Below are 55,703 nucleotides of genomic sequence, written 5' to 3'. Positions count from 1 at the left end.
GTGACGATACATGCCCGCAAAGCCTGGCTGCAGGGCCTGTCGCCCAAGGAGAACCGCGATATTCCACCGCTCGACTATGATCTGGTTCACCGGATGAAGGCTGAGTTCCCGGACCTGCATATCTCGATCAATGGCGGAATTGCCTCGCTTGAAGCCGCAAAGGAACACCTCGACGGCGGGCTGGATGGCGTGATGATCGGGCGTGCGGCCTATCATCAGCCGACCGATATTCTGGCAGAAGCGGATCCGGTGATCTTTGGTGCTGGCGCGGCGCGCGATGCCGTTGAGGTCGTCCATCAGATGCTGCCCTATATCGAACGGCACCTGTCGGAGGGCGCGCGTCTGCACCAGATCACGCGGCACATGCTGGGGCTGTTCGCGGGGCGGCCCGGTGCGCGGGCCTGGCGTCGCATCCTGTCGGAAGGGGCAAATCGCGCGGGTGCTGGAACAGATCTGGTGCTCGAGGCGCTGGAGCCGGTGACGGGCAGCGTAGCAGCCTGACGCGGGCGCCTTTAGCTACGCTGCACCCGCGCGGCGCGGCCACCGCGACGTTTCTTGAGAGAGGCTTCGCGCCCCGGCAGTTCGTCCATCACCATGGCGCGTTCGTCGTTGGACATCTTGGACCAGCGGGTGATCTCGTCGATGGACCGGTAGCAGCCGGTGCAGATGCGTGCTTCGGGGTGGACCACACAAATCTTGATGCAGGGGGACTGGATTTCGTCCCGCTTCCAGATCTTGTCTGTGTTCTTGTCAGCCATTTTTCAGATGCCTCATCCGGTCCAGTGCCCCCTGAAGGATATAGGACGCCGCCACGTGATCGATCACCTCGGAGCGGCGTTTGCGGGACGTATCCGCCTCCAGCAGTGCTTTTTCGGCGGCAACCGTGCTGAGCCGTTCATCCCAGAACCCGATTGGCAGATCTGTCAGCCGCGCAAGGTTGCGGGCAAAGGCGCGGGTGGACTGGCAGCGCGGGCCTTCGGTGCCGTCCATGTTGCGCGGCAGGCCCAGCAGGATGCCGCCCACGTCGCGCTCTTTTATGATCTCGAGCAGTCGGGCGCTGTCGAGGGTAAATTTCTTGCGCCGCACGGTTTCCAGCGGTGTCGCCACGGCGCCGATCCGGTCCGAGACCGCAACGCCGATGGTCTTGTCGCCAAGATCCAACCCTATCAAGGCCGTAAAGCCGGGCAGGGCGGCTGCGAAGTCTTCGAAGGTTTCGCAGATCATTCCGCCACCCCGGCCTGGGTCGCTGCGGCGGTGATCTGAGCGAGAGCCGCATCATCCCCGGCAAAGGTCTGCATGGCTTCGCTGTAGATGGCGTGGGCCTGCTCGGTATCTCCAAGAACGCCGAGAGCCCCGATCAGACGCGCCCATTCCTGAACCGTGCCGCCTTCGGTGGCGAGGCGGTCGGAGAGGCGGGCAACCATGCCCCGGACCATCTCGTTGCGCTCTTCCTCGCTCATCTCGGCCGCGTTCTCTACGTCTGCGGCATCGGGGCCGGGCAGGGCGCCCGCAAAGGGGGGCGTGCCGCGAGGCGTGATCGGCTGATATTCGACGCCGGCGCGGAAGGCCATCTCTTCGATCTGGCTTTGGATTCCTTCGACCCAGGGATCGCCCGGAGCACTGTCGCGCAGGGTTTCGGCCCAGATCTGATAGGCGCGGTCGGGACGTCCGACCTGGGACATCATCAGGCCGTAGTAATAGCGTGCCGCCCCGTTTTCGGGGTCGCGGCGCAGGGCCATGGTCAGTACTCTTTGCGCCTCAGGCGACACATAGCCGCCGGTCGCCATGATCATCAGCTCGGCCATCTCGCCAAAATCGCTCGCCTCCACATCGCCGGACATGATTTCGATATAGCGTTCTTTCGCCTTGTAGGCGGCGGTGAAGTTGCCAAGGTTCGCTTCGTGTTGCGCCAGGAGCGCCTGACCCTGTGCATCGTTCGGGCGTTTGGCTGCGGTCTGGCGGAGTTGCTCGACCAGCTGACGATAGCTGTTTTCGACATCCGGCGCCGGGAAAGGCGGAATCTGTTCTTCGGCTTCGGCCTGCGTCGGGCGGTTCTGGGCGCGTTCTTCGGCCAGGGCGATGCGGGTTTTCAGCGCCAGATCACCGTACCCTGGGGCGCCCAGGGCAGAGTAGATCCCGAGGGTGCCGCCACATATGGCCAGAACGAGGACAAGGGCTGCGCCCTTGGACAGGCCGCTGGGCTGGTTTGCGCCGCCGCCGTCCTGTTGCAACTGGGCATCGGCGGCCAGAATGCGGCGCGAGACTTCGGTGCGGATGCGCCCGGCATCCGCCTCGTTGATGACGCCGCGCGCCAGATCCTTGTCCACGTCGCGCAATTGCTGGCGGTAGACGCGCAGATCATAGGCAGCCGGAGGCTCCCCCATGTCACGGCTGCGCAGCAGCACCAATGCCATCAATCCGGCAACGGCCAGGGCCATAAAGGCGGTCAGGATCCAGAAAACCATGCTCACTCCGATGTTTGATCCCCATCTATATCTCCGCAGGCGCGGAAAAAAGACCTATCTGCTGCGTCACCCTGTCTGGGGGTGGATGTTCTCTGCGGCAAAGCGGGGGATTGCCCAAATCCGGCGATGTCGCATCTATACAGAAATGCGACGATAAACGGCACGGGCAGGCGCCGTCTCTCGGGCATACCCGAGAATAGACACGAACCATTGGATTCGCTCATGAAACGCTATTCAGCCTTTGCTGTCGCGCGGGAGGCCCTGCGCTATCACACCGGATGGGAACGCGCCTGGCGCAACCCGGCGCCGAAACGCCAGTATGACGTGATCATCGTCGGTGCGGGCGGCCACGGCCTTGCGACGGCCTATTACCTTGGCAAGAATTTCGGTATCACCAATGTGGCGGTGCTGGAAAAGGGCTGGCTGGGCGGCGGCAACACCGGGCGCAACACCACCATTATCCGGTCGAACTACCTGCAGGATCCGTCGGCGGCGATCTATGAAAAGGCGCGGTCCCTCTATGAGGACATGAGCCAGGATCTGAACTACAACGTGATGTTCTCCCCGCGCGGTGTCATCATGCTGGCGCAGACCGAACACGAGGTGCGCGGCTACAAGCGCACCGCCCATGCCAATGCCCTGCAAGGGGTGTCGACCGAATGGATCGAACCCGCCCGCGTCAAGGAGCTGGTGCCGATCATCAACCTGGCCGGTCCCCGCTATCCGGTCTTGGGCGGTCTCTGGCAGGAGCGTGGCGGCACCGCCCGTCACGATGCTGTGGCTTGGGGCTATGCGCGGGCCTGTTCGGCGATGGGGATGGACATCATCCAGCAATGCGAGGTCACCGGCGTGCGCAGCGAAGGCGGCCGCGTCATCGGCGTCGACACCACGAAGGGCGCGATTGATTGCGACAAGCTGGGCATGGTGGTTGCGGGCAACTGTTCGCACCTGTCGCAAATGGCCGGTTTCCGCCTGCCGGTGGAAAGCGTCGCCCTGCAGGCGCTGGTTTCCGAGCCGATCAAACCCTGCATGGATGTGGTCGTCATGGCCAACACCGTGCACGGCTACATGAGCCAGTCCGACAAGGGCGAGATGGTCATCGGTGGCGGCACGGATGGCTATAACAACTACACCCAGCGCGGATCTTTCCACCATATCGAGGAAACCGTCCGCGCCCTGATCGAAACCTTCCCGATGGTCTCGCGCCTCAAGATGCTGCGCCAGTGGGGCGGGATCGTGGATGTGACCGGGGATCGCTCTCCCATCATCTCAAAAACCCCGGTGCAGAACTGTTTCGTAAACGCAGGCTGGGGCACCGGCGGTTTCAAGGCCATTCCGGGATCCGGCTGGGCCATGGCAGAGCTGATGGCCACAGGCCATTCGCCGCTGGCCGAAGAGTTCTCCATGATGCGTTTCAAGGAAGGCAAGTTCATCGACGAGAGCGTCGCTGCGGGGGTGGCGCATTGATGCAGACATCGCTGCCTCTGTCTGAAGTTTTTTCGTCGGCTGCACATGCGGCAGGGAACTTCTGCGCGCGTTCGGGCGTTATACCCCTGAACGCAACTTTTCGCAGGAGGCAAACATGTCTGACCAAACGCACACTTCGTCCAAGGCCGGCAATGGCGCACTGGCCTTTATCCTTGGCGGTGTCGTTGTGGCGCTCGCTGTTCTGGGGTGGTTCGTCATGGGCGGTGAAAACCCGGTCGACGAGCCAGACATCAGCATCCAGCTGCCGGGCGGTGGAAAAATCGAAGGCGAGATCGAAGGCAAATGATCCACTGGGGCGCGCCGCCCTTCGGGGTGGCGTGTCCCGTCCTTGCGTCACGCCCTTGCCCCGGAGCGTGAATGACGCGGCAGCGCCCGGTTTCTATGGCGCTGATAAAAGGGGCTTTTCCCTTGATGCTCTATCTTCTCGGTCCAGAACTACTACGCGCGACGGCGCTTCGTGTAGGCTGCGTTCAGCACTTGTGTCGGGTTCGGGCGCAGAAAAACTGGGTGCATTGCATTTGAGGCCTGTTGCAAAGCTCGGCTTGTTAACGTCCCCCCACAGCTGCATCCGCCAAAAGGCAGGCAGCATGCTTTGCGTATCTGACAAAGGCGGGGCCTTTGAACCGGCGCTGGGGATTGTCCCGCTCATCGCGGCGCCAGTGGAGAAAGGCAAAAAACAAAAAGACTGCGGCAAAGGCCAAAATGATCCAGCGAAACATGGATTTGATATGGGTGCCCGCGTTGACAATACAAGCTGGAGGCTCTGCCGATGCTAATCCTTGAATGCCCCTATTGCGGTGTCAAAGCCGAGGAAACCGAACTTCACGCCGGTGGCGAGGCGCATCTGAAACGCTTTGGTCCTGGCTCCAATGACGATGAGTTCCACGACTATCTCTTCATGCGGGAAAACCCCAAGGGCGTGCATTTCGAACGCTGGCGGCATGTGAACGGCTGCGGCAAGTGGTTCCATGCGGCCCGCTGCACCACGACGCTTGAGGTATTCGGCACCTACACGGCGCAGACCTCGACGCCGCCGCAGGAGATCCGCGATGCGATCACCGCCAAACGCCCCGGCTGGAGCTGGAGGGAGTTCGAATGATCGCCCGCCGCCCAACCCCATCTGTCGCCGTCTTTTGCAAAAGGTCCGCAGCATGAGCACCCGTCTTGCCAATCAGGGGCGCCTGATCGACCGCTCCAAACCCATCGAGTTCACCTTCAACGGCACGCGCATGACGGGCTATGCCGGGGATACGCTGGCCTCGGCCCTTTTGGCCAATGATCAGCTTCTGGTGGGGCGCTCGTTCAAGTATCACCGCCCGCGCGGGCTGGTGGCCTCGGGCGCGGAAGAGCCGAACGCCCTCGTCGGTCTTGGCACCGGCGACCGGTTTGAACCCAACCAACGCGCCACCACGACCGAGCTGTTCGCGGGCCTCAGCGCCCAGTCGCAGAACCACTGGCCCAGCCTCGAGTTCGACGTGGGCGTGGTGAACAACAAACTGGCACGTTTCCTGCCGGCTGGTTTCTACTACAAGATGTTCATCCATCCGCGCCCCTTCTGGAAACACGTCTACGAGCCGATCATCCGCAAATCGGCCGGCCTTGGTCAGGCGCCGGACCGCGAGTTGAAGGATGCCGACACTTACGAGCATTTCTATTTCTTCTGCGATGTTCTGGTGGTCGGCGGCGGTGTGGCCGGTCTTCAGGCGGCGCTGACGGCGGCGAAATCCGGTGCCAAGGTGCTGGTGCTGGAGCAGAACGCCCATTGGGGCGGACGTGCGCCGGTTGATGGTGGCAAGATCGACGGCGACTACCCGGAGGCCTGGGTCGAGCAGACCTTGGCGGAGCTGTCGGCGATGGAGAACGTGACCCTGCGCAACCGCTGCATGGGTGCGGGCGTCTACGATCACGGCTATGCGCTGGGTTATGAGCGGCTGACGGACCATGTTCCGGGTCAGGGCGGCCCGCGCCACCGCCTGTGGCGGATCCGCGCCAAACAGATCGTGACCGCCACCGGCGCGATTGAACGGCCCCTGTCCTTTGCCGGGAACGATGTTCCAGGCGTCATGCTGGCCTCGGCCATGCGTGACTATGTGGTGAACTGGGGTGCGACACCGGGCAAACGCGTGGTTGTCGCAACCAACAACGATGATGCTTACCGCACCGCGCTGGCGCTGCACGGCGCAGGAATTGAAGTTGTGCGGGTGCTGGATACGCGTGAGACCGGCGGCGGCGCCCTGATGGATGAGGTGCGCAGCCTTGGTATCCGTGTCGAATGTGGCCGTGGCATCGCCAAGGTCAAGGACGGCAAATGCGTCACCAAGGTTGCAATCTGCGCCCAGAACGGTCAGGGCGGCGCCCAGGAAGAGGTGGAGGCCGATGCGGTCGCCATGTCCGGCGGCTGGTCGCCGGTGGTGCACCTGTGGTCCCATTGCGGCGGCAAGCTGATCTGGGATGACGCCCAGGCCCATTTCCGCCCCGATCCCGCGCGCCCGCCGCTGGGCGCCGATGGGGCAGGATTTGTCGTGGCGGCAGGGGCAGCCGATGGTCCGCTGGAGTTGGGGCATGTGCTGGCAAATGCGGCAGAGGCCGGCGCCAAGGCCGCCGAGGCGGCCGGGTTCAAGGCCGACGCCAAGCCTGCAAACGGAAGCGCTCAGGACGAAGCCCCGATGCAGCCGGTCTGGCTGATGCCCGCCCGCGCCGAGATCGACCTGCGCATGAAGGCCTGGCTTGATTTCCAGAATGACGTAAAGGTCTCGGACGTGCAGCTTGCCGCCCGTGAAGGCTTTGAAAGTGTCGAGCATACCAAACGCTATACCACGCTGGGCATGGCAACCGATCAGGGGAAACTCAGCAATATCAACGGTCTTGCGGTGCTTGCCGACAGCCTCGGTTCGGAAATTCCGCAGGTGGGCACCACCACCTTCCGCCCGCCGTATCATCCCATCTCCATGGGCGCGATTGGCGGTGAGGCGCGGGGCGAGATCTTCCAGCCGCTGCGCAAGACGCCGATGCATGACTGGCACGATGCCAATGGCGCCGACTGGGAGCCGGTGGGCCACTGGCGTCGCCCCTATGCCTTTGTCCGTGCAGGCGAAAGCGTGAAGGAGGCGGTGAGCCGCGAGATCCTGAACACTCGTCAGAATGTGGGGCTCTTGGATGCCTCCACTCTGGGCAAGCTAATCGTCAAAGGGCCGGATGCAGGGCGCTTCCTCGACATGATGTACACCAACATGATGTCGACGCTGAAAGTGGGCAAATGCCGCTATGGTTTGATGTGCTCGGAAAATGGCTTTTTGTCCGACGATGGCGTGGTTGCCCGCATCGACGAGGACACCTGGCTGTGCCACACCACCACCGGCGGCGCGGATCGTATCCACGCCCATATGGAGGAGTGGCTGCAGACCGAATGGTGGGACTGGAAGGTCTATGTCGCCAACGTGACCGAGCAACTGGCGCAGGTCGCCGTGGTTGGCCCCAAGGCCCGCATGCTGCTGGAAAAGCTGAACGCTGAGGCGGGCGGCGGCATGGATGTCTCGAAAGAGGCGCTGCCCTTCATGGAGTGGCGTGATGGAGAGATTGGCGGCTTCAAATGCCGCGCCTACCGGATCTCCTTCTCGGGCGAGCTGTCCTATGAGATCGCGGTTCCGGCCTCGCAGGGTCAGGCCTTTTGGGATGCGCTGATGGCGGCGGGTGAGGAGTTCGGCGTCATGCCCTATGGCACGGAATGCCTCCATGTGATGCGCGCCGAAAAGGGTTTCATCATGATCGGGGATGAGACCGACGGCACCGTCATCCCGCAGGATCTGGGGCTGAACTGGGCGATCTCCAAGAAGAAGGAAGACTTCATCGGCAAACGCGCCCAACAGCGCAGCCATATGGTCGACCCGGACCGCTGGCAGCTGGTGGGCCTCGAAACACTGGATGGATCGGTCTTGCCTGATGGGGCCTATGCGGTTGGCAGTGGCGTCAACGCCAATGGGCAGAAGAACACGATTGGCCGGGTGACCTCGACCTATCATTCGCCGACCCTGGGCAAGGGGATCGCCATGGGCCTCGTGAAACACGGCCCCAAACGCATGGGAGAGGTGATCGAGTTCCCCGGCACCGATGGCACCATTTTCAAGGCCAAGATCGTCGATCCGGTCTTCTACGACAAGGAAGGGGAGAAGCAGAATGTCTGATCTGGTCAGTGCCCTCGCAGGCGCCCGCTATGCGGGGCTTGCCACCATCGAGGAAGCCGGGCTGAAGGGCATGATCACCCTGCGCGGCGATCTTTCGTCCAAGAGTTTGCAAAAGGCCGTGAAGGCTGCGACTGGTGCTGCGGTGCCAGAGACGCGTCGCATCGCCGTTTCGGATACCGGCGCTGTGGCCTGGATGTCGCCGGATGAGTTGTTGCTGCTGGTGCCTTATGCCGAGGTCGCGGAAAAGACGGCCACTCTGGAAGAGGCCCTGTCGGGCGAACACGCGCTGGCGGTCAACGTCTCGGATGCGCGGGCGCTGTTCATCCTGTCGGGCGCAGGCGCGCGCGAGGTTCTGGGCAAGGTCTGTCCGGTGGATTTTGATCCGGCCGCCTTTACACCCGGTGATTTCCGCCGCACCCGCATGGCCCAGGTCGCCGCAGCCTTCTGGCTGGACGAGGAAGAGACATTCCACATCGTCTGCTTCCGCTCGGTCGCGCAATATGTGTTCAACCTGTTGAAGACATCAGCGCACCCTCAATCAAAGGTTGGCGTCTACTGATTTCAGACCTCAGGGGTTGTAGTGCTGCCTGTTGCGAGATAACGTGCCCCGATCCGGGGCGCGTTCTTTTTTCATTTGTTCAAGTGGTTTAACCTTGGCTCTGGGATGAGTACTGGAATTGGAAGGCACGATTTTCGAATGACCAAAGTAGTTCTGGCCGCTGCTCTGGCGCTGACTGCGCTTCCCATGGCCGCAGCAAGTGAACCTGTGGCCTATGAATGCGATTTCAAAACTTACACGACCTATGGAGGCATTCCGCCGAAGTCCATATTTGTCGTGGATGCCCCTGCGGGCACGGCCATGGTGTATGATGGAATAATCCATAAAGTCGCCAAAGCCCCGATCCCTGCGGAATTGGAAGAGTTGCGCGCTCAGAAATACAGGTTGAAATGGACGTTGAAAGGGCTTCCCTTGCGTGGAAACACGACGGACAGCGCGACGTATTCCGTGCGCCTGGATACTGCCAGGAGCAATGCAAATATGCAGATGAACCTTCACAGCGACGATGAGGACAGGCGCGGAACGGGTACCTGCAATCGGATCAAATGATCGTTGCAGTCAGGAAATTGAACTGACGCGCGCCACAGGCGCAGGAACGCTCGCGATCAAAGCCGGTTCCTGAGCCACTATGACAAGAGAGAAAACATGCACATGAAATCAGTCTTGCCTTTGAAAAAACGGGGCTTTTCGTCGGTTGGCCTAACGGTTGCGATACTGGCAACATCGCTCACTTCGCTGCCAATGCCCGCGAAGGCCGAGACAAAGGCCAGCTATGACTACGACTGCCAGATCACGGCACGCCGGACCGGAGGTTGGACTCCGAGGGAAGTTCGCTTTTCCCTGAACGAAAGCGATATGACGGTCGTGGTAAGTGATTCTCATTCTGAACTGGAGGGCGACGGGCCGTATCATCTGAAGATGAAGCGAAAGAAGGATGGCACGCTGCGTTTCAAATGGCGGGTGGAACGGCCAACTACGGAGTCGTTTTATGTGTACATTGGCTATTCTGTCACATTCGATGTCGACGAGAAGACCGGTACCTTTCGGGCTGCGGTTCCCTCTGGCGGGCATCGCGATGGACCGGGGACTCTGATCTGCAAGTGATCCGGGAATTCTGTTTGGCCCCTTCGTTCGGGATCTGGGGCAAGCCGCCGTTATGAAAGCTGGTCAGGCGGGCGACCAGTCCAGCCTGCTACCAGACATCAAGGCCGCCAGGGAGTCGGGAGGAAGCATGCCCAGTTGTTCGAAGAGTAATAGATACTCGAACTGGGTATAGTTTTCTGCGATCCGCTCCCCCTCGATCCGGGTCATCATCATGCCGGACACCTTGACGGGGGTCGCGCCATCCGGCCCATCAGATGTCATTTGAAACCGTATCGTGATCCAGTCGTTGTTTTCCACGTGGTCGAGAAAGGTGATGGTAGGGGGACCGGTCAAACGCCGGAAGCCTGCCACCAGATCGGGAAAGTCTTTTCTTGGAAAGACGATATCTTCTCCCATGGCCTCCATTTTGAATTCGTCGAGAAGACGCTTTTCAGCGAAAGTAAAGTTGCCTTTCTCCCAGACTTCGTCAAAAAACTCTCTCATAAACGCAAGTTTCTGCATCTTCACCCTTTAACCAAGATCACCCCAACAAACGGTTCTGAGGCCGCATCATGCTGCGTGCTCCTCGCCGTTTCAACATGTTTCGAGGTGAGCCAGTTTCCCCGGCGTAAACGGGTGTCACGCAGTGTCACTGCTAGGCCATATCAAGCTGTGAACAGGAAGGTCGGGAACTGCGTCAGGGCGCGGGGGCTGGTGAGGGTTTCAAAGCCTGCAGTCTCCCCGTTGTCGGGGCGGCATTGCTCATAAAAGGACAACAGCTTCGCCAGCTTTGCCATTCGGGCCTTGCGGGTCTCCTCGGGCAGAAACGGCGCGTGGGTGGAAAGGTACAGCGCCGGGCGCTGTTCCTTTAGCCAGGGGATCATCTGGGGCAGCACGTCGAATTCTGCGCCTTCGATGTCGAGCTTGACCAGTGACACCCGTGACAGATCGGCCTGGGCTGCAAAATCCTGCCAGCCGATGGTCATCACGTCCGAGCCATGCGCCCCGTCATGGAGGAGGCTCGACATGCTGTCGCCTGCCTCTCCACCGAAAGAGGCCATGCGCGCCAGGCCGAAGCTATCGCTGATCGCCACCGAAAAGGCAGAGACATTGTCGATGCGGTTCAGCTCAAGGTTCCAGGCGAGATGGCGAAAGGCGGTCGGGTCGGGTTCGAAACACATCACCCGTCGCGCCTTGTGGGCGCCGTATAGAACCGTGGGGCCGATCCAGGCGCCGATGTCGAGGTAATCGTGATCTTTATCCAGATGCGCATCCAGAACGGCAAAGGTTTCCGGCTCCCATGTCCCGGCGGCGGCCTTGCGCCAGAACTTGGAATGATAGGGATCAAGCCGGAAGGGCACGCCGTTCAATTCGCCCGGATAATAGCCACGTACCCGATAGTAGGCTTTGCGTGCACGGATCCAGGCCTCTGCGATCATCGCGGTCTCTCCCATTTGCGCACATAGGCCTTGCAGGCATTTGGCGCGGATTTCTTGTCTTGGCCCTTGACCTGCCGGGGGCTGCGCCGCATGTATCTGCACAGGAACGCAACAAAAATTGACAGGGGTCCGATATGGCTTTTGAACTTCCCGATCTTCCTTATGCACATGACGCGCTGGCTTCCAAGGGCATGTCCGCGGAAACCCTGGAATACCACCACGACCTGCACCACAAAGCCTATGTCGACAACGGCAACAAGCTGATCGCCGGCACCGAGTGGGAGGGCAAGACCCTCGAAGAGATCATCGTCGGCACCTACGACAAATCCGCCGTCGCCCAGAACGGTATCTTCAACAACATCTCGCAGCTGTGGAACCACAACCAGTTCTGGGAGATGATGGGGCCGGGCGACAGCGCAATGCCGGGTGAGCTGGAAAAAGCACTGGTCGAAAGCTTTGGCTCGGTCGACAAGTTCAAGGAAGAGTTCTCGGCTGCGGGTGCAGGTCAGTTCGGCTCTGGCTGGGCCTGGCTGGTGAAAGACACCGATGGCGGCCTCAAGGTCACCAAGACCGAAAACGGTGTGAACCCCCTGTGCTTTGGCCAGACCGCGCTTCTGGGCTGCGACGTGTGGGAGCACTCCTACTACATCGACTTCCGCAACAAGCGCCCGGCCTACCTGACCAACTTCCTCGACAACCTGGTCAACTGGGAAAACGTCGCTTCGCGCATGTAAGCCCACGCGGTCCGTTTGATCGCGACAGTAACCTGAAGACCCGTACCATCTCGGTGCGGGTCTTTTTTGGTGTCTATTTGACACGTGTCAAAGCCGACAGGCATTCTTCTCCTGTTAACTGATGAGGATAGGGAAAGGAGAGCCAATGCTCAGATTGCCAAAAGGACTATGGATCATTGTGGCCGATGGCCGCAAAGCGCTGTTTCTGGAGAACGTGAGCGACACCGTTGATGCCGCACTGAACGTGATCCGTGCCGACCAGATGGTGAACCCTGCAAACAGTGAGCAGGGCACTGGTGCGCCAGGGCGTTTCAGCGGTGCGTCCGGCGCGGCCCGTGGGGCTGTCGAGCCGACCGACTGGCACCAGGCGAACGAGGACACATTTGCCGGAAGCGTTGCGGCGCTCGTCAACAAATGGGTGCAGGCCGGGGCCTGTCCTGCGCTTGTTCTGATCGCACCTCCCAGCAGCCTTGGAGCGCTACGCGGCGAATTGAGCCCTGCCGCCGCAAAGCTGGTGATGGCTGAGCTGCCAAAGGATCTGACCAATCACACGGTCACGCAGATTGCGGACGCGGTACAGACGGCCCTGGAAACCGCCTGACAGGTCCCGGCGGGGCCGCGGGGCTGGCGCAGACGCCCCAAAGCATCAGGAGGCGGTGAGGTGGCTCAGGACCTCGTCGCTGCTGGTGACCCAGGTCAGATAGGTCTGTATCTCGGCGTCTGCGAATTCCTGGGCGACTACGTGATCCAGAAGATCGCGCAGCTTGTCCCAATAGCCGTCAATGTTGACGATGATGATCGGCTTGTCGTGCAGGCCCAACTGGCGCCAGGTCAAAACTTCGAACAATTCGTCCAGCGATCCCGGTCCGCCGGGCAGAACGACCACCGCATCGGCATTGTAGAGCATGACCTTTTTGCGCTCGTGCATGGTCTCGGTGACCACATAGGTGGTCAGGTCGGACTTGCCGACCTCGCGCCGTTCCAGGTGAATCGGTATCACACCGAATGTTTCACCTCCGGCTGCCTGTGCGGCGCGGGCCACGGTTCCCATCAGCCCAACGTCCCCTGCGCCGTAAACAAGGCGAAAACTGTGTTCTGCCAGTCCCTTTCCAAGCGCCTCTGCGGCTGCGGCATAGCTGGGCATTGCTCCAAATCGGGATCCGCAATAAACACAGACGGATTTTATACTCATGAGATGGCCTTTCGAGAGGGGATCATGGGGACAGGGGGATGCTGTTTTGACCCCAGATACCCCCATTGGCAGGCTGGCTCAACCAAGCGAGAGGAAACATCTCGCACTAGGGAAGGACCCAAATGGCGCAGACATCTGGAAGTGGAGGTATCGGCTCTCTGGCAATGGGGGGCATAGCCGCCGTTGCGGTAATCCTGGGCGGTGTTGTCCTGATGCAGTTTGCAGGCGGGGATCAGAAGGATCCGTCTGCAGATCGTGCATTGCGCGAAGGGACCAATACCGATGCGGTCATCTCTCCTTCGGCCGAAAACCCGGTGATCGTGTCAAGCACCCAGGTCGGGCAGGAGGCAGCCCCTGGCGCCGTTGCCGAAAGCGACGCGGTGGAGAACGCCACGCCAGACACCGGGTCGGCGCCGCAGGGTGCCGAGGCTGATCTTGGCCCCGGACAACCGGATGCCGCTGTCGTCGAAAACGCCGTAGAAACCGGAGAAGACGCAGAACCTGCGCCGCCCGAGGCTCAGGCGGACCCCGCGGCGGCGCCAGAGCGTTCTGTGGGTCATCAGGACACGGCTGTGGCCGGTGTCCCGGCCGCACCTGCGCCGGTTGCCTCCGGAGCGGAAGGCAACGCCGAAAGCGCGCTGAGCGGGGAAGGAACCGCTGCCCTTGCCGCCCCGCAACTGGACCTCGTACGTGTCGATCCGGAAGGCGCGGTCGTGATTGCCGGGCGCGCTCAGGACGGAGCGCTGGTACAGGTTCTGATCGACGGCGTCGTTCTGGAGCAAACCGTAGTTCAGGGCGGAGGGGAGTTCGCGGTCTTTTCCAGCATCATCCCCAGTGACAGCCCAAGGGTAATCTCATTGCTGGCGCGTGCAGACGGACATGAAGCGGCCTCGGTCGACCAGTTCATCATCGCGCCTGCTGCTCCGATGCCCGCGCCGCAGGTTGCAGATGCCGGCGTGCCGCAGCCCGAAGCCCCGGCGGCCCAGCAACTGGCACAGACATCCACGGAAGAAACATCCGAGGTCGTTGCGAAAGAGGTGAAGACCGTCAAAGAGACGGCTTTGCCGGAGGCTGATGCGCCCGAATCCAACGCGGATACCGCCGAGGCCCAGACCCCGGCGCCGCCGGTGACGGCGCAGGTTGGCGCGCCGGATCAACCGGATGAAGGGGGCTCCAAAGAGCTTCCGGTCCTGACCGCTGAAGCGGATGCGTCGACCCCCGGACCGCAGGAGACCACTGTGCCTCAAAGCCAGCCGGTCGCAAGCGAAACCCCTGCCAGCGCCGAAACCGCACCCGCTCCGCGGCCCGAAACCACGGCTGTTGCGGTTCTGCGCGCCGGGGCGGATGGTGTGGAACTGGTTCAACCTGCCGCGCCGGTCCTGAATGGCAAGGTCGCGCTCGACACGATCAGCTATTCCGACAGTGGCGCTGTGCTGCTGGCCGGGCGCGGTCGCCCTGAGGCCGTGGTGCGCGCCTATGTGAACAATCAGATCAAGGCCGAACTGCCCGTGGCAGAGGATGGCCGCTGGGGCGGCGCGCTGGGCGAGGTGGAGCCGGGGATCTATACCCTGCGCCTGGATGAGGTGGATCCCGCGTCAGGCGCGGTTCTCAGCCGCCTCGAAACCCCTTTCAAACGCGAAGCGCCCGAGGTTCTGCAGCCTCCTGTGCAGGAACCTGGCGTTGCGCCCAGTCAGCCGGTGCCGCTGGTGCGGGCCGTGACGGTGCAGAAGGGCGATACCCTCTGGGCCATTTCCCAGGAACGCTACGGCAGCGGGTTCCTCTATGTGCGGGTGTTTGAGGCCAACCAGGATGCGATCCGCGATCCGGATCTGATCTATCCCGGCCAGGTGTTCAACCTGCCGGAATGATCTCCCCGGAATGACGAATGCGCCGCGTCCCCGTTGCCGGGGGCGCGGTTTTTTCGTTTCACGCCTCGCCTTTGCGGGCCTGCGGCGGTATCTGTTGCCGGTAGTGCCAGTGAAGGATTGCGGTCAGGAGCCACATGAGACGAAACCCAACCACAATCGGCAGCATTTCCGCCGAAGAACGCCGCTCCAGCCTGCGGGTTCTGCGCAAGGTGCTCCCGTATCTCTGGCCGCAGGGGCAGAATTCGGTCAAGATCCGCGTTGTCCTGGCCATGGCCGTTTTGATCCTGGCAAAGGTGATCGCGGTCTATACCCCCGTCCTTTACAAAGGCGCGGTGGATGCGCTGGCGGGCGAAGGTGTGCCGCCGCTTGCGCTGGGCGCCGTTGGTCTGACGGTCGCCTACGGCATGGCGCGGGTGCTGACGACCGGGTTCCAGCAACTCCGCGATGCGATCTTTGCGCCCGTCACCCAGCGCGCCCTGCGGCGTCTGGCGCTTGAAACCTTCCGCCATATCCATCGTCTGTCGATGCGCTATCACATCACCCGCAAAACGGGCGGCCTATCGCGGATCATCGAGCGCGGGGTCAAGGGCGTCGAGTTCCTCCTGCGTTTCCTGTTGTTTTCCATCGGGCCCTTGGTGCTGGAGCTGGCCCTGGTCGCCATTGTCCTGACGGTGCTGTTCGATGCGCGCTACCTGCTGGCCGTGGGCGTCACGATTGCGCTCTATGTCTGGTTTACACTTGCCGTGACCGAATGGCGGGTGAAGCTGCGGCGCGAGATGAACACCCAGGACACGGATGCCAATCAAAAGGCGATCGACAGCCTTCTGAACTTTGAAACGGTGAAATACTTCGGCGCCGAAGAGCGCGAGGCGGCCCGCTATGACGGTGCCATGCGTGCCTATGCCAACGCGGCGCTCAAGACCGCCTATTCGCTGGCCTTTCTGAACTTTGGCCAAAGCCTGATCATCACCGGAGGTTTGATCGCGGTGATGGTGATGGCGGCCATCGGCGTGCAGCAGGGGAGCCTGACGGTCGGCGATTTCGTCATGGTCAACGCCTATATGGTGCAGATCACCGTGCCGCTGAACTTTCTCGGCTCTGTCTACCGCGAGATCCGTCAAAGCCTGGTGGATATGGGAGAGATGTTCGATCTGCTGGAGCAGCCCCCCGATGTGACCGATCGCCCCGGCGCCAAAGAGCTGAAGGTGACCGCCGGTCAGATCCGGCTGACGGACCTGCGGTTCGGCTATGAGGCAGAGCGCGAGATCCTGAAAGGGATCACCATGGAGGCCAGACCGGGACAGACCGTTGCCATCGTCGGCTCCACCGGGTCGGGAAAATCCACCATCGGGCGGCTGTTGTTCCGGTTCTATGATGTCACGGGCGGCGCGCTGACCATCGATGGTCAGGATGTCCGCGAGGTGACGCAGGAAAGCCTTCATGCCGCCATCGGCGTGGTGCCGCAGGACACCGTGCTGTTCAACGACACCATCCGCTACAACATCGCCTACGGGCGCGATGGCGCCACTGAGGCCGAGATCGAAGAGGCCGCGCGGGCGGCACAGATCCATGATTTCATTGTCAGTCTGCCCCAGGGCTATGACACGTCCGTCGGGGAACGGGGGCTGAAACTCTCGGGCGGGGAAAAGCAGCGGGTCGGGATTGCCCGCACGTTGCTGAAAGATCCGCCGATCCTCCTGTTGGACGAGGCAACATCGGCGCTGGACACCGACACCGAGCGCGAAATCAAGGAGGCCCTGGCGCGGGCCGGGCAGGGGCGCACGGTGATCACCATCGCGCATCGCCTGTCAACAGTGGCCGAAGCGGATCAGATCGTGGTGCTGGAACAGGGCGAAATCGCCGAGGCAGGCACCCACGAAGAGCTGCTCCAGCGACAGGGACGCTATGCACATCTGTGGCACCGCCAGCAGTCGGACCAGGATGCGGCCTGACGTGCGGCGCCAAAGGGCATGATATGGATCTGACCTGGAGCCTCTACATTGGTCTTTGTGCGGTGCCCCTGCTGACGCTGCTGCCGCTCTGGCGGCACGAGGGCTGGTGGGTGCGCGCCTTTGAGTTTCCTGCCGTGCAGATCGCTGCGATCACAGGGTGCGCCCTGGCGCTTGCTCTTTGGATGTTCGGCTGGCCTTCGGGCTGGGGGCTTGTGCTTCCGGGTGTTCTGCTGGGCTGCACGGTGTTTCAACTGTCGCGCATCCTGCCCTACACGGTTCTGTTTCCCCACCAGATCCAGACCGCGCGCCAGTCGCGGCCCCAGGATCAGCTGCATGTGCTGGTGGCCAATGTTCTGATGACGAACCGCAATGCCGGAGCGCTTGTTGATCTGATCCGTGCGCGCGCGCCCGACCTTGTGCTGACGCTAGAGACCGATGACTGGTGGGAGGATCAGCTGAAACCAATCGAAAAGGACTATCCTTTCGCGGTCAAAAAGCCACTCGGCAATCTATATGGCATGCACCTTTATTCCCGCCTCGAGCTGGTGGATGCGCGCATCGCCTATCTCGTCGAAGAGGGCGTGCCGTCGATCCACGCGGATGTCGTGTTGCCTTCGGGCACAGGGGTGCGGCTTCATTGCCTGCATCCGGCGCCGCCCAGCCCGACGGAAAATCCCACCTCTGCCGAGCGCGACGGAGAGCTGCTGCTGGTCGCACGGGAGCTGGATGCACGCGCCGGGCCGGTCGTGGTCATGGGCGATCTCAACGATGTGGCCTGGTCGGCCTCGACACGGCTGTTCCAGAAGATGAGCGGGCTGCTGGATCCGCGTATCGGGCGCGGGTTGTTCAGCACCTTTCATGCGGGTTACCCCTTGCTGCGTTGGCCGCTCGATCATGTGTTCTGTTCGGGCGATTTCACGCTGGTGGGTATCCGGCGGCTGGGGCACATCGGCTCGGACCATTTCCCGATCGAGGCGGTGCTGCAGCATACGCCGCGGGCGCGCGGCCTGCATCCCGAACCCGAAGCCAACCCCCGCGAGGTGGAGCGCGCGGAGGAAAAGATCGCACAGGTCGACGCCGATCAAACCGCGCTGCCGTGAGCCGCTCAAAAGAAAGGCCCCGCTTTGGGGCGGGGCCTGTCGTGTCTGCTGGCTGTGGCTGACTACTCGGCCGCGCGAAGGGGCGTCGTCCCGTCCGGTTTGGCATTCCATTTGGCTTCTGCCTCCGATCCGGTCAGTTCATCCCAAAGGAGCTCGGTCGTGGGCAGCTTGCGGGCCTTTTTCGCAAGGCGCATGTCCTGGGCGATCCGGCTGGAGCGCCCGCCGGTCAGGCGCGCCAGAAGGCGGCCCATCCAGGACACGTAGGTCGAGAGCCAGACCCGGATCGACAGCAGCGAGGGCGTCACCACCAGTGTCAGAACGGTCGCGATGCCAAGGCCGAAGACCACGGCGGTGGCCAGCTGTTTCCACCAGAGTGCGGTGGGGCTGTCGATGGAATAGCCGCCGTTGATGAAGTCGAGGCTGATGCCGAACATCATCGGGGCAAGGCCCGCCATTGTGGTCACCGTGGTCAGCAGCACCGGGCGGATGCGCGCCTCGGCGGTGCGGATGATCGCCTCGATCCGGGGCATGTGCTGGCTATATTCCTGATAGGTATCGATCAGAACGATGTTGTTGTTCACAACGATCCCCGCCAGCGCGACGATGCCGGTGCCGGTCATGATGATCGAGAACGGCTGCTGCATCACCATCATGCCGATCAGCACCCCCGTGGTGGAGAGAACCACCGCCAGCAGCACCAGCGCCGAATTGTAGAAGCTGTTGAACTGCGCCAAGAGGATCACGAACATCAGCCCAAGCGCCCCGGCAAAGGCCTTGGACAGGAAGGCGCCGCTTTCCTCCTGCTCCTCCTGATCGCCGGTCCATTCCCAGGTGATGGAACTGGGGAAGGGATCGCTTTCGTTCAGCCACTTGGTGATCTCGGCAAGCCGTTCGTTGGCGTTTACCGGAGCAATCCGCGCGCCATTTTCCAAAGCAGTTTCCACGGCGCTCGACGTTTCAGCCTGATCAAGCGCGAACAGGATGAACTGCTGACCATTCGGACCCGTGTATTCACCCTGTGTCCCATCCGGCGCGGATTTGACCAGCGCGAGGATCCGGTCTTCTCCGCTATCGGGATCTGCTGCCACGATCTTGCTCAGGCCCGGTTCAAAATCTGCCTTCACATCATAATACCGCTGTTGCTGCACGCGGCTGATCTTGGCCAGCTTGGGCACCGGCTTGCGGGTGATGAAGTTACTGAGCGGCACAAGGCCGTCTTCGGTGCGCACCTTCAGGGTATCCAGCGTCGACAGAACCCGGTCTTCGTCCGGCAGCCGCACGCGGATCTCGATCTCCTCGTCGGAACTATCCACCCGCATGGTGTCCAGCAGAATGCCGCGGGTCACCAGCTGTACCATGGCGCCCACGATGGCCACATCGGCGCCGTAGCGGCCCGCCTTTTCCACATCCACGTCGATCTGCCAGTCGATGCCGGGCAGCGGCAGGGTGTCCTCCACCAGAGTGAGGCCGGGCATGGCGTCGAAATGCGCCCGCGCGGTTTCGGTGGCGGCTGTCAGATCTTCCCAGCCGTCGCCCTTGATGCGCAGGTGGATGGGCTTGCCCGAGCCGGGACCCTGCTCCAGCGCATTGAGTTCCGTGATGAAGCCCGGAAGCTTCACCAGCTCGGCATTCAGTTCATCCAGCACCGTGTTGCCGTCAAAGGCGGTGGCGGTGACCTCCCGCGTCAAGAGGCCGAAGAACCAGGTTTCGGTCTGTTTGGGGCGGTCTTCCCAGGGGATGATCTCGAACTGGACCTGACCGATGGTATCCTGCGGCGACTGCCCGCCGCCGGGGCCACCGGTGTCCAGCCCGCCTTCGCCCGCGAAGGAGAAGACATTGATCACCGCCGGGTGCGCCTGGATGACCTCTTCGGCCTGGCGGACCATTTCGTCCTTTTCTTCGAGCGCGATATTGCCCCGCGCCCGCACGAATGCGGTTGCCTGTTCGGGCTCGGAGTCCACGAAGAATTCGACGCCGAGGTTGTTCTCGCCATACATCTTGAACACGCTGGAGATGCCGATCACGACGGCAACAACCGTCACCAGCGGCATGATCGGGTTGCCCGCGATGAACTTGATGACATAGCCGAAGGGGGTATGGCGGTAGCCTGCAGAAACGGATTTCGGCTTGCGCTCGATCCGCGCCGCGCCCAGCGTGATGGAGGCTGAAAAGGCCGAGAGTGTAAACACCAGAGCGCCAAGGATGGCGGGCAGGGCGGCTGGCATGGCAGCGGCCGCCTGTTCCGGCAGCAGGTAGGCCGGGTTCAGCATCTGCATCGCGCCGCCGAACATGCCCCAGATCGCAGGGGGCACCAGCAGGGCGCGGACCGGCCACCAGGGCAGAACCGCGCGCAGCCCGCTCGAAGTGCCCTCGAAGACGCGGCTGATGCGCCCCGAAACCCCGCCCATGACGGGCAGGTAGACCAGCGCCACCACCAGCGAGGCGGACAGGACGAAGATCAAGGTCACCGGCAGCATGCCCATGAACTCACCCGGAACGCCGGGCCAGAACAGCATTGGCAGAAAGGCGCAGAGCGTCGTCGCGGTCGAAGACACCACCGGCCAGAACATCCGCTGCGCCGCCTCCACATAGGCGTGCATCGGGCCAGTGCCCTCCTTGATGCGCTTGTCGGCATATTCGACCACCACGATGGCGCCATCCACCAGCATGCCGACGGCCAGGATCAGACCGAACATGACGATGTTGGAGACGGAAATCCCCATCAGTGCCAGAAGGGCGAAACACAGAAGGAAGGAGGTCGGGATCGCAAACCCCACCAGCAGCGCCGCACGGCTGCCCAGCGAGGACAGCACCACGATCATCACCAGCGCAATCGCTGTCAGGACTGACCCTTCCAGCTGGCTGACCATGGATCCCACCACGCGGCTCTGGTCGTTGGAGGTGCCGACCGAGATGGCCGCGCGCAGCTCTGGTGGCCATTTCTCCTGCGCCTTGGCCAGGGTCTCTTTCACCTGATCCACGGTGTCGATCAGGTTGTAGCCCTTGCGCTTCACCACCTGCAGGGCGACCGTGTCCTCTCCCTCAAAGCGCGCGGTGCCCTTGCGGTCTTCGAAGGTGTAGTTGATCTGCGCCAGCTCGCCCAGTTTCACCACCCGGTCGCCATTGGTCTTGATCGGCAGGGCGTAGATGTCGCGCACGTCGTCAAAGGATGACGGGATCTTGATCGAGAAGGTCCCTTGCGAGGTCTCAACCTCGCCCGCCGCGATCAGCTGGTTGTTGTTCTGAACCACGGTGATCAGTTCAAGCGCGGTCACGTTGTAGGATTCAAGGCGCAAGGGGTCGATCACCACCTCGACCATTTCATCGCGGTTGCCTGCAATGGGCGCCTCAAGCACCGCATCCAGGGCTTCGATGTCGTCCTGCAGCTGCTTTGCCACCCGCGCCATCGTACGCTCTGGCACATCGCCAGAGAGGTTCACGATGACAATGGGAAACTCGGAGAAGTTGATCTCGGTGATTGCGTATTGTTCGGCGCCATCGGGAAAATCCGCCTGGGCCGAGTTCATGGCATCGCGCACATCGGCGATGGTTGCGCTCTTGTCCCAGCCAAAGTCGAATTCCAGCAGGACCCCGGCATAGTTCTCTGCCGCCGTCGAAGTCATCTCCTTCAGCCCGTCAAGGTCGACCAGCTCGGATTCCATCGGCTTGATCAGCAGGCTCTCGCTGTCTTCAGCAGAGATGCCGGGAAACTGCACCGAGACATGCAGCATCGGGATGTCGATGTCAGGCTCGCCCTCCTTGGGAAGGCTGACATAGGCAAACCCGCCCACAAGGAGCGAGATTAGGATGAACGCCAGGACCATGCGGGCGCGGTCTGCGGCCCATGAGACGATTCCGATCATTGGCCGGGCTCCCGGTAGCTGGGATCAACGGCGACGCCTTCGGTCACGAAGTCCTGTCCGACGACGATCACATCGGCCTCGTCCGGCAGGCCCGCAACCCAGACCCCGTCGGCGGTGTCACGCAGCAGCTCGATCAGCGCGAATCCTGCAGTCTGGTCGTCGCGCACGATGCGCACGCCAAGGCGGCCCTCGTTGTTGAGCGTCAGCGCGGATTGCGGCAGCTTGTGGGCCCTGGTGCCTTCGGCCGAGATGGCAATGTCCGCCGTCTGACCGTCCCGGATCCTGAGGTCGCTGTTATCGACGACGATCTCCACCTCGAATGTGCGGGTGGTGGGATCGGCCGAGCGGCTGACAAAGGTCACCTGGCCCTGAACGCGCATGCCGTTGGCCAGTTCGGCACCGGCAAGGGCGCCAAGCTCGACCCGGTTGACCTCGGTTTCCGGAACAAAGCCGACCAGTTTGATCGTGTCGAGCTGAATCACCGTGGCGCAGAGGCTGCCGGGCTGCATCAGGCTGCCGACTTCGGCCGTGTCGCTTTCCAGAAGGCCGTCAAAGGGCGCGGTGATGGTCAGGCGCGAGATCTCCTTGGCGGCGGCGGCAACGGCGGCCTGGGCGGATTCGATCCCGGCGCGGGCGGTTTCCAGGCCGCTCTTAGCCGTTTCAACTCCGGCCACCGCAGACCGTTCTGTCGCCTCTGCGGCCGCCAGGCGGGTTTCGGAGGCATAGCCCCCTTCGGAAAGCTTCTGCGCGGCCACCAGGTTGATCTGGGCTTCATGCAGGCGTGCCTGCGCTTCTTCAAGGCGGGCTTCGGCCTCCGGCGCACGGGCTTTCGCCTCGGTCAGGCGGGCCTTGGCCTCCTGATGGGCGGCATGGCGCGTTCCGGGGTCCAGCTCACACAGAAGATCACCTGTCTTGACCTGAGCCCCTTTGCGCAAAGGTTCGGAGATGACAGTCGAGGTGGTTTCTGCGCGCACCTCGACCTGGCGCGCGGCCTGTGTCTGTCCGCGCAGGATCACGGCGCTGTCAAGCGGGCGTGCCTGACTGCGCAGGGCCACGACACCAATGCGGTTCTTGACCGGTGCCTCGGGGGCGGCGCCTTGTGTGTCCGCTGCGGGTTCAGCAGGGGGAGGCGCGGCGGCGTCACTGGCGGTTCCGCCGCGGGCAAATGCAAAAAGATCGTCCCGTTCAAAGACGAGAAAATATAGTCCGACAGTCACCGCGATTGCAGTCAATAGGGGTATCAAACGCATTTCGGGCCTTTCTCAAGGAAATGAGCGTATTCCGACCAAAGATCGGGCTTTTCAAGAGGGTTCCGCCAGACACCCGGGCAAAGACATAAATATCATGTAGTCATTGTCCATACTAAACAAAGCGGTTCATTTCATATTTTTCGCTTTCGTTCCGAGTTGCGGCAGGAATGAACGCCATGGCGGCTCTTGGCTTGGCCCCAAAGGCACGATATGAGAAGCAGCAAAGCACAACATGCCGGCCAAGACCGGGCTGACCAGGGACATTTTCATGAGCGATACCGACAGTTTTATCGACGAGGTGACAGAAGAGGTCCGCCGCGACCGCTTGTTCCTGATGCTCAAGAGATATGGCTGGGTTGGTGGTCTGGCCGTGGTGCTGATCGTCGGCGGAGCGGCCTGGCGGGAATACAAGATGGGCCAGCAACAGGCGGCGGCGCAGGACCTTGGTGATGCCATTGTTGCGGCGCTTGCTGCGGATGCGCCCGAAGAGCGCGCCGCCGCATTGGCCTCGGTTTCTGCCAACACCGAGACGGGCGCGGCGATTGCCAAGATGATGCAGGCCGGAGCCCTGGCCGAAGCGGGTGACGCGGAGGGGGCCGTTGCCTTGCTGTCCGAGGTCGCCGCGACCGGTGATCTGGAGCTGATCTACCGTCACATTGCCAGCTTCAAGGCCTTGGCCCTGCAAGCGGATACACTTGGGGTGTCCGATCGCAGGATCCAGTATGAAGCGCTTGCACAACCCGGCGCTCCGCTCGCGCTTCTGGCCTCCGAGCAGCTTGCCCTGCTGGAGGTGGAAGAGGGTGATCCGGAGGCGGCCATCCGGCGCCTGCAGGCGATTGTTGCCGATGCCACGGTCAGTCGGGACTTGAAAGACAGGGCAACTCAAGTGATTGTCGCTCTTGGTGGAAATCCGGATGGGACCGAAGCGTCTGACGGGTGAGCCGAAAGAGAAGGCCGACCGTGCGAAAGCTGCGCGGTCTTAACAGGACATGCGGGGCAGGACTATGACGTCAGCTAATTTCTTTTTTGGTGCCAAGATGCGCTGGCGGGCGCTGATCTGTGGCACGGCCCTTGCAACTGTTCTGACAGCCTGCACCGAACCCGAGATCATCCTGCAAGGTCAGCGTGAGGATATCCGCGCCGATGCCAAGACGGAGATTGTAAATCAGTCAAAGCCGATCTCTCTGCCAAATCAGACCGTGAATGCGTCATGGGCGCAGACCCACGGCCTGCAGGCGCAGCGCACCGCGCATCCTGCCCTGAGTGCTGCCCCACAGCTGGCCTGGGCGACCCCGATCGGGCAGGGCGATGGACGTCGCCAGCGGATTACGGCGCGCCCCGTGGTGGCAGATGGTCGGATCTACACGCTCGACAGCGGCGCGCAGGTGTCGGCGGTCTCCCCGTCCGGTCAGGTTCTGTGGCAAGCGGACCTGATCCCCTCCCGTGAGGGGGGCGGTCAGGCGACTGGTGGCGGCATGGCCTACGACAAGGGTGTGCTGTATATCTCCTCCGGTTATGGGCTTCTGACTGCTCTGGATGCGACCAGCGGCAAGCAGATCTGGCGTCAGGAACTGGAGGCGACCGGATCGGGCGAACCCATCGTGCGCGATGGTCTGGTCTATCTCGTGGCCGGGGATGACACCGGCTGGGCCGTGCATACCTCTGATGGCCGGATCGCCTGGCAGGTGGAAGGCGCCCCGAGCCCCTCGAACGTTCTGGGCGCGCCAGCACCCGTGGTTGCGGGGGACTATGTGATCTTTGCATTCGGCTCCGGTGATCTGGTGGCCAGCTTCAAACGGGGCGGCGTGCGGCGCTGGAATGCCTCGGTTGCCGGTCAACGGGTCGGCACCACTCTGGCGCGGATCAGCGATGTGACGGGCTCGCCTGTCGTGGTGGGCAAGCGCGCCTTTGTCGGCAACCACTCCGGGCGCACCGTGGCCATCGACACCGACAACGGTGACCGTATCTGGACCGCGAACGAAGGGGCAATTGGCCCCGTCTGGCCTGTCGGCGGCAGCCTGTTCCAGATCAGTGACCGCAATCAGCTGCTGCGTCTCGATGCGGCCAGCGGCGCCGTTATATGGGCGGTGGATCTGCCCGGCTATCTCAAGGACAAGCCCGGCAAACGGGGCGAGGTGGTTGCACATTACGGCCCGATCGTTGCCGGAGGGCAGGTGATCGTTGCCTCCAACGACGGGCAGATTCGCCAGTTCGATCCGCGTGACGGCAGCCTGGCGCGCACGGTCGAGGTGCCCGGAGGGGCCACGACAGAGCCGGTTGTTGCAGGCAAAACGCTTTATGTGGTTTCCTCCAAGGGGGATCTGCTCGCTTTCCGGTAAAGGCGAACAACCCTTTCCCAAAGGCACCAGATGCGCTATTGGGCGCGTCTGAATCGCAAAAAGTTGGTACGATGTCCTTTACCCTCGCTATCGTGGGCCGCCCGAATGTGGGCAAGTCCACCCTGTTCAACCGCCTCGTGGGCAAGAAGCTGGCCCTGGTCGACGACCAGCCGGGGGTGACGCGCGACCTGCGCGAGGGCGAGGCGCGTCTGGGGGACCTCAGGTTCACGGTGATCGACACCGCCGGTCTGGAAGATGCCACCGACAATTCGCTCGAAGGACGGATGCGCCGCCTGACCGAACGTGCGGTCGATATGGCCGACATCTGCCTGTTCATGATCGACGCGCGCACGGGTGTGACCCCGGTGGACGAGATGTTCGCCGAGATCCTGCGCCGCAAATCCGCGCATGTGATCCTGGCGGCGAACAAGGCAGAAGGGGCTGCCGCCGATGCGGGCGTGCTGGAAGCCTATGGACTGGGTCTTGGCGAGCCCATCCGCCTGTCCGGTGAGCACGGCGAGGGGATGAACGATCTTTATGCCGAACTGATGCCGATTGCCGAGAAGTTCGAGCAGACCGCTGAGGATCACGCGCCCGTTACCGATGTGAGCGTGGACGAGGACCTGAGCGAGGAAGAGGCAGAGCGGGCCGCCCCTGTTCCGACCCCGGAAAAACCTCTTCAGGTGGCCGTTGTCGGCCGCCCGAATGCGGGCAAGTCCACCCTGATCAACAAGATCCTTGGCGAGGACCGGCTGCTGACCGGTCCCGAGGCCGGGATCACCCGCGATGCAATTTCGCTGCGGATCGACTGGGCAGGCACGCCGATGCGGATCTTTGATACCGCTGGCATGCGCAAAAAGGCCAAGGTGCAGGAAAAGCTGGAAAAGCTGTCCGTGTCTGATGGTTTGCGGGCGGTGAAATTCGCAGAGGTGGTGGTCGTGCTGCTGGATGCGGAGATCCCCTTTGAACAGCAGGATCTGCGCATCGCGGATCTGGCCGAACGCGAAGGGCGCGCCGTTGTCGTTGCTGTCAACAAATGGGACGTCGAGGACAACAAGCAGGAAAAGCTGAAAGCCCTTAAAGAGGCTTTTGCACGCCTTCTGCCGCAGCTGCGCGGCGCCCCGCTGGTCACGGTGTCCGCCAAGACTGGCAAGGGGCTTGATCGGCTGCACGATGCCATCCTGCGCGCCTATGAGGTCTGGAACCGCCGGGTGCCCACGGCCGCGCTAAATCGCTGGCTCATCGGCATGCTGGAGCAGCACCCGCCGCCGGCGCCGCAGGGCAAGCGGATCAAGCTGCGCTACATGACCCAGGCAAAGACCCGCCCGCCGGGGTTTGTCGTCATGTGTTCGCACCCCGACAAGATCCCCGCCAGCTACACCCGCTATCTGGTCAATGGGTTGCGCGAGGATTTCGATATGCCGGGCACGCCCATCCGTCTTTACATGCGCGGGCAGGGCGACCAGAACCCCTACAAGGGCAAGAAGAAGGCCGCGCCCTCCAAGCTGCGCAAGCATATTCAGGGGCGCCGCGACTAGGTTTGCACCCCGACTCCGTGATCGCATGTCGTATCAGGCTTCCCGGTTTCGGGATGCCCTGAGGCGTCATGCACGTTTTGCGTGTTGCGGTGCATTGAAATTCGTTGCCAAGCCGTTAAAATCGTTCATGTTGCCTGCCGTTCTGGGGCGGCCCATGCCTGCGCAGGATCTATTGAGAACAATTGCCCCGCTGATTTCACGGGGGCGTCACAGAGCGTCATTAAGGGAGGTCTCATGGACCTGAGAGCTTACACGCGTGATTACACCCAAAAGGACAACCGCCTGGCGTCCTTGAGTTATTTTGGCACCTTCGCGGTTTACTTCCTGTCGTTGTACCTTGCGATCGCCCATGTGGAGCAATGGTATGTCCTGCTGCCTGCAGGCATCGTCTTTGCCTTCGCGGCGGTGCGGCTATATGTGCTGCAACATGACACCGGCCACCACTCCTTGTTCGAGACCCGTCGCCAGAACGAGATAGCAGGCCATGTGCTGTCGCCCTTCACCTTTGCACCCTTCGAGGTGATGAAGCAGAACCACAACCTGCATCATGCCAATATCGGCAATCTGGAGCATCGCGAAACCGGCGAAATCCACACCATGACCCTGCGGGAATGGAAGGAAGCAGGCGTCTGGGAGCGTCTGACATATCGCCTCTATCGCAATCCTCTGATCCTGGTGCCCATCGGATCCGCCTTTACCTATTTCATCCGCTATCGCTGGCCCAAGAACACCAGCCAGTTCGGAATTGCCGGTGTGCTTGTCCACAACCTCGTGATCATCGCGCTGATTTCGCTGCTCTACTACGTGGCCGGGGCGACCGGGGTGCTGGTCTGGTTGGTCTTCTCTTTCATTGGCGGCATGATCGGGGTTTTCCTTGTCTATCTGCAGCACAACTTCGAGGACACCTATTGGGATCGCCGCCCGGATCTGAACCCGCAGGTGGCGGCCTTGCAGGGATCGTCCTGTCTGGATTTCGGGTGGTTCTTTGATTTCGCGGTGGCCAATATCACCCTGCATGACATCCACCACTTCAACGCGCGCATCCCGAGTTACCGCCTGCGCCAGTGTCACTACAACCTGCCGCCCGAGGTGGCCCCGCGCCGGATTTCCTTTGGCGAGGCCATCCGTGCGTTGTCTCTGAAACTGTGGGACGAAGATCAGAAACGGCTGGTTCCCTTTCCCGGTTAGGTATTCTGTGGCATCGTACCAGTCTTGAAACTGTCGTGATGCGATGTGTTGGGCAGAAAAGATCAGCAATGAAAGATAGATATGACAGCTATTCGTGAACTGTCCGGCGTCGGCCCGGCTCTTGAAAAGGCATTGCAGGCGCAAGGGGTTGCGTCGGTTGAGGATCTCGCGGCGCTGACCGCCGAAGATCTGGCGCAGGTGAGCGGAATTGGAAAGGCGCGTGCCGCGCGGCTTCATCAGGCGGCAACCGATCTGCTGGGCGCCCGGTCTGCGCCTGCCCGCAAACGCCCTGCTGAGCCTGCTGGCCAAACCGCTGGGCCGGATGTGCCGCAGGATCAGGCTGACGACGCGCGCAGCCCTAGTGCAGAGGCGGATCTGAATGCGGCGTTGGCGGCCGCAGAAGCTGCGCGTCTGGCAGCCGAGGAAAAGGCCGCCAAGGCGAAGATCAAGGCGCGCAAGGCTGCGAAAAAGGCCGAAGCGCTGGCGCTGGAAATGGCCGAGGCCCGGACCAAGGCCAAGGAAAAGGCAAAACGCGTAAAGGCCAAGGCCCGCAAGGCAATTGAGCGGGAAAAGGCCAAGGCGGCCGCAATTCTGGCTCAAAAGACTGGCGATGAGGCTGAAAAGCCCGCCAAGTCCAAATCTGGAAAAGGCAAATCAGCCAAATCCAAGTCCTCCAAGAAGAAGGCCAAAAAGGCCTAGGGGCTTTGTCCCAGAAGCTCCGCGGTGGCTTTGGCCAAAAGAAAAACCGGCCCCCAAAGAGGGCCGGTTTTTTCGTTGTCCACGTTGCGGCTTTAAATCAGGCCAGCGTGCCTTCGGCGGTCAGTGTCAGCTTGCCACCAAGGTAGGGCGCCAGGGCTTCGGGCAGCGTGACCGATCCATCCACCTGCTGACCATTTTCCAGAACCGCGATCAGGCAGCGACCCACGGCAAGTCCCGATCCGTTAAGGGTATGAACGAACTCCGGCTTGCCGCCGCCTTCGGGGCGGAAGCGGGCGTTCATGCGGCGGGCCTGGAAATCGCCGGTGGTCGAGACGGACGAAATCTCGCGGTAGGCATTCTGTCCGGGCAGCCAGGCTTCGATGTCAAAGGTGCGGCGCGCGCCGAAGCCCATGTCGCCGGTGCAGAGCACCACGGTGCGATAGGGAACGCCCAGCTTCTCAAGGATCCCTTCGGCGCAGGCCAGCATGCGTTTCTGTTCGTCATCCGACTCGTCCGGGTGGGTGATCGAGACCATCTCGACCTTTTCGAACTGGTGCTGACGCAGCATGCCGGATGTATCGCGGCCCGCAGACCCGGCCTCTGAGCGGAAACACAGGGTGTGCGAGGTCATGCGAATGGGCAGGGCGCTGGCGTCCAGGATCTCTTCGGCGACGGAGTAGGTCAGCGGCACCTCGGAGGTCGGCACCAGCCACCAGCCGTTGGTGGTCTGATAGCTGTCCTCACCAAATTTGGGCAATTTATCCGTGCCATACATGGCCTCGTCCCGCACCAGAACAGGCGAGTTCACCTCGGTCAGGCCGTTTTCGTCCACGTGCGTGTCGATCATGAACTGCGCCAACGCCCGGTGGATGCGGGCAACGGCCCCTTTCAAGAGCACAAAGCGCGCGCCCGAGATCTTGGCGGCGGTTTCAAAGTCCATCGCGGCGGCAACGCCTGCGATTTCGAAATGCTCCTTGGGAGCGAAATCGAAATCTGCGGGTGTGCCCCAGCGGTTCACCTCGACGTTGTCGTTCTCATCCGCGCCATCGGGCACATCCGCGGCCGGGCTGTTGGGCAGGCGGGCCAGCATGTCTGTCAGCTTGGCGTCCAATTCCTTGGCCTCGGCCTGAAGGGCGGCGACTTCGGCCTTCTTGCCCGCAACTTCGCTGCGCAGGCGCTCGAATTCTTCATTGTCGCCCTTGGCCTTGGCCGCGCCGATCTCCTTGGCGGCCTTGTTCTGAGCAGCTTGGGCTTCTTCGGCGGCCTGGATCTTGGCCCGGCGCGCCTCGTCTAGGGCCAGCACCTCAGACGATACAGCCGCATCCCCGCGCCGCGCCAGAGCGGCGTCAAAAGCGGCAGGATTTTCGCGGATCGCGCGGATGTCATGCATGAGGGTGGCTCCTGTCTGAGAGGCAGTTTTGAATCAGTGCCAAACCTATGCCCGACCCGCACCCAAAGAGGAAGAGGGCAGAGCGGGGTTTGTACACAGGTGTTGCACGGCGGAATCTGCTGATCATTGCACCGCCTTTGCCTTGCAACTGCCCATGCCAGCGCATAGGTTCGCCTGCAAAATCAGCGGCCCGCCTCGGGCCCTCCCAGACAGAAGGAATATCCCCTTGGACGCAAATGCGATTGGCCAGTTTCTCCCGCTTATTCTGATCTTTGCGATCATGTACTTCCTGCTGATCCGCCCGCAGCAGAAGAAGATGAAAGAACACCAGAAAATGGTCTCAGACCTGCGCCGCGGCGATCAGGTTGTGACCCAAGGCGGGCTCATCGGCAAGGTCTCCAAGATCAAGGATGACAACGAGGTCGAGGTTGAACTGGCCGAAGGCGTCAAGGTGCGTGTTGTGCGCTCCACCATTGCGCAGGTCCTGTCCAAGACCGAGCCGGCAGCCTAAGGCGCCCGACCATAAATATCTGAAAAGGCAGGGCAATGCTGCAAATCGATCTCTGGAAGAGGGTGCTGATCTGGCTGGTCTGTGTGGCCGGCCTTTTGCTGGCCCTGCCAAATGCGTTCTACACCCGCGTCGAGCAGGCCAATGATGCCGTCGTCGCCATCGAGATGAAGGGCGAGACGCCCGAACGTCTTGAAACAGCGGCGCAATGGCCGGAATGGATGCCCTCGGGGCTGGTCAATCTGGGCCTCGATCTGCGCGGTGGCGCGCATCTTTTGGCCGAGGTTCAGGTCGCGGATGTCTATGCCGCGCGCATGGAGGCCTTCTGGCCCGAAGTGCGCAATGCTCTGCGCCCCGAGCGCGAGACCGTTGGCAGTTTCCGTTTGCAGCCCGGCTCGGCCACGGAGATTCGCGTCAAGATTTCCAAACCCGAAGGGATGCCGCGCGCTTTGGAAGTGGTGCGCGGGCTTGCCAATCCCGTGACCACGCTGACCGGCGCGGGTGCGACCGATATCGAAGTCTCCGCCGAGGGTGACATCCTGATCGTTCGGCTGACAGAGGCCGAACGCCTGGCGTCCGACGACCGCACGGTGCGTCAATCGCTGGAAATCGTGCGCCGCCGGATCGACGAAGTCGGCACCCGCGAGCCGACGATCCAGCGCCAGGGCGCCGACAGGATCCTGATCCAGGTGCCGGGTATCGGCTCGGCCTCCGAGCTGAAAGAGATCATCGGCACCACGGCGCAGCTGACCTTCAACCCCGTGGTGGGCCGGGGCAACGATGCGGACGCCCGCGCCGGGACTGGCAACAAGGTGCTGCCCTCGCTCGACGAGGAAGGTACCTACTACACGGTCGAGGCGGCTCCGGTCGTGACCGGCGAGGATCTGGTGGATGCGCAGCCGTCCTTTGACCAGAATGGCCGTCCTGCGGTCACGTTCCGGTTCAACACCTCCGGCGCCCGCCGCTTTGGCGATTACACGGCGGAAAACATCGGCTCTCCCTTCGCGATCGTGCTGGATGATGAGGTGGTCTCGGCCCCGGTGATCCAGGCGCATATCGCCGGCGGCTCCGGCATCATCACAGGTAATTTCACCATTGAAGAAAGCACGAACCTGGCTGTGTTGCTGCGCGCGGGGGCCCTGCCTGCAGGGCTGGAGTTCCTCGAAGAGCGCACCATCGGTCCCGAACTGGGCCAGGACAGCATCGATGCCGGCAAGATCGCGACCATCGTGGCCTTTGTTGCGGTGCTTGTCTTCATGACCCTGTCCTATGGTCTGTTCGGGATCTTCGCCAATATCGCGCTGATGCTGAACGTGGCGCTGATCTTTGGCGCGCTCAGCCTGATTGGCGGCACGCTGACCTTGCCGGGCATTGCCGGGATCGTGTTGACTGTCGGTATGGCGGTGGATGCCAATGTGCTGGTGTTTGAGCGGATCCGGGAGGAGCTGAAAGGCGGCCGCGGTCCGGCAAGGGCCATCGACGAGGGCTATTCCAAGGCGCTGAGCGCCATTCTGGATGCGAACGTCACCACCTTCATCACTGCGGTGATCCTCTTTGCCATGGGCTCGGGCCCGGTGCGTGGCTTTGCGATTACCCTGGGTCTGGGCATCATGACATCAGTCTTTACCGCGATCTTCGTCACGCGCCTGATGATCGTCATGTGGTTCGAACGGCGCCGTCCGAAAACGATTGAGGTGTGATATGCGGCTGAGACTTGTTCCTGAGAATACCTCATTCGACTTTTTCAAGCGCTGGAAGCTCTGGCTGGGCCTGTCGGCCTTCATGGTGGTGGTGGGCTTTGCCTCCTTCCTGCTTCAGGGGTTGAACTTTGGCATCGATTTCCGCGGGGGCACCACGATCCGCACGGAAAGCACCCAGGAAATTGATGTGGGTGCCTATCGCGATGCGATGAGCCCACTTGGCCTTGGCGATATCTCGATCACCGAGGTGTTCGATCCGACCTTTGAAGAAGATCAGCACGTCGCCATGATCCGCATCCAGGCCCAGGACGACGGCGAGGCGATCTCTGGTGAGGTGATCGAACAGCTGAATGCGGCCCTTGCCACCGTCGCCCCCGAGATCAAGTTCGTCTCGGTCGAATCCGTCGGCCCCAAGGTCTCGGGTGAATTGGTGCAGACAGCTATCATCGCCGTGGTTCTCGCGATCGGGGCGGTGCTGGTCTACATCTGGCTGCGGTTCGAATGGCAGTTCGCCCTGGGCGCGGTGGCTGCCCTCGTGCATGACGTGATCCTGACCATCGGCATTTTCTCGGAGCTTCAGATCAAGTTCGACCTTGCGATCATTGCGGCGCTTCTGACCATCGTCGGCTATTCGCTGAACGATACGGTGGTGGTTTTCGACCGCGTGCGTGAGAACCTGCGCCGCTACAAGAAAAAGTCGCTGGCAGAGGTGCTGAACCTGTCGATCAATGAAACCCTTAGTCGCACCGTGATGACCTCGGTCACAACGCTGATCGCGCTGATCTCGCTTTATGTGCTGGGCGGCGACGTGATCCGCGGGTTTGTCTTTGCGATGATCTGGGGGGTCATTGTGGGCACCTATTCCTCGGTCTTTGTGGCCTCGACCATCCTGTTGTGGCTGGGCGTGAAACGGGACTGGTCCAAACCGACGACGCCAACCGGCAACCAGTTCGCCAATATCGACGCCTGACCGTCACGTGCAAAGACAGCAACCAAAGGCCGCAGGTTTCGCTTGCGGCCTTTTGCTTTTGCCCCATCTTTCCCCGTGTTAGACATCCGCAAACCAGCCTTACGGGAGAAGCCTCATGCGCCTGAATGAAGTCACCTATTCCGATGCCGTGCCGGTGGATGGATACGGAGAGGGGTTCTTTCGCATCGGCGGCGAGGTTCATCATGGTGCTGTGCTGACGGGCGCAAAGGGGACGGCGGCCTGGGGGGGCTACGAGGATCGCAAGGCGCTTCTGGCCCTGGCCGGGGAAGTGGATGTTCTGTTCATCGGAACTGGGGCCGAGGTCGCGCATATCCCCGCCGACCTGCGCGCGTCGCTGGAAGGGGCCGGGCTGGGCGTCGAGACGATGAACTCTCCCGCTGCCTGCCGCACCTATAATGTGCTCCTGTCCGAGGGGCGGAGGATCGCTTTGGCGGCATTGCCGGTATGAGGCCTCTTGCCGCGCGGGCGAATTCGGCTTTTGCGCGGGGCGGCAATGGGATAGTCAGTCATTCATGACATTGAATGTAACCGATCTTGCGATTGCGCGCGGCGGTCTGCCGGTGCTGGACGGGCTCAGCTTTCGGCTGGAGCCTGGCCGTGCCCTGATCCTGCGTGGGCCGAACGGGATCGGTAAGACAACGCTCCTGCGCACCATTGCGGGGCTGCAGCCGCCGCTTTCGGGCCGTATCGAAGGCGCCGAGGATCAGATCGCCTATGCGGCTCATTCCGACGGGCTGAAACAGGCGTTGAGCGTGACGGAAAACCTGACCTTCTGGGCCAGTGTCTTTGGCACCGCATCGATTGAACCGGCGCTAAACGCGTTTGATCTGGTGGCGCTGAAAGACCGGCCCGCAGGGGCGCTTTCGGCGGGGCAGAAACGCCGCCTTGGCCTGTCGCGGATGCTGGTCACGGGGCGGCCTATCTGGGTGATGGATGAACCCACCGTGAGCCTGGACACCCGTGCAGTGGCGATGTTCGCGGATGCGGTGCGCGCCCATCTGGGGCAGGGGGGATCGGCGCTGATCGCCACCCATATCGATCTTGGGCTGGACGAGGCCGAGGTGCTGGACGTGGGTGCCTACAAGGCCGCCCTGCCAGCGCTCGATGATTTCGACGAGGGCTTTTTATGATCGCCCTGTTGATGAGGGATCTGCGCCTTGCGGTGCGCGCGGGCGGCGGCTTTGGCCTTGGCCTGGCCTTTTTTCTGATCGTGACGGTCATGGTGCCTTTTTCGGTGGGGCCGAACTCTGAACTGTTGACCCGCATCGCGCCGGGGGTGTTGTGGCTGGGAGCACTGCTGTCTTGCCTGTTGTCGCTCGACCGGCTGCTAGCGCTCGACTGGGAGGATGGCTCGCTTGACCTTCTGGCGACCGCGCCCCTGCCGCTGGAGGCGGTGGTGAGTGTCAAGGCGCTGGCGCATTGGATCACCACAGGCCTGCCGCTGGTTTTGGCGGCGCCGGTCCTCGGCGTTCTGCTGAACCTGCCTGGGCAGGGTTTTCTTTGGCTTGTTGTCTCGCTGTTTCTGGGCACGCCAGCCCTGTCGGTGATCGGCACCTTTGGTGCGGCCTTGACCGTAGGGCTGAAACGCGGGGGGCTTTTGCTGTCGCTTCTGGTGATGCCGCTTTATGTGCCGACTCTGATCTTTGGTGCCGAAGTCGCCCGGCGCGGCGCCGAAGGGATGGCGGTGCAGACGCCGCTGTTGATGCTGGCGGGTATTTCGGCGGCTGTCATCGCGCTATTGCCCTTTGCCAGCGCGGCGGTCTTGCGTATCAATCTGCGCTAGGCAGGCTGCGACGAAAGAGCAGGGCAAGAGAGACTTGAAAACACGGGAGCGGGGAACAAGATAGCCACCATGTCCATCTGGCAATACGCAAATCCGAAAAAATTCCTCACCACCACCGAACGGGTGATGCCCGTCCTGTGGGGCGTCTCAGGCCTGTTGATGGTCGTGGGGCTTATCTGGGGCTTCTTCTTTACGCCTGATGATTTCAGGCAGGGATCCACGGTCAAGATCATCTTCCTGCATGTGCCCTCGGCGCTGATGGCGATCAACGCCTGGTTCATGATGCTGGTCGCTTCGCTGATCTGGCTCGTGCGCCGCCATCACGTCAGCGCCCTGGCAGCCCGGGCTGCTGCCCCGGTGGGCGTGGTTATGACGCTGATCGCCCTCGTGACAGGAGCAATCTGGGGGCAGCCCATGTGGGGCACCTGGTGGGCCTGGGATCCGCGCCTGACCTCCTTCCTGGTGCTGTTCCTTTTCTACCTTGGCTATATCGCCCTGTGGGAGGCAATCGACGATCCTGACACGGCTGCGGATCTGACCTCGATCCTGTGCCTTGTGGGATCTGTTTTCGCGGTGCTCAGCCGTTATGCGGTGAATTTCTGGAACCAGGGGTTGCATCAGGGGGCCTCTCTGAGCCTCGACAAGGAAGAGAACGTCGCCGATGTATTCTCCAACCCGCTTTATGTCTGCATGGTGGGCTTTGGTCTGTTCTTCATCGCCTTGGTGTTCTATCGCACCGGAACCGAAATTCGCGCGCGCCGTATCAAGGCGCTGATGGCCCGTGAAAGGATGGAGGCATGATGCCCGATCTAGGAAAATATGCAGAGGCGGTGCTGTCGTCCTATGCCGCCTCGATCCTTTTATTGTTGCTTCTGGTGGTGGTGACGCTCTGGCGCGGCCGCCGGGTGCGCGCCGAGATGGAGCGGCTTGAACAGCAGCGGATGAAGCGCAATGGCTAAGATCTCTCCCCTGATGGCGGTGCCCGTGGTGGTATTCGCCGGTTTTGTCGGCCTTGCGCTGGTGGGCATGTTCCGCGAGGATCCCGAAAGCCTGCCCTCCGCGCGCGAAGGCCAATCCGCGCCGCCCGTGGTGCTGGAGGAGTTCCCCGGCAAGGACGGTTTTGACGATGCCACCCTGCGCGATGGCACGGTGAAACTGGTGAACTACTGGGCCAGCTGGTGCGCGCCCTGTCGGGCCGAGCATCCGACGCTGGAAGCCTTGTCTGCCGAGGGCGTGCCGATCTATGGCGTCAACTACAAGGACCAGCAGGACAACGCGGCTGCTTTCCTTGAGGAACTGGGCGACCCTTACACCGCCATCGGCCGGGACGAGAAGGGCCGCATGGCATTGGACTGGGGCCTTTACGGCGTGCCGGAAACCTATGTGATCGACGGCGAGGGCAAGATCGTGTTGCGCTTTGCCGGGCCGATTACAGCTTCGGTGGTGGAAAAGACGCTGCGCCCCGCCATGGAAAAGGCGGCGGGCCAGTAAGCCAATCAATTGATCATTGAAAACGACGCCCGCCTTTCGAGGCGCATTCTGTTTTCCTATTCCAATTTCTGATGATCCGGTCGCCTTAGGAACTTAGAATATCTGTGAGCAAGGAGGCCAGCATGGACGAAGACGAGGTGCGTGGCATTTTCGAGGGCGTAGAAGAGTTGTATAGCTCTTCGTCGAAATTGATCTTAGCAATTGACAGAGTGACAGACGCTGATGAGCGGCGGGACCTACGCAGGAAGTTTGCCGTACTGATAGCGGATATCGAGAAAAACTTTGTCTACGATCTGTGTAGGGCGTATCCGCAGTATTCAAAATTGAAGCCCACGGCAGGAGGCGCAGAGGGGCCGTGAATTGTGACCTCACTCGAAAAGTGACAGTTCCAACTCCAGCCCTGTGCCCAGCCAGATGCCGTGATCGCGGTGATCGGCCAGCTCGTCGCCGGTTTCGGGATGGGCAAAGACGATGAGCCCATCACGGTTCAGCGCCAGCCAGGGAAGGAGGTCTGCAAACTGCTGAGGCGTCGCGGCCAGCTGGCAGGACCACATCGGGTGCGGGCCAACCAGCTTGTCATGGACGCGGCCCATCTTGACGCCGAACAGCTCTGATGCGCGCTGGCACAGGACCAGCGCCTGTTCCACCGTTTCCGCATCGAAATAGACATGGGCGTGATAGCCGGTGATGCTGCTCGAAACCTTGAGGCCGGTCTCTTTCAAATCATTCATGCGCTAGTCCTCTTTCACGGATCTCTTTGACCCCCAACAGAAAAGGCGACCCGCTGGGGCCGCCTTTCCCATGTACCTGTGTCGAAAGCCTTACGACTTTGCGAGGTTACGCAGCACGTAGTGCAGCACGCCGCCGTGTTCGATGTACTCGATCTCGGGCGCGGTATCGATGCGGCACTTGAGCGTGATGGTCTTGGTGGTGCCATCCGCGTAGGTGATGTCGCAGGGAACCTCCTGCTGCGGCTCGATGGTGTCGAGGCCGCGGATCGAGACGGTCTCATCGCCGGTCAGTTTCAGCGACTTGCGGGTATCGCCAGCGGTGAACTCAAACGGGATGACGCCCATGCCAACCAGGTTGGAGCGGTGGATACGCTCGAACGACTCGGCGATCACAGCCTTCACGCCCAGAAGCGCGGTGCCTTTGGCCGCCCAGTCGCGCGAGGAGCCTGCGCCATACTGTTCACCGCCAAAGACCACCAGCGGAATACCGGCTTCCTGGTAGGCCATCGACGCCTCATAGACAGAGGTCTCTTTGCCATCGGGGCCTTTGGTGTAGCCGCCTTCGACGCCGTCCAGCATCTCGTTCTTGATGCGGATGTTGGCGAAGGTGCCGCGCATCATGATTTCGTGGTTGCCGCGGCGCGAGCCGTAGGAGTTGAACTCACGCGGGGCCACCTGACGGTCGATCAGGTACTGACCGGCCGGGGTGGTTGTCGCGAAAGAGCCCGCGGGAGAGATGTGGTCGGTGGTGACCATGTCGCCCAGGATCAAAAGCGGCTTGGCGCCCTCGATGTTCGAGATGGTGCCGGGCTCGGTACCCATGCCCTGGAAGTAGGGCGGGTTCTGGATGTAGGTCGAGGTCGCGGGCCAGTCATAGGTTTCCGCATCGGTGGTCTCCACCGCCTGCCACTTTTCATCGCCCTTGAAGACATCGGCGTATTTGGAAAGGAATGCTTCGCGGGTCACGGTTTCCTGCACGAGGTCCGCAACTTCCTTGGTGGTGGGCCAGATGTCCTTCAGGTAGACGTCCTTGCCTTCGGGGGTCTGGGCGATCGGCTCGTTGGCCAGATCGATGTCCATGGTGCCCGCCAGCGCATATGCGACAACCAGCGGCGGCGAGGCCAGGTAGTTGGCGCGCACATCGGGGCTGATACGGCCTTCGAAGTTGCGGTTGCCTGACAGGACCGAGGTCGCCACCAGGTCGCCTTCGGCGATGGCTTCGGACAGCTCGGGCTGGATCGGACCGGAGTTGCCGATACAGGTGGTGCAGCCATAGCCGACCAGGTTGAAGCCGACCGCATCCAGATGCTCCTGCAGGCCCGCGGCCTCAAGATACTCGGACACCACCTGCGAACCCGGCGCCAGCGAGGTTTTCACCCAGGGCTTGCGGTTGAGGCCCAGCTCATGCGCTTTCTTCGCAACCAGACCCGCGCCGATCATGACGTAGGGGTTGGAGGTGTTGGTGCAGGAGGTGATCGATGCGATCACGACCTTGCCCGATTCCATGGTGTAGTCTTCGCCCTTGACCGGTACTTCCTTGCCCATCGGGCGCTTGAAGGTCTTTTCCATCTCCTGACGGAAGGCGGCCTGCGCGTTGGTCAGCGGCACGTAGTCCTGCGGGCGCTTGGGGCCCGAAATCGCCGGAACGATGCTGCTCATGTCCAGCGACAGCGTGTCGGTATAAACCGGTGCGTAATCCGCGTCGCGCCAGAAGCCGTTTTCCTTGGCGTAGGCTTCGACCAGCGCGATACGGTCTTCGTCGCGGCCGGTGTTGCGCAGGTAGCGGATGGTTTCGGCGTCGATCGGGAAGAAGCCACAGGTTGCACCATATTCCGGCGCCATGTTGGCGATGGTGGCACGGTCCGCCAGCGGCAGACGGTCCAGACCTTCGCCGTAGAATTCGACGAATTTGCCCACAACGCCCTTGGCGCGCAGCATTTCAACGACTTTCAGCACGAGGTCTGTGCCGGTGGTGCCTTCGACCATGTCGCCGGTCAGCTCGAACCCGATGACTTCGGGGATCAGCATGGAGATCGGTTGACCCAGCATTGCGGCCTCGGCCTCGATGCCGCCAACACCCCAGCCCAGAACGGCGGCGCCGTTGACCATGGTGGTGTGGCTGTCGGTGCCGACCAGCGTGTCGGGGTAGGCGACTTCATTGCCGTCCTGATCGGTGTCGGTCCAGATGGTCTGGGCCAGGTATTCCAGGTTCACCTGGTGGCAGATGCCGGTTCCGGGGGGGACAACGCGGAAGTTGTTGAAGGCGCCCTGACCCCATTTCAGGAACTGGTAGCGCTCCATGTTGCGCTCATATTCGCGGTCCACGTTCATCTGGAAGGCGCGCGGGTTGCCGAATTCGTCGATCATGACCGAGTGGTCGATGACCAGATCAACCGGGTTCAGCGGGTTGATTTTCTGAGCGTCGCCACCCAGGGCCTTGATACCGTCACGCATCGCGGCAAGGTCCACAACGGCGGGAACGCCGGTGAAATCCTGCATCAGAACGCGGGCCGGACGATATGCGATTTCGCGCGGGTTCTTGCCGCCGTTTGCGCCCCATTCGGCGAAGGCCTTGATGTCTTCCAGCGAGACCGAGAAGCCGCCGTCCTCGAACCGCAGCATGTTCTCCAGCACGACCTTCAGAGCCGCCGGCAGTTTCGAGAAATCGCCGAGACCCGCTTCGGTGGCTGCGGGGATCGAGTAGTAGGAAATCGACTTGCCACCGGCGCTGAGCGTGCGGCGCGTCTTGGCATTGTCCTGTCCGACGGTGATAGGCATGTTGGCCTCCCTCTGGATGTGAAAATGGGGAATTCGCTGCAGGCTATCTGCAACAGGTTGGCTGTTGTTTCAATAGGGGAAACGCCGCACCGTGCAATTTTTGTATGCAATAGTACACAAAACTTGCCAAGGGGGCAGGAAACGGGTTTGAAACAGCTCTCAAGAATGATTGATTGGCCTTGTCGGCGTGGCTGAGTTACATCCATACCAGAATAGGGCAGCGCCTGCGCTCGCGAGACGAAGACCGACAAGGGATATGAAGCAAACGATGAAGACCTTTGCCGCCTTGGCCAGCCTCCTGTGCTTTGCGTTTCCGGCGATTTCTGTCGCCGAGCCCAGGCCGTCTCCCATCGTAGTGGAACTCTTCACCTCGCAAGGCTGCGCATCCTGCCCTCCGGCAGATGCCTTGATGCACAAGCTCTCTGAGCGCGATGATGTCCTGGCGCTGGCATTCCATGTGGACTATTGGGATTACATCGGCTGGAAGGACATCTTTGCCGACCCGGCCTATACCGCCCGGCAAAAGGCCTACGCACAGGCCATGGGGCACCGGATGGTGCATACCCCGCAAATGATCGTGATGGGGCAAGAGGATATCGGAGGCGCTGATCCGATGGCCCTGGCCGACGCCATTGCGCGCCACCGCGCCGTGCCCAGTTCCGTTTCGCTTTCAATGCACCAAAGCCCGAGCGGAGTGACGATTTCCCTTCGCCCAGTCACGGGCGCTGCGCCTCGTTCAGCTGTTGTCGATGTCATTCGCTATGCGCCGCTGAAACGGGTTGCAATCAGCCGGGGCGAATTGGCAGGGCGCACGATTGACTATGCAAATATCGTTGAAGAGTGGACGCGGCTGGCGGACTGGAATGGCGCGGAAGACCTCACTTTGACCGTGCCTTTGCCGGGGGATCACTCCCTCGCGGTGCTGGTGCAAGAGATCAACAGCGGTCCGATCCTGGCGGCGGCGGCGTTGAGAAGCGAGTGATCCGCAGTCTTGCGGCTGATGAAACGTCGGCGACGGAGGGGCTGGCACATGATCGTTATCGCCGACCCGACCGCTTGATCACGTGATGTAGGGTTTCCAGCGTCGGTGGATCCAGAACCACTGCCCCATGTTCTGACGGATGACGCTTTCAAGGTCATCGCAAATCGCGCGGGTCATGGTGACTGGATCAGAGGCGGGGATCTCCGGGTTCAGCAGAATGTCGAAGTCCAGCCCATTGTCCTGGCGGATCCCGTAGACTGGGATCAGCGCGGCGCCGTATTTCAGGGCAAGTTCGGCAGGCACCGTTGATGTGATGGCCGGTTTGCCAAAGAACTCGATCTCTTTTCCGCCGTGGGCGTGTAGGTCGGCGACAATCGCGATATTGCCACCTTTCTTGAGGTGCCTGACCATTTCGACCATGCCGCGTTTGCCCTGCTCGAACATGGGCTTGCCGTTGCCCTCGATGGCGCGGACATAGTGCGTGTTGAAGTAGGGGTTCGCCATGCGCCGGTAGAGGGCGCCCATCGCAAACCCCTTGGCGATCAGCCCGGCGCGCGCGGCATCGTAGTTGCCAAAATGGCCGGTGACGAGGATGACCGGACGCCCTTCGGCCTGAGCCTGCTCCAGGGCGGCCAGACCCGGACCGTGGATCGGGGCCTTGAGTGCGCGTTGCAGAAACGACTTGCCCGAATATAGCTCGGCCAGGGTCCGACCGGCATTGTCGGCCACATCGCTGCAGATCTGGTCGACGCTTTCTTCCGTCAGCTCAGGGCAGGTCAGCGCCAGGTTCTCGCGAATCCTGCGCTCGAATCCGACCAGAGGCGACAGGATACGGACCAGACGCCCCATTCCGGCGACGCGCCAGCGATAGGGAAGTATCTGCATGGTACCGATGAGGGCTCGCAGAAACAGATTGCTGGCAAAGTATTTGGCCTTTGCCGGGGATGAAAGCTCTGAGGCTGAAATGGGCATGTGTGGGACCGGCCTGTCTGGCTTGTGACTGCGCGAAAAGGTGCACCGTGAACAGTGTCGGGCGATGCACCATAATCGGGCATGTCAGGAGGTGCAAGCGAGGTGGTCTGCTGGTCGGCGTGCCTGCGGCGAGCGGACCCCCGCCGCCCCTGGCGACTCCACTCGGTCCTTTTGAGTTAGGATTCCTCTTCCTCGTCGGAACCCAATTCAATCTCGCCGTTGTCCACCAGGTCACGCATGGCGCTGACGATCAGACCAAAGGCCGCCTCGCCATCAGAGCGTTTGACCTTCCCGCGCTCCGCGACTTCCTCACGGATGTTGGTGGCCATACGGTTGGACATGTTTTCCAACAGGAATTCGCTGGTTGCGACATCCTCTTCGTCAGTGGCAAAGGCAATGGCCGTCACCAGATCGGGCTGCGCCAGAACGCGCATCAGTTTGGGCACATCCAGCGGCTTCATGCGCTGCGCGATCAGACCATAGGTGTAGATGGCCTTGCGGACATCTATCGCAAACTCCTGGTCTTCCTCTTCGAGGGCGCTGAGAACCTCGTCGCGCTTGGCAGCTGCGGCTTCGGTCAGGATTGCCCCGACACGTTTTCCGGGCGACACATCGAAAGCCAGATCCGGGCGTGCCTCGACCTGGGCGGCCAGCGACAGGCCGATCCGATCCACGGTTTCGGGCGTGACATTGCCGGTCTGGCTGACGGCATAGGCAATGCGCCGGGCAACCGGGCCGGGCAGGGCGGCCAGCATCTGGGCCGCTTTGGCGGTATCGAGTTTTGACAACAGAACTGCGGCGACCTCGGTGCTTTCGGCTTCGGCCAGCGAGGCGAGATCTTCGGGGGGCAGCTGTTTGAGGCGATCCCAGGGATTTCCGAACTGGCGCACGCCGGCCTCTTTGCGCAGGCGGCTGGCCGTGAGGCGGCTGATCTTGCCGTCCATGGCCGTCAGAGCACCTGCCAATCCGTTGGGGAAGGTCAGGCCCACATTGTCAAGCATTTCGGCAAATTCGCTGGCAACCGCATAAAGGGTTTCGCGGTCGACGATCCGCATCTTGCCCATCTGCTGGGTCAGTTCCATTTGCAATTCGTCGGGAAGTTCCTCGATCGGGATGTCCGCCCCTTCATTAAGGAGCAGGCGCACAACGATCGCGGCTTTTGCCTTGCCGCTCAGCTTGACCGGGGCACCGCCCATGGATCCGCCCATTGGATTGTCCATTCCCATGCCGCCCATAGGGGCAGGTGCCGAAAAATCGCCAAAGCCATCCCCACCTGTCGCCATCGGGAGCGCCAACATCTGGTCGTCTTGCATCTATAGGACCCTTGCCAAAAAGATTCTCTTTCTGTGGGGTCCACACTAGCTCGGCAGCGGTAAAGAAAGGCTGAAGCTCAGTAGGTTGATGTCTGACCGGTCTCAAGCGCCTTGCGCAACGACACTTCCGGCCAGCCACCTGTGCCGCCGCGATTGCGGATTTCCTTCCACTGGGCCAGTGCGAGGCCGAGTTTCCCTTCCTCGACAAAGCCTTGCCCCATATAGGAGCGTGCCAGAAGATTGTCGGGGTCCGTTGCGATGGCCTGTTCATAATACTGGTTTGCAAGCTCCAGACGGCCCAGCTTGCGATGGGTGAAGCCCCAGTAGGTCAGAACGCGGGGGGATGCCTGATCGGGCATTGCGGTGAGCACCTCCTGGGCCTCTGCGAGGCGTCCGGCATAGGCCAATTCGCGCACCGCCCCAAAAAGGGTATCGGGGTCCAGTGACGAATTTTTGGGATCAACGCATTTCCCGGATTTCTGGTCCCAGACCTTGGCGCCCTTGCACTCCTTGGTGGTCTGGGTGGGTTTCGGGGCGGACCAGTCGTCTCCGCCTGCGGCAAAGGCTGCGGCAGGAGCCATGAGCAAAGCGGCAATGATCGTCAGGCGCATCAAAAGGATCCTTGTAATACCAGGTCGAGGCCAGCCTATCCGCAATTTCGACGGGCATGGGACACGATTTTTTGAACAGGCGTCCATTCGCCTACGCCGGATCAGGTCATGGCTGCCCCAAAACCAAAAACGCCCCGCCAATTTGGCGGGGCGTTCAGTTGGAAAAGCGGGCGATCCTATTCGCCAAAGACCCGCTTGAAAATCGTATCCACGTGTTTGGTGTGATAACCCATGTCGAACTTTTCCTTGATGCCGTCTTCGCCAAGGGCGGCAACCACTTCGGCGTCGGCCAGCAGCAATTCCTGGAAATCCAGACGCTCTTCCCAGACCTTCAGCGCGTTGCGCTGCACCATGGAATAGGCGTCTTCGCGCGACACACCGGCCTGGGTCAGCGCCAGCAGCACCCGCTGAGACATCACGAGGCCGGGGAACTTGTTCATGTTTTCCAGCATGTTCTCGGGGAAGATCAGCATCTTGTCGATGACGCCGGTCAGCCGGTTCAGGGCAAAGTCCAGCGTCACGGTGGCGTCGGGGCCGATGCCGCGCTCAACCGAGGAGTGCGAGATGTCGCGTTCATGCCAAAGCGCCACGTTCTCCATCGCCGGGATCACGGTCATGCGCACGAGGCGGGCCAGACCGGTCAGGTTCTCGGTCAGCACCGGGTTCTTCTTGTGCGGCATCGCCGAGGAACCTTTCTGGCCCATCGAGAAGAATTCCGCACCTTCCAGCACCTCGGTGCGCTGCATGTGGCGGATTTCAATGGCGACGTTTTCGATCGACGAGGCAATCACGCCGAGCACGGCAAAGAACATCGCGTGGCGGTCGCGCGGGATCACCTGGGTCGAGATCGGCTCGGGGCGCAGGCCCAGCTGCGCGCAGACATGTTCTTCGACACGCGGGTCGATATTGGCAAAGGTGCCCACCGCGCCCGAAATGGCCCCGGTTGCGATCTCTTCGCGGGCCTGCATCAGACGCGCCTTGTTGCGGTCCATTTCCGCGTAGAACCGCGCAAAGGTCAGGCCCATTGTGGTGGGCTCGGCGTGGATCCCGTGGGAGCGGCCGACGCGCACGGTGTTCTTATGTTCCATCGCGCGCTTTTTCAGTGCGGCCAGCAGGGCGTCCATATCGGCCAGCAGGATATCGGCGGCGCGCACAAGCTGAACGTTGAGGCAGGTGTCCAGCACGTCCGAAGAGGTCATGCCCTGATGCACGAAACGGGCTTCTTCCGAACCCACATGTTCGGCCAGGTGGGTCAGGAAGGCGATGACGTCATGTTTGGTGACGGCTTCGATCTCGTCGATGCGGGCGACGTCGAACTCCACGTCCTTGGCCTTCCAGACGGCCTCGGCGTTTTCGCGCGGGATCACCCCCAGATCGGCCATTGCGTCGCAGGCATGCGCCTCGATCTCGTACCAGATGCGGAACTTGGTCTCGGGCGACCAGATGGCGACCATGTCGGGGCGGGCGTAACGGGGGATCATCGGCGGAGGCACCTTTCGCGATTGCGGGAACACTTGCGCCGCGTCATAGACCGCCCTGTCCAAAGGAACAAGTCACCGAAACGGGGGCGAGACCTATTGTCCACCCCCGTTTCGATGCTGGCGCGGTGTAGCAGGGGCTGGTTCAACCCCGGCTGATGCGGTCGAAGACGTCCTTGTTCTGGCAATAGGCCGGGGCCGCGTCCAGATGGTCATGTTCGGCCTGAAGACGTGTGCAGCCACCCTGATCCTCGCAATGGCTGCAGCGCATGATCGCACGCATCAGCTTGGGGCCTTCGTGCTCGGGATCACGGGCGATGATCTCACCCATGTCGATACCCAGGCGGTCTGCCATGCCGTTTACCAGATCGGTGCTGTGCTCCAGCTTTTTGATCAATCCCATCGTGCGTCTCCTATCGTGCCTGTTCGGGTGCGAGTGCATTGCAACCGATCTTGACGAAAGTGCCGGTCCCGGCCTTGATATCGATCAACCGGGGCCGGATTTGCGCAAGACGCGTGTCACATCGGAGACTTGTCGATGGTGATGACCCTGGCGCCGCTTTCCAGCGTGCGATGCACGGGGCATTTGTCGGCGATCTCAAGCAGCCGGGTCCTTTGCTCGGAACTCAGTGGCCCACTGAGGCAGATCTTGCGGGTGAACTGGTCGATCTTGGCCGGTCCGGAAGGTGCGGCATCCTGGGCGTGGACCTTGTCGTGGCAGACATCGACAGCGACCGTTTCCAATGGCCAGCCTTTGCGGCGGGCATACATGCGGATGGTCATCGAAGTACAGGCACCAAGCCCTGCGGCCACAAACCCATAGGGCGACATACCGCGGTTGGTGCCGCCATAGGCGAGCGGTTCATCCGCCAGCATGTGGTGATGGGGGCCGGACTGGATATCCTGCAAAAACCCGTTCGGATCCGCTTCTGCGACCCGTACCACGCCTTCGGGGGCGCCGGGGGGCGGGGCAGGCGGCGTCATCTCGATATAGCGACGCGCCCAGGCGGCGATCACCTCGGCGGCGTATTCTGCATCTTCCGCGCGAGAGATCAGGTGATCGGCATCGTCCAGCGTGACAAAGCTTTTGGGATGTCTGGCGGCGGCAAAGATCTCGGCAGCGTTGTCGATGCCTACCGTTTCATCGCGCGGTGCATGCATGACGAGAAGGGCGGCGTCCAGTTCTGCAATCGATGGCCCAAGGGCAGAGCTGCGGATATCATCCAGAAATTGGCGGCGAATGGTGAAGGGGCGCCCGCCAAGGCAGACCTCGGCGGCGCCAGCCGCCTCGATCCGGGACAGGTCCGCGCCGAAATGGTCGGTCACATGTTCGGGGTCAAAGGGTGCGCCCAAGGTCACGACGCCCCGTGCCGATGGGATGCCCGCCCGCGCGCGCAGTACGGCAGCGCCGCCAAGGGAATGGCCGATCAGCAGCGCAGGCGCCATGTCGCGCCCCGCGAGATACTGCGCGGCTGCAATCAGGTCCGCCACGTTGGAGGAAAAACTGGTGTTCTCGAACTCTCCTTCGGAATGGCCCAGCCCGGTGAAATCAAAGCGCAGGACCGCGATGCCCATGGCAGCGAGGCGCCCGGCGATGCGCCGCGCCGCGGGGATATCCTTGGAACAGGTGAAACAATGGGCAAAAAGCGCTGTTGCCAGCACCGGACCATTCGGCAGGTCCAGGCGCGCGGCAAGCGTGCTACCGGCGTGGCCGGGAAAACGGATACGTTCTGAGGGCATGGGAGATTGGCCTTTGGGTTGCTTGCGCCTAAGGTGCGCCAGCGGCGGGGTGCCGACAAGGTTTCGCCCCGTAAAAACACGCGAAGGTGAAGGAACGGGATCGTGGAGCGGATAGAAGGCATAGGCGCGTATCTGCGGCAGGACGCACGCGATCATGACATGTGGGGCCGCCTGGCCCTGTTCTGCGCAAACGAGCCGCAGGCCTTTGGTCGCAATCCCGAGACCAGCCACGTGACGGGATCGGCCTTTGTGCTGTCGCCGGATCTAGGCTCGGTTTTCCTCACTCACCATCGCAAGCTTGATCGCTGGCTGCAACTGGGCGGTCATTGCGACGGCATAGCCGATGTGGCCTTTGTCGCCTTGAAGGAAGCCTATGAAGAAAGCGGCCTTGCCCGCATAGAGCCACTGTCGGGCCGGGTGTTCGACGTCGATATCCATGAAATCCCCGCCAACGCCAAGGAGCGCGCGCATCTGCATTATGACGTGCGCTACCTGTTCCGCGCCGTTGCCGGAGAGATTGCGCAAAGCGAAGAGTCACACGCTTTGGAATGGGTGCCGCTAGACCGCCTGCACGAAAGAACCGACGCATCCAGCGTACTGGTGCTGCGTGACAAGTTGCCCATGGCCCTGAACCCGGCAGGCTGAAAATGGCCCGGGACGCGAACATGTGGAAAACTCGACAGCCGTCATCGATCTTTTGATCAAATTCGTGCTAGCAGGGTCCCATGACAGAGATTCTCCAGAAACAGATCCCGCATAATCCACTTGAGCCGCAGCGCCTGCCGGGTATTGCGCCGCTGGCCGTTGGCGATTGGCTGACGCCTGACGATGCCTTTGCGGCTCAGATGGCGGAACGTGAACGCCTTATCGGGACGGCGCGAGACCGGGTTCTGATGCTGGATGAAAGCGGCCGCGCGGCTGCCGAGGAACTTTTGGAAACCGTGCTGGATCATCTTTATGGCGGTGTGCGGGGGCAGGTGGCGCGGCCGGATGGCGCAAGGGTCGAAATCGACTGGGCAGATCCCCTCGGCTCCCTTGGGCGCATCACCCAGCAGGACTTCTGCCTCCTGCAAAAGTCGGAAGGCGCGCCGGAGCATATCCTCACAGGCGCTGTTCTGTGTTTCCCGGCCAGTTGGACCCTGTCAGAAAAGTTCATGCGGCCCCTGACCGCGATCCATGTGCCGGTTGACAGCTACGATGCCAAGCTGGCCGCGCGGGTGCAGCGGCTTTTTGATGGGGTTCAGGTCGGCAGGCCGCTTTGGCGGTTCAATGCGCTTTGGTACCATGAAGCAGACCTGCATCACCCCCGCAGCGCGAACACGCCCCGCCCCAAACCAAAGGCCGGTCAGGCGGGTTATCTGCGCAGTGAAAAACAGACGATTCTGCGCCTGCCCCGGACGCGGGCGGTGATCTTTGGCATTCACACCTTCGTCCTGAGACGTGCTGACGTCCTCGGCCAATGGGCCGATGGGGCGGGGGGCGAAGAGCAACTTCACACCGCAGGCTGATGGGTCAGTTCGGGGGCAGCCAGAACGCCCGCGCCGCCGCCTGAACCATTCCCGTGCCCTGCAAAAGGCTGACAAAGACGGCTGCCGTGAGCAGCTGTGTTCTGGGCTTCAACCGGCTGCCCCGCATCAGTTCCACAAGAAGCAGTAAGACGGCAATCGGTGCCGACAGCATGGCGATCAGGCCCGTCGCGGCCCAGCCCATGATATTCTGCCGCTCCCAGGGTTCTGCGGGCAGGCGCAAGGCACTGAGATCGATCACCTGGTCACCGGGCGCTGCTGCGCGTGTGATGCGGCGGTTGCATTTCCGCTCAAGATCATCCGCCATGTCATCCACGGCCGCAAAGCAGTCCTTCGCATGGGCGCGAGGCTGAGATTGGCGCTCTTCCTGACCGGTTTCCGGGAAGAGTTTCAAAGATGTACGAAGACGATCCGGGGTCTTGAAGGGGGAAAGGGCCTGCGGAGGCTCTGTTGCCACGGAGTGTTTCCGGGGCTTTGCTGGGGAGTGTCCTGTGCGGATTGCGGCAGGTCGGCTCAGCGTGGTTGGCGCTGAAATCCGAGCGTCCGTTTCGGTCGTCCTTTGCTGATTGTCTGGGATCGGCTGCTCTGCCAATTGGAATACACCCAGGAAGTCACCTCGGCTCATGGCAATGGGGGCGTCCTGCCAGAAGACAACCGACGGCGACAGGGCCTCGGTCAGGCGTCTCAACAGGACGGCAAGCAACAGTTCGGTGATTTCCTGATCGCAGACCTGCGGAAACAGGCGCGTGATCGCAACGTCCAGAAAGATGGCGGGCGCCGGGATGCCCTCGGGAAGCTGAACCCCCATGCGCAAAGGCAGGCGCCGCAGGCGCAGAACCACGTGATACTGATCGCTTTCCAATTCGATCCGTCCGGACGCGCGGCTGTTGATCTGCGTCGGCGGATGTCCGTAGTCATCCAGCATGTCGACGGCCTGCACCAGCCCTTGATTGAGGAGCGTGTCGCTGCGGGATTTGAACCCGAGACGACCTTTGAACTGTTCTGCTTCTTGCATTCTCAAGCCTCCTACCTTCCGGGTGCCTTGGGGCCAGATTACCGACCGAAATGGCGCAAAGTGAGGCGGGAAGAGAGAATTGTTTCTGGAAAGCGTCCAATCCAGTCCGGCAGGGGGTGATCGAGTTTAATTAAATTTTTTCAGATATTTGCGAGGATGGTTTTTGGACATTGTGAAGAATTGAGGCCGAAAGGGGGCGTCGGCCAGCCATGTTGATGCCACATGAGTTACGGCTGCAGCCACCTGGGATGCGTGTCATCGTATGGCATCTGTTGCACCGCGCATGCCCTTTCAGCCGTCGATCTGTCGCCCCATTATGGCCAGCGATTGCTGGTAAACGGTCGCCGCGTTCCACTCTTTCAACACCTTGAAGTTCGGCTCTCCCTGTTGATAGCCCTTGCCGCGCTTCCATCCTCTTTTGCGCAGGTAGTTGGCGGTAGAGGCCAGCGCATCCTCCATGTCGTAGAAGTCGACACGCCCATCACCGCCCCAATCCACCCCGTAGCTGAGCGCGTTTCCGGGCAGGAACTGGGTGTGACCCAGCTCACCATGTTTGGCCCCCAGCGTTTGCGGCGTGATGGCGCCCTGGTCGACCAGTTTCAACGCGCCAAGGGCGTGGGGGCGGAAAAAGTCAGAGCGGCGGCAATCATAGGTCAGCGTCACGATAGCCGAGACCACCTGGCTGTCACCCATGAAATGGCCAAAGGCCGTTTCCATCCCGTGAATGGCGATCAAGACGCCAGCGGGGACGCCGTATTTCTTTTCCAACGCCGCAAAAAAGGCCGGATTTCGGGCCTTGCGTTTGCGTCCCTGCGCCACGATGGTGGCGGATCCGCGCAGTTGCATGAATTTCTCCAGACTGTAGCGAAAGCTTTTCTGGTTGCGGTCCGCTGCGATGGTCCGGCTGGCATAGCTGGCGTTTTGCAGTGCTTTCAGACCTTTTGCCCGCACCCCTGCGCGTTGTGCCTCCTTCGCGAAATCGGCTTTCCAGGCCTCGAATCCGGCAGATGTATTGCCGCAGGCCGCGGCAAATGAGACGCCGGGAAGGCAGGTTGCAAGAGACAGGCAGAGAACAGGGAGAATTCGCATGGGTTTGGCTTTCAACAGGCTGGAACGCGCCAATCCTAGCGAGACAGAGTGGAAATTCCATGGGAAAGCCAGCGCGTTTGGCCCCGTAGCCCGGGTTCAGTCAAAGGCGGTGGGCGCGGCCAGGGCCAACCCGTCGCCAACCGCGGTCAGGGCTTGTCCGCTTTCGAAGGTGGCATTCGGGAACAGTGTTTCCATGTGTGCCTGCAAGCAGGACAGCAGCGAAGAGCCGCCGACCAGCACGATCCGGCTCACCTCCGCTCGCGCCAGTTCTGCCATGCGCAAAGTGTCCCGAGCAGCCTCGGTCAGCTCTTCCATCTGCGCGCTGAGAAGGTCGCTCAGCTCGTCGCCGGCCAATGGGGCCTGCAGCCCGCGTTCCAAAACCGCAAGGTTGACCGGCGTAGAAGGGGTACCTGGCTGATTGATCGCGATTTTCGCGCGTTCCACCGCAAAAGCGATGTCATGGCCAAGCTGATCTTCCAGAGTTGAGACCAGCCTCGAAAGCTTTTCTGGTTCCACCGCCTGGCGCATCAGGTCGCGGGCGGCGCGCAGTTCTTCAGGCGTATAGAGGAAAGGGATCATCTGCCAGCTGGACAGATCATTGAAGACCCGGTTCGGGGCGGGGAGGGTGCCGGGGCCGAAACTGTCGCGGATCTGGCTGCCACGGCCGAGCAGCGGCATCGCTTTGGAGAGACTGATCCGCTGGTCGAAATCGGTGCCGCCAAGGCGGATGCCATGCGAGGCGAGGATCTCTGTCGCCCCATCGGTCTCTTGACGGAAAGCCGTGAAATCCGAGGTGCCCCCGCCGATGTCCACGATCAGGCCGATGCCAGCCTGCGGCCGGGTCGCCCGCAGCGCCGCCTCCGGCTCCAGCATGAAGCGGACGTCCTCAAACCCGGCCCTGAGATAACAGGAACGCAGGTCCTCTTCGGCGCGGGCGTTGCGTGTGTCATTCCGGCTGTGAAAGCGCACCGGGCGCCCCGATAGCGCATGGGTGAATGTCATGCGGGTCTGGGCCTCGGCCCGCGATTTTACCTCGCTGAGGAAACGCGCAATCACATCGGCAAAGGTCATGCGTTCCCCTCCCAGCCGCCGTTCCTCATGCAAGAGGGGCGTGCCGAGAAGGCTCTTGAGGGCCCGCATGAAACGGCCCGCCTCGCCCGCAGTCAAAGCGCGAATGGCACTGTTGCCAATGCGCATGCGCCCGTCCTCGGCATCAAAGAAGACCGCTGTCGGCAAGGAAGTCTCGCCCGGCGCCAATTCAATCAGGTAGGGCTGTCCCCCCACCGCAACGCCCGCAGCGGAGTTGGACGTGCCAAAATCGATACCGAGAGTTGCAGGCGCGACGAGAGGTTCCTGTTGCGCCATGGCCTGTCTCCTGTTGGGGCAAAGGTCGGTCGTTTACAGGTGGGGCGGAAGGGTTTCAAGCCACGTAGTGGGGTAGGGGAAGGAACGACGAGCGGCTGACGCTGTTTCTGCGTCAAGCCTCTTGCGCTTCTGGCAAGGAGACCCGGAAGGTTGCCCCCTGTCCTTCCTCGGAGATGACCGAAAGCATGCCCTTGTGGTTTGCGCATATGCGCAGACTGAGGGTGAGGCCGATGCCAGATCCGTCATAGTCGGATGAATGGTGGAGCCGTTTGAATAGCTCAAATATCTGGCGCTGATCTTCCTGCCTGATGCCGATCCCGTTGTCCGATACCTCGATGTCTACCATTGCGGCCGACGTTTTCGGTCCGGTTCTTATGTGTACGACGGGCCGGTTTCCAGCAGGCTGAAACTTGATGCCGTTTGTAATGAGGTTCTGAAACAGGCAGCGCAGTTGCATCCGGTTTCCGATGACGTTGGGGAGCGGAGCAAAAGAGACATCTGCGCCGGAATGTTTGATCTCTCCCTTGAGATCATCCAACAGTTCCGCAATCAGGTGGTTGAGGTCGATGCTGTCTTTCCTGGTTCTGGCGCCCAGGACTCTGGAATACTCCAGAATGTCTGTCATCTGATCCATCATGCGGCTGGCAGTCTTCTGGCTTTGCTGAAGCAGCAGCCTGCCTTCTTCGTTCATTCCCGCGTTTTCCAGCTCCAGCTCGTGCAGCAGCAGGTTGAGTGTGCGCGCCGGCGATTTCAGATCGTGCGAGACCGCATAGGTGAATTCGCGTTGCTCGCGACTGATCTGATCGACATGCAACAGGGCCGCCTTCATCTTTATGGCGTCTGATACGCAGTCGGCGAGTTGTTGCAACAGCGACAAATCATTGTCACTCCAGGCCCGCGGCTTGCTTTCAATCACGCACAGGGCGCCAATCGGCTCTCCGCTGGGCATGTGCACGGGGACGCCCAGATAGGCGATGACCCCAAGGTCTGGAATGGCGAGATTGTCGCGGACAAGAGGCGTGATGCGCGCGTCTTCAACTATCAGGGGCGCGTTGGCGCTGACGACATGTTGGCAGAAGGAATGAGACAGCGGCGTTTGCCGCCTACTGGACCAAGGCTCGCCCAGCCCGAGGTGGCTTGTAAAGAACTGACGATCGTTTTCGGGATCAACTGTGGACACAAGGGACACCGACGCACCAGTGACGCGTTTGGCCAGTTCGGTCAGGTTGTCGAACGCATGGTGCTCTGGGCCGTCAACCAGGCCGAGTTCGCTGAGGCTGAAGCTTTGCACGTGTATTATGGCTGTCCTGAAGGCTGACTATGTATCTTGTTTCACACTAAGCAGCCCATTCTAAAGGATGCGTTAACGGGATTACCCGATTCCAGCCCTTTGTCGGCGGCACTCAGCGCAGTGACGCCTCAAAAGAAAAGAGCGCCCGCTGGGCGCTCTTTCCGAAGTCATCCGACTGCCGATCTTAGCAGCTGTAGTACATGCCGTATTCGACCGGGTGCGGGGTGTGTTCGTAGGTTTCCACCTCTTCCATCTTGAGCGCGATGTAGCCCTCGATCTGGTCTTTGGTGAACACGTCGCCCTGCAGCAGGAAGTCGTGGTCGGCCGCTAGGCACTCCAGCGCTTCGCGCAGGGAGCCGCAGACGGTCGGGATGTCGGCCAGCTCTTCTGCGGGCAGATCGTACAGGTTCTTGTCCATGGCTTCGCCCGGATCGATCTTGTTCTTGATGCCGTCCAGACCGGCCATCAGCAGGGCAGCAAACGCCAGGTAGGGGTTTGCGGCCGGATCGGGGAAGCGGGCCTCGACGCGCTTGGCTTTCGGGCTTTCGGTCCACGGAATACGCACGCAGCCAGAGCGGTTACGAGCCGAGTACGCGCGCAGAACGGGGGCTTCAAAGCCCGGGATCAGACGCTTGTAGGAGTTGGTGGACGGGTTGGTGAAGGCGTTCAGCGTTTTTGCGTGCTTCAGGATGCCGCCGATGAAGTACAGCGCTTCCTGAGACAGGTCTGCGTACTTGTCACCTGCGAACAGCGGCTTGCCGTCTTTCCAGATGGACATGTTGACGTGCATGCCGGTGCCGTTGTCGCCTGCGATCGGTTTCGGCATGAAGGTTGCCGATTTGCCATAGGCGTGCGCGACGTTGTGGATCACGTACTTGTACTTCTGCAACTCGTCCGCCTGCTTGGTCAGGCTGTCGAAGATCAGGCCCAGTTCGTGCTGGCAGGAGGCAACCTCGTGGTGGTGCTTGTCCACTTTCATGCCGAGGCGCTTCATGGTCGACAGCATTTCGGAGCGCAGGTCCTGCGCTTCGTCGATCGGGTTCACCGGGAAGTAGCCGCCCTTGACGCCGGGACGGTGGCCCATGTTGCCGGTCTCATACTCGGTGTCGGTGTTCCAGGAGGCGTCGCTCGCATCAACTTCGTAGGAGACTTTGTTGATGGTGTTCGAGAAGCGCACATCGTCAAACAGGAAGAATTCCGCTTCCGGGCCCATGAAGGCTACATCGCCAATGCCCGAGGATTTCAGGTAGGCTTCGGCTTTCTGAGCGGTGCCGCGCGGGTCGCGCTCGTAGGCTTCACCGGTGTCGGGCTCAACGACCGAGCAGTGGATGCAGATGGTCTTTTCCGCGTAGAAGGGATCGACATAGGCGCTGTTGGTGTCCGGGATCAGCTTCATGTCCGAAGCTTCGATCGACTTCCAGCCCGCGATCGAGGAGCCGTCGAACATGAAACCCTCTTCGAGGAAATCCTCGTCAACCATGTCGACGTCCACCGTGACGTGCTGCAGCTTGCCGCGTACGTCGGTGAACCGGATGTCCACATAGGCGACATCTTCGTCCTTGATCAGCTGAAGAACTGCGTCCTTGCTCATTTTGTTTTCCTCTCCGTAAGAAAAATCTGTGTCGTCTGTGCGCTGCCATCGGATGCGGCCCTGAACGGGTCCGGCGGGCAGGCGGTGTTGGAATGTTAAAGCGCGTCGGGGCCGGTCTCGCCGGTGCGGATGCGGATGGCCTGCTCAACGGGGCTGACGAAGATCTTGCCGTCACCGATCTTGTCGGTCTTGGCGGCGTTCACGATGGCCTCAATGGCAGCGTCCACCTGATCGTCGTCCAGAACCACCTCGATCTTCACCTTGGGCAGGAAATCCACCACGTATTCGGCGCCGCGATAGAGTTCGGTGTGACCCTTTTGGCGACCAAAGCCCTTGACCTCGATCACAGAGAGGCCCTGAACGCCCACGTCCTGCAGTGCCTCTTTCACCTCGTCCAGTTTGAACGGTTTGATGATGGCT

Annotated in this window: 54 protein-coding genes (2 of these 54 only partly in view); 31 read left to right on the top strand and 23 right to left on the bottom strand. The window is 61.6% G+C overall.

The genetic code is table 11. The annotated features are described in order from the left end of the window. Window positions 1-501, top strand: the 3' portion of a protein-coding gene (dusA, locus tag AADA15_RS16840; protein ID WP_341642722.1) for a tRNA dihydrouridine(20/20a) synthase DusA. The gene continues 495 nt to the left of window position 1, outside the view; 501 of the gene's 996 nt are visible here — the last part of the coding sequence; its start codon lies beyond the left edge, outside the window; the stop codon is at window positions 499-501. Window positions 502-512: 11 nt separating this feature from the next. Here dusA and AADA15_RS16835 read toward each other — a convergent pair whose 3' ends face one another. From AADA15_RS16835 to ccmI, 3 genes are read right to left on the bottom strand one after another with little or no spacing between them, the layout of a single operon-like run. Continuing rightward, the gene (locus AADA15_RS16835) at window positions 513-758 is read right to left on the bottom strand and encodes a DUF1289 domain-containing protein (protein ID WP_341642721.1); all 246 of its coding nucleotides are present in this window, start codon (window positions 756-758) and stop codon (window positions 513-515) included. Then, window positions 751-1,224 carry a Holliday junction resolvase RuvX gene (ruvX, locus tag AADA15_RS16830; RefSeq protein ID WP_341642720.1) on the bottom strand — a complete coding sequence of 158 codons (474 nt, stop codon included), beginning with the start codon at window positions 1,222-1,224 and terminating at the stop codon, window positions 751-753. The genes AADA15_RS16835 and ruvX overlap by 8 nt, the downstream gene beginning before the upstream one ends. After that, window positions 1,221-2,465 carry a c-type cytochrome biogenesis protein CcmI gene (gene ccmI / locus AADA15_RS16825; protein WP_341642719.1) on the bottom strand — a complete coding sequence of 415 codons (1,245 nt, stop codon included), beginning with the start codon at window positions 2,463-2,465 and terminating at the stop codon, window positions 1,221-1,223. Before ccmI ends, ruvX begins: the two co-directional genes overlap by 4 nt. 222 nt (window positions 2,466-2,687) lie before the next feature. On the opposite strand from ccmI, the gene AADA15_RS16820 reads away from it, so the two are divergent. The 7 genes from AADA15_RS16820 (at window position 2,688) to AADA15_RS16790 (ending at window position 9,797) form a co-directional block, all read left to right on the top strand. Continuing rightward, a complete protein-coding gene (locus AADA15_RS16820) occupies window positions 2,688-3,932 on the top strand; it encodes a sarcosine oxidase subunit beta family protein (RefSeq protein ID WP_341642718.1) in 1,245 nt (414 codons plus the stop codon). Window positions 3,933-4,047: 115 nt separating this feature from the next. Further along, the gene (locus tag AADA15_RS16815) at window positions 4,048-4,239 is read left to right on the top strand and encodes a hypothetical protein (protein WP_341642717.1); all 192 of its coding nucleotides are present in this window, start codon (window positions 4,048-4,050) and stop codon (window positions 4,237-4,239) included. Window positions 4,240-4,722: 483 nt separating this feature from the next. Then, complete coding sequence (locus AADA15_RS16810) at window positions 4,723-5,052, top strand: sarcosine oxidase subunit delta (protein WP_341642716.1); 330 nt, start codon at window positions 4,723-4,725, stop codon at window positions 5,050-5,052. 52 nt (window positions 5,053-5,104) lie between these two features. Continuing rightward, window positions 5,105-8,134, top strand: coding sequence for a sarcosine oxidase subunit alpha family protein (locus AADA15_RS16805; RefSeq protein ID WP_341642715.1), 3,030 nt, complete (start codon window positions 5,105-5,107; stop codon window positions 8,132-8,134). Beyond that, complete coding sequence (locus AADA15_RS16800) at window positions 8,127-8,693, top strand: sarcosine oxidase subunit gamma (RefSeq protein ID WP_341642714.1); 567 nt, start codon at window positions 8,127-8,129, stop codon at window positions 8,691-8,693. The genes AADA15_RS16805 and AADA15_RS16800 overlap by 8 nt, the downstream gene beginning before the upstream one ends. 138 nt (window positions 8,694-8,831) lie before the next feature. Further along, window positions 8,832-9,242, top strand: coding sequence for a hypothetical protein (locus AADA15_RS16795; RefSeq protein WP_341642713.1), 411 nt, complete (start codon window positions 8,832-8,834; stop codon window positions 9,240-9,242). Window positions 9,243-9,338: 96 nt separating this feature from the next. Beyond that, entirely contained in the window at window positions 9,339-9,797 is a 459-nt protein-coding gene (locus AADA15_RS16790) for a hypothetical protein (protein ID WP_341642712.1), read from the top strand. A gap of 63 nt (window positions 9,798-9,860) precedes the next feature. Here AADA15_RS16790 and AADA15_RS16785 read toward each other — a convergent pair whose 3' ends face one another. Together AADA15_RS16785 and AADA15_RS16780 are read right to left on the bottom strand one after the other, a co-directional pair. After that, window positions 9,861-10,298, bottom strand: coding sequence for a nuclear transport factor 2 family protein (locus tag AADA15_RS16785; protein WP_341642711.1), 438 nt, complete (start codon window positions 10,296-10,298; stop codon window positions 9,861-9,863). A gap of 143 nt (window positions 10,299-10,441) precedes the next feature. Continuing rightward, window positions 10,442-11,215 (bottom strand): FkbM family methyltransferase, encoded by a 774-nt coding sequence (locus tag AADA15_RS16780; RefSeq protein ID WP_341642710.1) that lies wholly within the window; start codon window positions 11,213-11,215, stop codon window positions 10,442-10,444. A 134-nt stretch (window positions 11,216-11,349) separates the two neighbouring features. Between AADA15_RS16780 and AADA15_RS16775 the strand changes: the two genes are divergently transcribed. Both AADA15_RS16775 and AADA15_RS16770 read left to right on the top strand, forming a co-directional pair. Continuing rightward, window positions 11,350-11,949 carry a superoxide dismutase gene (locus AADA15_RS16775; RefSeq protein WP_192966376.1) on the top strand — a complete coding sequence of 200 codons (600 nt, stop codon included), beginning with the start codon at window positions 11,350-11,352 and terminating at the stop codon, window positions 11,947-11,949. A gap of 145 nt (window positions 11,950-12,094) precedes the next feature. Then, on the top strand, window positions 12,095-12,550 hold the full coding sequence (locus AADA15_RS16770; protein WP_341642709.1) for a host attachment family protein: 456 nt from the start codon (window positions 12,095-12,097) through the stop codon (window positions 12,548-12,550). Between the two features lie 45 nt (window positions 12,551-12,595). Here AADA15_RS16770 and AADA15_RS16765 read toward each other — a convergent pair whose 3' ends face one another. Next, window positions 12,596-13,141: an LOG family protein gene (locus AADA15_RS16765; protein WP_341642708.1), complete on the bottom strand. Its 546-nt coding sequence runs from the start codon at window positions 13,139-13,141 to the stop codon at window positions 12,596-12,598. Window positions 13,142-13,263: 122 nt separating this feature from the next. Between AADA15_RS16765 and AADA15_RS16760 the strand changes: the two genes are divergently transcribed. The 3 genes from AADA15_RS16760 (at window position 13,264) to AADA15_RS16750 (ending at window position 18,061) form a co-directional block, all read left to right on the top strand. Next, on the top strand, window positions 13,264-15,009 hold the full coding sequence (locus AADA15_RS16760) for a LysM peptidoglycan-binding domain-containing protein (RefSeq protein WP_341642707.1): 1,746 nt from the start codon (window positions 13,264-13,266) through the stop codon (window positions 15,007-15,009). A gap of 134 nt (window positions 15,010-15,143) precedes the next feature. After that, window positions 15,144-16,961, top strand: coding sequence for an ABCB family ABC transporter ATP-binding protein/permease (locus AADA15_RS16755; protein WP_341642706.1), 1,818 nt, complete (start codon window positions 15,144-15,146; stop codon window positions 16,959-16,961). A gap of 23 nt (window positions 16,962-16,984) precedes the next feature. After that, on the top strand, window positions 16,985-18,061 hold the full coding sequence (locus tag AADA15_RS16750; protein WP_341642705.1) for an endonuclease/exonuclease/phosphatase family protein: 1,077 nt from the start codon (window positions 16,985-16,987) through the stop codon (window positions 18,059-18,061). Window positions 18,062-18,123: 62 nt separating this feature from the next. Here AADA15_RS16750 and AADA15_RS16745 read toward each other — a convergent pair whose 3' ends face one another. Together AADA15_RS16745 and AADA15_RS16740 are read right to left on the bottom strand one after the other, a co-directional pair. Next, complete coding sequence (locus AADA15_RS16745) at window positions 18,124-21,924, bottom strand: efflux RND transporter permease subunit (RefSeq protein ID WP_341642704.1); 3,801 nt, start codon at window positions 21,922-21,924, stop codon at window positions 18,124-18,126. Next, window positions 21,921-23,174 (bottom strand): efflux RND transporter periplasmic adaptor subunit, encoded by a 1,254-nt coding sequence (locus AADA15_RS16740; protein ID WP_341642703.1) that lies wholly within the window; start codon window positions 23,172-23,174, stop codon window positions 21,921-21,923. Before AADA15_RS16740 ends, AADA15_RS16745 begins: the two co-directional genes overlap by 4 nt. Before the next feature lie 268 nt (window positions 23,175-23,442). Between AADA15_RS16740 and AADA15_RS16735 the strand changes: the two genes are divergently transcribed. The 5 genes from AADA15_RS16735 to AADA15_RS16715 all read left to right on the top strand — a co-directional run bounded on the left by AADA15_RS16735 (window position 23,443) and on the right by AADA15_RS16715 (window position 28,938). Beyond that, complete coding sequence (locus AADA15_RS16735) at window positions 23,443-24,114, top strand: hypothetical protein (protein ID WP_341642702.1); 672 nt, start codon at window positions 23,443-23,445, stop codon at window positions 24,112-24,114. Window positions 24,115-24,178: 64 nt separating this feature from the next. After that, window positions 24,179-25,513, top strand: coding sequence for a PQQ-like beta-propeller repeat protein (locus tag AADA15_RS16730; protein WP_341642701.1), 1,335 nt, complete (start codon window positions 24,179-24,181; stop codon window positions 25,511-25,513). Window positions 25,514-25,584: 71 nt separating this feature from the next. After that, the gene (gene der, locus AADA15_RS16725) at window positions 25,585-27,051 is read left to right on the top strand and encodes a ribosome biogenesis GTPase Der (RefSeq protein WP_341642700.1); all 1,467 of its coding nucleotides are present in this window, start codon (window positions 25,585-25,587) and stop codon (window positions 27,049-27,051) included. A gap of 234 nt (window positions 27,052-27,285) precedes the next feature. Further along, complete coding sequence (locus tag AADA15_RS16720) at window positions 27,286-28,239, top strand: fatty acid desaturase (protein ID WP_341642699.1); 954 nt, start codon at window positions 27,286-27,288, stop codon at window positions 28,237-28,239. 81 nt (window positions 28,240-28,320) lie between these two features. Beyond that, window positions 28,321-28,938: a helix-hairpin-helix domain-containing protein gene (locus tag AADA15_RS16715; RefSeq protein ID WP_341642698.1), complete on the top strand. Its 618-nt coding sequence runs from the start codon at window positions 28,321-28,323 to the stop codon at window positions 28,936-28,938. Between the two features lie 97 nt (window positions 28,939-29,035). On the opposite strand, the gene serS is transcribed toward AADA15_RS16715, so the two are convergent. Beyond that, entirely contained in the window at window positions 29,036-30,328 is a 1,293-nt protein-coding gene (gene serS / locus AADA15_RS16710; protein WP_341642697.1) for a serine--tRNA ligase, read from the bottom strand. A gap of 226 nt (window positions 30,329-30,554) precedes the next feature. On the opposite strand from serS, the gene yajC reads away from it, so the two are divergent. The 10 genes from yajC (at window position 30,555) to AADA15_RS16660 (ending at window position 37,160) form a co-directional block, all read left to right on the top strand. Then, window positions 30,555-30,839 carry a preprotein translocase subunit YajC gene (gene yajC / locus AADA15_RS16705; RefSeq protein ID WP_341642696.1) on the top strand — a complete coding sequence of 95 codons (285 nt, stop codon included), beginning with the start codon at window positions 30,555-30,557 and terminating at the stop codon, window positions 30,837-30,839. Window positions 30,840-30,874: 35 nt separating this feature from the next. Next, complete coding sequence (gene secD / locus AADA15_RS16700; protein WP_341642695.1) at window positions 30,875-32,536, top strand: protein translocase subunit SecD; 1,662 nt, start codon at window positions 30,875-30,877, stop codon at window positions 32,534-32,536. Window position 32,537: 1 nt separating this feature from the next. Continuing rightward, entirely contained in the window at window positions 32,538-33,506 is a 969-nt protein-coding gene (gene secF / locus AADA15_RS16695; RefSeq protein WP_341642694.1) for a protein translocase subunit SecF, read from the top strand. A 115-nt stretch (window positions 33,507-33,621) separates the two neighbouring features. Beyond that, the gene (locus AADA15_RS16690; protein WP_341642693.1) at window positions 33,622-33,975 is read left to right on the top strand and encodes an Mth938-like domain-containing protein; all 354 of its coding nucleotides are present in this window, start codon (window positions 33,622-33,624) and stop codon (window positions 33,973-33,975) included. A 64-nt stretch (window positions 33,976-34,039) separates the two neighbouring features. Beyond that, window positions 34,040-34,657 carry a heme ABC exporter ATP-binding protein CcmA gene (gene ccmA / locus AADA15_RS16685; protein WP_341642692.1) on the top strand — a complete coding sequence of 206 codons (618 nt, stop codon included), beginning with the start codon at window positions 34,040-34,042 and terminating at the stop codon, window positions 34,655-34,657. Continuing rightward, on the top strand, window positions 34,654-35,310 hold the full coding sequence (gene ccmB, locus AADA15_RS16680) for a heme exporter protein CcmB (protein ID WP_341642691.1): 657 nt from the start codon (window positions 34,654-34,656) through the stop codon (window positions 35,308-35,310). Before ccmA ends, ccmB begins: the two co-directional genes overlap by 4 nt. 69 nt (window positions 35,311-35,379) lie before the next feature. Continuing rightward, window positions 35,380-36,111 (top strand): heme ABC transporter permease, encoded by a 732-nt coding sequence (locus AADA15_RS16675; RefSeq protein ID WP_341642690.1) that lies wholly within the window; start codon window positions 35,380-35,382, stop codon window positions 36,109-36,111. Continuing rightward, window positions 36,108-36,269, top strand: coding sequence for a heme exporter protein CcmD (gene ccmD, locus AADA15_RS16670; protein WP_341642689.1), 162 nt, complete (start codon window positions 36,108-36,110; stop codon window positions 36,267-36,269). The genes AADA15_RS16675 and ccmD overlap by 4 nt, the downstream gene beginning before the upstream one ends. After that, window positions 36,262-36,801 carry a DsbE family thiol:disulfide interchange protein gene (locus AADA15_RS16665; RefSeq protein ID WP_341642688.1) on the top strand — a complete coding sequence of 180 codons (540 nt, stop codon included), beginning with the start codon at window positions 36,262-36,264 and terminating at the stop codon, window positions 36,799-36,801. Before ccmD ends, AADA15_RS16665 begins: the two co-directional genes overlap by 8 nt. Before the next feature lie 122 nt (window positions 36,802-36,923). Further along, the gene (locus AADA15_RS16660) at window positions 36,924-37,160 is read left to right on the top strand and encodes a hypothetical protein (protein WP_341642687.1); all 237 of its coding nucleotides are present in this window, start codon (window positions 36,924-36,926) and stop codon (window positions 37,158-37,160) included. 9 nt (window positions 37,161-37,169) lie between these two features. On the opposite strand, the gene AADA15_RS16655 is transcribed toward AADA15_RS16660, so the two are convergent. Together AADA15_RS16655 and acnA are read right to left on the bottom strand one after the other, a co-directional pair. Further along, window positions 37,170-37,532 (bottom strand): DOPA 4,5-dioxygenase family protein, encoded by a 363-nt coding sequence (locus AADA15_RS16655; protein ID WP_341642686.1) that lies wholly within the window; start codon window positions 37,530-37,532, stop codon window positions 37,170-37,172. Window positions 37,533-37,622: 90 nt separating this feature from the next. Next, entirely contained in the window at window positions 37,623-40,310 is a 2,688-nt protein-coding gene (acnA, locus tag AADA15_RS16650) for an aconitate hydratase AcnA (protein ID WP_341642685.1), read from the bottom strand. A gap of 268 nt (window positions 40,311-40,578) precedes the next feature. Between acnA and AADA15_RS16645 the strand changes: the two genes are divergently transcribed. Beyond that, window positions 40,579-41,292 carry a DUF1223 domain-containing protein gene (locus tag AADA15_RS16645; protein ID WP_341642684.1) on the top strand — a complete coding sequence of 238 codons (714 nt, stop codon included), beginning with the start codon at window positions 40,579-40,581 and terminating at the stop codon, window positions 41,290-41,292. 78 nt (window positions 41,293-41,370) lie between these two features. On the opposite strand, the gene AADA15_RS16640 is transcribed toward AADA15_RS16645, so the two are convergent. The 6 genes from AADA15_RS16640 to AADA15_RS16615 form a co-directional block, all read right to left on the bottom strand. Then, on the bottom strand, window positions 41,371-42,264 hold the full coding sequence (locus tag AADA15_RS16640; protein ID WP_341642683.1) for a lysophospholipid acyltransferase family protein: 894 nt from the start codon (window positions 42,262-42,264) through the stop codon (window positions 41,371-41,373). Between the two features lie 176 nt (window positions 42,265-42,440). Beyond that, on the bottom strand, window positions 42,441-43,577 hold the full coding sequence (locus AADA15_RS16635) for a flagellar motor switch protein FliG (protein ID WP_341642682.1): 1,137 nt from the start codon (window positions 43,575-43,577) through the stop codon (window positions 42,441-42,443). Window positions 43,578-43,654: 77 nt separating this feature from the next. Beyond that, window positions 43,655-44,188: a tetratricopeptide repeat protein gene (locus tag AADA15_RS16630; protein WP_341642681.1), complete on the bottom strand. Its 534-nt coding sequence runs from the start codon at window positions 44,186-44,188 to the stop codon at window positions 43,655-43,657. 176 nt (window positions 44,189-44,364) lie between these two features. Beyond that, window positions 44,365-45,669 (bottom strand): adenylosuccinate lyase, encoded by a 1,305-nt coding sequence (gene purB / locus AADA15_RS16625; RefSeq protein ID WP_341642680.1) that lies wholly within the window; start codon window positions 45,667-45,669, stop codon window positions 44,365-44,367. Window positions 45,670-45,811: 142 nt separating this feature from the next. Next, complete coding sequence (locus tag AADA15_RS16620; protein ID WP_341642679.1) at window positions 45,812-46,069, bottom strand: DUF6455 family protein; 258 nt, start codon at window positions 46,067-46,069, stop codon at window positions 45,812-45,814. A gap of 116 nt (window positions 46,070-46,185) precedes the next feature. Beyond that, window positions 46,186-47,406, bottom strand: a complete 1,221-nt coding sequence (locus AADA15_RS16615; protein ID WP_341642678.1) for a bifunctional alpha/beta hydrolase/OsmC family protein — start codon at window positions 47,404-47,406, stop codon at window positions 46,186-46,188. A gap of 159 nt (window positions 47,407-47,565) precedes the next feature. On the opposite strand from AADA15_RS16615, the gene AADA15_RS16610 reads away from it, so the two are divergent. Next, window positions 47,566-48,051 carry an NUDIX hydrolase gene (locus tag AADA15_RS16610; protein ID WP_341642726.1) on the top strand — a complete coding sequence of 162 codons (486 nt, stop codon included), beginning with the start codon at window positions 47,566-47,568 and terminating at the stop codon, window positions 48,049-48,051. An 80-nt stretch (window positions 48,052-48,131) separates the two neighbouring features. Beyond that, window positions 48,132-48,914: a heme-dependent oxidative N-demethylase family protein gene (locus AADA15_RS16605; protein WP_341642677.1), complete on the top strand. Its 783-nt coding sequence runs from the start codon at window positions 48,132-48,134 to the stop codon at window positions 48,912-48,914. A 4-nt stretch (window positions 48,915-48,918) separates the two neighbouring features. On the opposite strand, the gene AADA15_RS16600 is transcribed toward AADA15_RS16605, so the two are convergent. The 6 genes from AADA15_RS16600 to AADA15_RS16575 form a co-directional block, all read right to left on the bottom strand. After that, the gene (locus AADA15_RS16600) at window positions 48,919-49,947 is read right to left on the bottom strand and encodes a hypothetical protein (protein WP_341642676.1); all 1,029 of its coding nucleotides are present in this window, start codon (window positions 49,945-49,947) and stop codon (window positions 48,919-48,921) included. Between the two features lie 291 nt (window positions 49,948-50,238). Further along, on the bottom strand, window positions 50,239-51,036 hold the full coding sequence (locus AADA15_RS16595; protein ID WP_341642675.1) for a lytic murein transglycosylase: 798 nt from the start codon (window positions 51,034-51,036) through the stop codon (window positions 50,239-50,241). A gap of 96 nt (window positions 51,037-51,132) precedes the next feature. Then, window positions 51,133-52,401, bottom strand: a complete 1,269-nt coding sequence (locus AADA15_RS16590) for an Hsp70 family protein (protein ID WP_341642674.1) — start codon at window positions 52,399-52,401, stop codon at window positions 51,133-51,135. Window positions 52,402-52,513: 112 nt separating this feature from the next. Further along, window positions 52,514-53,692, bottom strand: a complete 1,179-nt coding sequence (locus AADA15_RS16585) for an ATP-binding protein (RefSeq protein WP_341642673.1) — start codon at window positions 53,690-53,692, stop codon at window positions 52,514-52,516. Window positions 53,693-53,876: 184 nt separating this feature from the next. Then, a complete protein-coding gene (gene glnA, locus AADA15_RS16580; RefSeq protein WP_341642672.1) occupies window positions 53,877-55,283 on the bottom strand; it encodes a type I glutamate--ammonia ligase in 1,407 nt (468 codons plus the stop codon). Between the two features lie 95 nt (window positions 55,284-55,378). Continuing rightward, window positions 55,379-55,703: the 3' portion of a P-II family nitrogen regulator gene (locus AADA15_RS16575; RefSeq protein WP_341642671.1), read on the bottom strand. It continues 14 nt past the right edge of the window; only the last 325 of its 339 coding nucleotides appear in the window; the start codon falls outside the window, past its right edge; its stop codon occupies window positions 55,379-55,381.

This window comes from Phycobacter sedimenti, from assembly GCF_038148855.1.
Lineage (GTDB): Bacteria > Pseudomonadota > Alphaproteobacteria > Rhodobacterales > Rhodobacteraceae > Phycobacter > Phycobacter sedimenti.
This window is presented reverse-complemented; position numbering and strand designations above follow the sequence as displayed.

Bases quoted from the DNA above. Each gene is read 5' to 3' on its own strand.
- AADA15_RS16800 (WP_341642714.1), top strand. From the start codon at position 8,127: ATGTCTGATCTGGTCAGTGCCCTCGCAGGCGCCCGCTATGCGGGGCTT.
- ccmA (WP_341642692.1), top strand. From the start codon at position 34,040: ATGACATTGAATGTAACCGATCTTGCGATTGCGCGCGGCGGTCTGCCG.
- AADA15_RS16720 (WP_341642699.1), top strand. From the start codon at position 27,286: ATGGACCTGAGAGCTTACACGCGTGATTACACCCAAAAGGACAACCGC.
- AADA15_RS16835 (WP_341642721.1), bottom strand. From the start codon at position 758: ATGGCTGACAAGAACACAGACAAGATCTGGAAGCGGGACGAAATCCAG.
- AADA15_RS16820 (WP_341642718.1), top strand. From the start codon at position 2,688: ATGAAACGCTATTCAGCCTTTGCTGTCGCGCGGGAGGCCCTGCGCTAT.
- AADA15_RS16635 (WP_341642682.1), bottom strand. From the start codon at position 43,577: ATGCAAGACGACCAGATGTTGGCGCTCCCGATGGCGACAGGTGGGGAT.
- ccmI (WP_341642719.1), bottom strand. From the start codon at position 2,465: ATGGTTTTCTGGATCCTGACCGCCTTTATGGCCCTGGCCGTTGCCGGA.
- AADA15_RS16805 (WP_341642715.1), top strand. From the start codon at position 5,105: ATGAGCACCCGTCTTGCCAATCAGGGGCGCCTGATCGACCGCTCCAAA.
- AADA15_RS16675 (WP_341642690.1), top strand. From the start codon at position 35,380: ATGTCCATCTGGCAATACGCAAATCCGAAAAAATTCCTCACCACCACC.
- AADA15_RS16590 (WP_341642674.1), bottom strand. From the start codon at position 52,401: ATGGCGCAACAGGAACCTCTCGTCGCGCCTGCAACTCTCGGTATCGAT.
- AADA15_RS16645 (WP_341642684.1), top strand. From the start codon at position 40,579: ATGAAGACCTTTGCCGCCTTGGCCAGCCTCCTGTGCTTTGCGTTTCCG.
- ccmB (WP_341642691.1), top strand. From the start codon at position 34,654: ATGATCGCCCTGTTGATGAGGGATCTGCGCCTTGCGGTGCGCGCGGGC.
- serS (WP_341642697.1), bottom strand. From the start codon at position 30,328: ATGCATGACATCCGCGCGATCCGCGAAAATCCTGCCGCTTTTGACGCC.
- AADA15_RS16610 (WP_341642726.1), top strand. From the start codon at position 47,566: ATGTGGGGCCGCCTGGCCCTGTTCTGCGCAAACGAGCCGCAGGCCTTT.
- AADA15_RS16655 (WP_341642686.1), bottom strand. From the start codon at position 37,532: ATGAATGATTTGAAAGAGACCGGCCTCAAGGTTTCGAGCAGCATCACC.
- secF (WP_341642694.1), top strand. From the start codon at position 32,538: ATGCGGCTGAGACTTGTTCCTGAGAATACCTCATTCGACTTTTTCAAG.
- AADA15_RS16605 (WP_341642677.1), top strand. From the start codon at position 48,132: ATGACAGAGATTCTCCAGAAACAGATCCCGCATAATCCACTTGAGCCG.
- AADA15_RS16740 (WP_341642703.1), bottom strand. From the start codon at position 23,174: ATGCGTTTGATACCCCTATTGACTGCAATCGCGGTGACTGTCGGACTA.
- AADA15_RS16615 (WP_341642678.1), bottom strand. From the start codon at position 47,406: ATGCCCTCAGAACGTATCCGTTTTCCCGGCCACGCCGGTAGCACGCTT.
- AADA15_RS16690 (WP_341642693.1), top strand. From the start codon at position 33,622: ATGCGCCTGAATGAAGTCACCTATTCCGATGCCGTGCCGGTGGATGGA.
- AADA15_RS16660 (WP_341642687.1), top strand. From the start codon at position 36,924: ATGGACGAAGACGAGGTGCGTGGCATTTTCGAGGGCGTAGAAGAGTTG.
- glnA (WP_341642672.1), bottom strand. From the start codon at position 55,283: ATGAGCAAGGACGCAGTTCTTCAGCTGATCAAGGACGAAGATGTCGCC.
- AADA15_RS16760 (WP_341642707.1), top strand. From the start codon at position 13,264: ATGGCGCAGACATCTGGAAGTGGAGGTATCGGCTCTCTGGCAATGGGG.
- AADA15_RS16765 (WP_341642708.1), bottom strand. From the start codon at position 13,141: ATGAGTATAAAATCCGTCTGTGTTTATTGCGGATCCCGATTTGGAGCA.
- AADA15_RS16795 (WP_341642713.1), top strand. From the start codon at position 8,832: ATGACCAAAGTAGTTCTGGCCGCTGCTCTGGCGCTGACTGCGCTTCCC.
- AADA15_RS16810 (WP_341642716.1), top strand. From the start codon at position 4,723: ATGCTAATCCTTGAATGCCCCTATTGCGGTGTCAAAGCCGAGGAAACC.
- AADA15_RS16630 (WP_341642681.1), bottom strand. From the start codon at position 44,188: ATGCGCCTGACGATCATTGCCGCTTTGCTCATGGCTCCTGCCGCAGCC.
- ruvX (WP_341642720.1), bottom strand. From the start codon at position 1,224: ATGATCTGCGAAACCTTCGAAGACTTCGCAGCCGCCCTGCCCGGCTTT.
- der (WP_341642700.1), top strand. From the start codon at position 25,585: ATGTCCTTTACCCTCGCTATCGTGGGCCGCCCGAATGTGGGCAAGTCC.
- AADA15_RS16745 (WP_341642704.1), bottom strand. From the start codon at position 21,924: ATGATCGGAATCGTCTCATGGGCCGCAGACCGCGCCCGCATGGTCCTG.
- AADA15_RS16620 (WP_341642679.1), bottom strand. From the start codon at position 46,069: ATGGGATTGATCAAAAAGCTGGAGCACAGCACCGATCTGGTAAACGGC.
- AADA15_RS16775 (WP_192966376.1), top strand. From the start codon at position 11,350: ATGGCTTTTGAACTTCCCGATCTTCCTTATGCACATGACGCGCTGGCT.
- AADA15_RS16750 (WP_341642705.1), top strand. From the start codon at position 16,985: ATGGATCTGACCTGGAGCCTCTACATTGGTCTTTGTGCGGTGCCCCTG.
- AADA15_RS16600 (WP_341642676.1), bottom strand. From the start codon at position 49,947: ATGCAAGAAGCAGAACAGTTCAAAGGTCGTCTCGGGTTCAAATCCCGC.
- AADA15_RS16730 (WP_341642701.1), top strand. From the start codon at position 24,179: ATGACGTCAGCTAATTTCTTTTTTGGTGCCAAGATGCGCTGGCGGGCG.
- AADA15_RS16640 (WP_341642683.1), bottom strand. From the start codon at position 42,264: ATGCCCATTTCAGCCTCAGAGCTTTCATCCCCGGCAAAGGCCAAATAC.
- secD (WP_341642695.1), top strand. From the start codon at position 30,875: ATGCTGCAAATCGATCTCTGGAAGAGGGTGCTGATCTGGCTGGTCTGT.
- AADA15_RS16715 (WP_341642698.1), top strand. From the start codon at position 28,321: ATGACAGCTATTCGTGAACTGTCCGGCGTCGGCCCGGCTCTTGAAAAG.
- ccmD (WP_341642689.1), top strand. From the start codon at position 36,108: ATGATGCCCGATCTAGGAAAATATGCAGAGGCGGTGCTGTCGTCCTAT.
- purB (WP_341642680.1), bottom strand. From the start codon at position 45,669: ATGATCCCCCGTTACGCCCGCCCCGACATGGTCGCCATCTGGTCGCCC.
- AADA15_RS16785 (WP_341642711.1), bottom strand. From the start codon at position 10,298: ATGCAGAAACTTGCGTTTATGAGAGAGTTTTTTGACGAAGTCTGGGAG.
- acnA (WP_341642685.1), bottom strand. From the start codon at position 40,310: ATGCCTATCACCGTCGGACAGGACAATGCCAAGACGCGCCGCACGCTC.
- AADA15_RS16755 (WP_341642706.1), top strand. From the start codon at position 15,144: ATGAGACGAAACCCAACCACAATCGGCAGCATTTCCGCCGAAGAACGC.
- AADA15_RS16790 (WP_341642712.1), top strand. From the start codon at position 9,339: ATGCACATGAAATCAGTCTTGCCTTTGAAAAAACGGGGCTTTTCGTCG.
- AADA15_RS16665 (WP_341642688.1), top strand. From the start codon at position 36,262: ATGGCTAAGATCTCTCCCCTGATGGCGGTGCCCGTGGTGGTATTCGCC.
- AADA15_RS16735 (WP_341642702.1), top strand. From the start codon at position 23,443: ATGAGCGATACCGACAGTTTTATCGACGAGGTGACAGAAGAGGTCCGC.
- AADA15_RS16770 (WP_341642709.1), top strand. From the start codon at position 12,095: ATGCTCAGATTGCCAAAAGGACTATGGATCATTGTGGCCGATGGCCGC.
- AADA15_RS16595 (WP_341642675.1), bottom strand. From the start codon at position 51,036: ATGCGAATTCTCCCTGTTCTCTGCCTGTCTCTTGCAACCTGCCTTCCC.
- AADA15_RS16815 (WP_341642717.1), top strand. From the start codon at position 4,048: ATGTCTGACCAAACGCACACTTCGTCCAAGGCCGGCAATGGCGCACTG.
- AADA15_RS16780 (WP_341642710.1), bottom strand. From the start codon at position 11,215: ATGATCGCAGAGGCCTGGATCCGTGCACGCAAAGCCTACTATCGGGTA.